The organism is Phytohabitans kaempferiae, assembly GCF_042433955.1.
GTDB lineage: Bacteria > Actinomycetota > Actinomycetes > Mycobacteriales > Micromonosporaceae > Phytohabitans > Phytohabitans kaempferiae.
On sequence record NZ_JBHLUH010000064.1, the window covers coordinates 57672 to 115342 of the forward strand.

The window sequence follows — 57671 nt, forward strand, 5'->3', positions numbered from 1 at the left end:
AATCAGTCGAACACAGCTTCTGCCAACCCCTTGCGCGAAATGGATTCCATGTTATGAACATGAACTGATTGATAAATTGAGAAAAGTCTCTGTAAACCAGGTAACATTGCGCCAAGAACTTGTCGAAGTGCTCGCCTTGGTCCGAGTCACTTGAGTAGTTCTTCGCTTCGGCAACAAAGTTATGATGATCGAACTCGCCGCCGTACAGGATGCCGCCCAGGTCGAAGGAGAACTCGTTTTGGCCAGCGTGAGGCCAGAAGAAGGTCAAGCGGCTGGCTGGAACGTCATCCTTATTGGTCCACGAACTCCTGGTCCTGGTTGTTGCGTCAAGGTAGCGCTTGGCGCGCTGTGCGCCATCTTCACCCTTGTGGTGCAGCGCCTCTCCTCGTCGCTGTCGCCTCCCAGTCATGCGGTGAGACTACCGTCCGAGGCGGAATGATCACTATCGGGCACCTGACGTGCACGGCACTCGATGACTAGTCGTACGGGGCCTGATGCCGAACACATGGGTGCAGCGGCTGGAGAGGCTCGATCCCGTGACCAGGTGTGCACCTCTCGCACAGGCTTGCCGAGTCCCGTCCTGGCAGGTGGGTGAGGTGGCTAGCCGGTGACAACCAGAGCCAGCAACGATTCCCGGTCACGGGACCGATTGCGAGCCCTATGGATGCTCCTGGGCTCGCAATCTACCCTGCTCACAAAGAACGCCTGGTCGATCTTGGCCGTGCGGAACCGCTGCGACAGAAAGGTCAGCGGTTGTTCGAAAAGTGAGCGGCGTACACCACCCAGAACGTACTCATTTCAGCTACTTGTTTTAATTTGACCTACGACCTGAGCCCGGCCAGGCTGGGTCGGGGTGGCTGGCGGGTTGCTCTCATTTGCGGCTGTCCACGGCTCATGGTGTGTGACTCTCATCTGGCATGCGCCCGCCGGTCGCCGCGGCAGGGGTGGCTCAAGAGCCGGGTTTCCTTCCGCCAAGCGAACGAGGATCGCCGTGGCGGGCAGCCTGACTTGGGGAATCGGTGAGCACGCCTCTGTTGAGCCGCCACGGCCGGGCGCGCCGGCCAGCAGCGGCACGCTCTTGAAGAGCCAGCCCGAGGGCGGCAAGGGGTATGCGAGCCACTGCCGACCGACGCCCTGACGCTACGGGCTGCAGACCCGCGCATCTGTCCCCATTAGACAAGTCAGGGGGTTGCCAGATGTGTATGCCGCGAGGGTGGTTGCGGCCGTCGTCAGCTTGCTCGCAGTGACGGACTTTCGGTCGATTGCCGTGTGACCTCCACCTGGGCGCCCCTGCTTAGCTCCAGTCGTACCGGCCAGGTCGTGGGGTGCTCAGCGGGGCGTTGCCCGCAGAACATCCTCAACCTTGGCGAGGTCGTTCATCACCACGACCAACGCCTGCTGCCGGTCCCGGGCGTACGTCCTCAAGGGATCGGCCAGCAACGATTCGCCGGTGACCAGTTCGTCGAACGGGTAGATCGAGGTCGCCGAGTAACAGACCCACGCCCGCACCATCGCAACCAGATCGTCCGGCCGGGCGTCGTTGTGCTCGTCGCGATACCCGGCGGCAAGAAGACGCAGGCCGCGCTGCCATTGCTCGCCCCGCAACACGGTCCGGGGATCGCATCCGATTCGTGAGATTTCCCAGGCCACCGGCCGGGCACGCGGCGGCCGGAAGTCGATCACCGCTGCCACCCGGTCGTGGTGGAACAGGACGTTGGGTGCCGCGAAGTCCCCGTGCAGGATCTGGCACGTCAGCGGCGGCAATCCGGCCAGGATCTCGGTGATTCGTGGCATCAGCGCGAGACGCCAGCGAAGCACGTCGGTGGCCCATGTCTGGAAATCGTCGCCGTCTGGTTTGTGTGACAGCGCTGCGAGGATCTTGTTGATCTTGCCGATCGACCGGTCGACATCACACAAAGCCGACGCCGGCTCCACGGTGCACTGCGCCGCCGGATGCTCGGCCAGAACTCGATGGAGGCGACCCAACGATCGGCCGACTGCGGCCATCTGACGCTCGGTCAGCCCAGACTCCCCGGCCGGTTCACCCCGGACGAATTCCCAGACCGAGAAACGAGTCTGGTCGCTGTGATGGATCAGCGACCCGTCCAGCGACCGGATCACCGCGGCGGTGGGCACACCGCCTGCGGCGGCGAATTGTGACAGCTCCATAGCCGCCCGCTCGGTATCCAGGTCTGTGCCGGGCTGGTACACCTTCACGAAGATCTGGCGACCGCCGGCGCGCCCGGTGTAGTTCACGGTCGCCGTTCCGCTCAGCAAGCGTTGCAGTGCCGCGTCGGGCCAGCCGTAGGCTACTGCCAGCGCTTTGACGACGGACTCGATCCCACTCACGAACATGCCCTCATGATCAATTTTCTAGTTCGGAGAAGCCAGAAGTCGGACATGCGCTTCCACCACAGGCGGTGGACGCCATCGGCGAGGTCCGCGTCGTCTATGCGAATGATGGTGCGGTAGCCGGCGACGAATGCGCAGACCCGTTCCAGATCCAGCCCGTTGGCGGTGGCGAACTGGATTGTGGCGGTGCGGGCGATCTCTTCGGCGAATGGGCGGACGCGGATGCGGTCCCAGTCGATGACCGCGCCGATGGTCGGGCCGGTCCAGATAATGTTGCGGTGTTGCAGGTCTCCGTGCGTCCACCCATACGGCCCCTTGGGCAGGTTGTCGGTTGGCCGGGAGTGGGCGTGTTTGTCGATGAGCGCGATGCGCTGGTCGAGCAGGTCGATCACGGTGGTGTCGAACGAGCCGCCGGCGGCATGCGCCGCGGTTTGGAACCGGCGCGCTTCGGCGATGGCTTGCTCTGGTTGCACGGTGCGGGCGGTGGGCGCGCCGGTGATGGCTGGTAGTCCGATTGACGGGTCGAGCTGGTTGAGCCGTTGGTGGAGCTTTCCGATCGTGGCGCCGAGATCCTGGGCCTGGGTGCGGGTCAGGTCAGGCCCGTTGGGGTGTTCGCCGTCGAGCCAAGGCAACAGGCAGTAAGCGCGGGTGCCGACTTCGATGACGGGGTCGCTGTCGCGGGTGAGTAGCGGTGGGCAGACCGGTACCCCGCCTTCGTGGAGAGCGGTCAGGACGCGCAGGTTCCGGCGGGCTGTGGTTACGGGGATGTCCAGGAGTTGTTTGAGCGCGTACCGACCGTTGGTGGTGATGATCTGCCAGTTGCGGTTCATCAGGCCGTGCGTCAGGTACACCACCGAGTCGACGTGATCGAGTTGGAATGCGTCGCGGACGCGGTCCAGGTCGTGGTCGGGCAGCTGGGGCTCGCGGTTGGTCACGTCATGCTCCAAAGTCGGCGGGAACGGGCTGGGCCGGCGGGGTGAGGGTGTTGATGCGGGCCAGGAGCAGGTGGGCGCCGTGTCGGCTGTCGTCGAACATGTCCAGCCCGTTCAGTTCGTTGGGGGCGAACCAGCCGAAAGGTAGCTCGGCGGGTTCGGGTGGCTCGTGCTGCGTGGTGAGGGCGAGGTAGAGGTGGTCGATGTGGATGTGTGGGTGCGGGTGGCGTGGTTCGGCGGGCACGGGTTGCTCGGTGATCCATACCGGCACCGGTACGCCGGGGACCGCGTCGGTGAGCTCGTCGGTGTGGGTGTTGATCAGTTGGGCGGTGAGTCCGGTTTCCTCGCTGGTTTCGCGGAGCGCGGCTTCGGCGGGGTTTTCGTGGGGTTCGAGGTGGCCGCCGGGCAGCATCCAGCGGTGCAGCCGCGGGTGGTGGATGAGGCCGATGCGCCAGCCGCTGTGGATGTGGGTGAGGAGAAAGACGCTCGCGGTGGCGTGTTTGAGCATCGGGGTCACCGGTGTAATGCTGCCGCGACGCGGTCCAGATCGGGCGGACCGACACCCTCGTGACAGGGAACGGTGACCAGAGTTGCGGCCAACTGTTCGGCGTTACGGCACATGGTGGGCGGAGCGTGACGGGCTAGCGCCGGCGTGTGGTACAGCGGCTGGTAGCGGTAGCGCAGCGGGTCGGAGGTGATGCCGGCGGCGGCGAGCCGCCGCCCGACCGGCTCGGCCAGGCCCGTGGTGGTGGTGGTGAACACGGCGGCGTAGCCGTTGGGTCGGCCGTCGGCACGGATTGGAAATGGATGGAGTCCGCCGACACTGGCGAGGTGTTCGGTGACGGCGTGCAGGGTGGCGCGCCGGTGTTCCAGTCGGGTGGCGAGCCGGCCGAGTTGGGTGAGGCCGAGGGCGGCGGCGAGGGCGTTGGGTTTGAGGTTGAGACCGAAGGTGGCGCCGAAGCCCTCACCGGGTCGTTTGCCGATGTTGCGCAGCTCGCGTAGGCGACGGGCGATGGCGGGGTTGGTGGTGAGGCAGAAGCCGCCCTCGCCGGTGCAGACGAGTTTGCGGTTGTGGGTGCTGAAGGTGCCGATGGTGGCGCGGGTGCCGGCGTAGCGGCCGGCCACGAGGGTGCCGTGGGCTTGGGCGGCGTCTTCGATGAGCGGGATGCCCCAGCCGTGGCAGGCGTTGGCCAGGTCGGGGCCGTCGGCCGGGTATCCCCACATGGGCACCGCGATGACGGCCCGGGTCCGTGCGGTGATTTTGGTGGCGACGTCGTCGAGGTCGAGCGCGAAGCTGGTCGCGGTGGCTGTGTCGGCGAAGATGGGGGTGGCGCCGATGGCGAGGATGGGCATGGCGGTCATGACCGGTGCGGTGGCCGCGACGATGACCTCGTCGCCGGCGCCGACGTCGAGCGCGAGCAGGGCGAGGTGCAGCGCGGCGGTGCCGGACGAGCAGGCGACCGCGTGGTTGGTGCCGAACCAGTCGGCGAGGGCGGTCTCGTAGTCGGCGACCACGGATGCTGTGCCGGACAGGTCGCGGGTGTCGAGGACGGCGCGGATGGCGGCGTGGTCGGTGTCGTCGATGATGACGTGTGCGGTGTCGAGCGCCGGGGGTGTGCTCATGCTGTGCCACCGGTTGGGGTGAGTTGGTCCATGATCTGGTAGGTGGGCAGCAGGTCGGCCAGGCTCGGGGTGAACCGCCCGCCGGTGGCGACCGCGGTGCAGAAGGCGGCGAGTTCGCCGCCGAACCCGGCGCGGCCGTAGCCGACATCCAGTGGGCTGGGCCGCCAATGGCTGCTGGTGCCCCGCTGATTCCGACCGGTGTGCAGGGCGTCGGAAGCGGGGTAGGTGACGGTCAGGTCGGCCAGGCTGGTGAGGTTGGCGGTGATCCCGGTGGTGGTGCTGACCTCGATGCGGTGCTCGAAGCGGGGTGCAAGGTTGCCGCAGTGCACGGTACCGATGGTTCCGTTGGCGTGATGGGTTTGGAGACCGAACCAGACCTGGTCGCCGGTCTGTCGGCAGGCCGGCTGGATGTCCACGGCGGGTGCGCCGGCCAAGCTGAGTAGCAGGTCGATCGGATGGATGGCCTGGGCGAGCAGGAAGCTGTTCCACAGCGGAAGGCCCCACATCGAGGTGGTGGGTTTGCTGGCCACATGCCGCACGCCGATCATCGACGGGCCGCTGGGCTGATGGTCGCCGACTAGGGTGTGTAGTCGGCGTACCGGGGCGGCCCAGCGGAAGTTCATACCCACCCCGGTGAGCACGCCACCGCGTTCGGCAGCCGCGGCCAACTCGGCCAGCACTGCGGTGGAGGTGGCCGGTGGCTTTTCCACGAACACCGGGATGCCGGCGTCGATGGCGGCGGCCGCGATCTGTTCGTGGGCCTGGGGTGGGCAGGCCGCTATCAGGCAGTCGACAAGCCCACCGTCCAGCAATTGGGCGACGGTGGCCAAGCGGTCAGGCACGCCGACGCGTAAGGCGAGCCGGTCGCGGCGCGGTTGGTCGGGATCGACGACGGCGCTGATTCGTGCGTGCGGTACTTGGAGCAGTGCCGGCACGAGATGGGTGGTGGCCTGCTGGCCGGCGCCGACGATGCCGACGCGGACAGGTCTGGACGAGGCTGGCGGGTCGGCGGCGGCCTGACTGTCGGGTGGTGCGGCGAGGTCGATGCTCATGCGTGACTCCCAAGAAGCGAGTGTGTGGGTCGGGGTTAGAAGGTGATGAGGGCTCGGACGCCGCGGTGGGCGCGGGTGTCAGCGAACGCGTCGTTGACCTCGGCCAAGGGGCGGCGGGAGGTGATCAGTTCCTGGGTGCGCAGCAGACCGCGGAGGGCGAGGTCGGCGTAGCGGGGGATGTCGGCCCGGGTGCGGACTGATCCCATGACGGTGCCGGTGATGGTGCGGCCTTGGCGCAGCAGCCGTGCGGGCAGGGTGATGTCGGCGCCGGCGGGCGACATGCCGAGGATGGTGGCGTGGCCGTCGGGGGCGAGGACGGCGACGGCGTGGGCGACGGTGTCCGGTGAGCCGACCGCCTCGACAGCGGCCTCGACGCCGGCACCTCCGGTGGCGGCGAGGACCGCTGCGACGGGGTCGTCGCTGGTGGGGTCGATGGCGTGGGTGGCGCCGATTGCGGCGGCGAGGGCGCGGCGGTGGGGTTGCGGGTCGACCGCGATGATCTGGGCGGCGCCGGCGATGCGGGCGGCTTGGATCGCGCCGAGGCCGACACCGCCGCAGCCGAACACGGCCACCCGCCCGCCGGGGGTGGGGCGGGCGATGTTGAACACGGCGGCCAGGCCGGTGGTCAGGCAGCAGGACAGCAGGGCGGCGGCCTCGAACGGCAGCGCGTCCGGGATGGGGACGAGGTTGTGGGCGTCAACGAGCATCAGGTCGGCGAGCGCGCTGACGCCGAGGTACTGCCGGCAGTGCCGGTCGTCGATGCGGAGCCGCTGCCGTTGCCGCTGCTTCGTGGTCGGGTCGGTGCAGTAGACCATCTGACCGGACAGGCAGTTGCCGCATCGGCCGCAGAAGGTTTGGTCGCAGACGATGACCCGCTGCCCGGCGCTGATGTCGGTCACGCCCGGGCCGACGAGTTCGACGGTGCCAGCCGCTTCGTGGCCGAGGACGGTGGGCGTCGGGTAGGGGATCCGGCCGTCGGCGAAGTGCACGTCGGTGCCGCAGATGCCGGTGACGGCGGTGCGGACGAGGACCTCGCCGACACCGGGGTCGGCGACTGTGATCTGCTCGACGCACATCGGGTCGGCGACGGTGCGCAGGACGGCGGCCATTGCGGTGTGGGCCATAACAGACTCTCCAGGGGTTTGGTGCGGAGGTGGTCAGCGGATTGCCTGGGTCAGGACGGTGGCGAGGGTGTCGCCGACCTGGTGCATGTAGTCGGCGGCCGGCACGTCCGGCACCTTCAGTAGGAGGGTTTGCCGGCGGGCAACCTGGTAGTTCGGCAGCGCGTGCGGGTCCGGTGGGCGCCAGCCGGTGTGCCGCACGTGCGGGAAGGCTTCGTGCAGCAGGGCCGGGTCTTGCAGCAGTGGGCTGGATAGCCAGTCTTCGTACAGCGGCCGGACCGGCACCCCGGCGGCGGTACAGGCGGCGAACAGCGCAGCCGGGTTGGGGACCGGCTCGGTGATGATCAGCGGCGTGCCGTACCAACCGCGTGTCGACCCGGCAGCCACGAGGGGTGTGGTGATCGGGGCGGCGTGGGCGTGCAGGACATCCAGCAGGCGGGCGAAGTTGGTTTCGCTGGCCGCCATCCGATCTGCTAGGCGGCGAAGTTGCACGCTGGCGATGGCGGCGGCCACGGTCGGCATGCGGGTCTTGTAGCCCAGACCAGTGGACGTCAACGGTCGCAGGGCCGGGTCGGTGAGCTCGGCGGCCAGCCGGTGCGGGTGGTGGCCCAGCGTCAACGCGCGCTCGTAGACGGTGCGGGAGTTGGTGGTCAGCACGCCACCTTCCCCGCCGGAGACCGGTTTGCGTTCCATCAGGGAGAAGCAGCCGGCCGCGCCCCAGGAGCCGACGGGCCGGCTGGCGTAGCGGGCGCCGTGGGCGTGTGAGCAGTCCTCCACGATCGGCACGCCGGTTACGGCGGTGAGGGCGTCCATCCGGGCGGGGATGCCGAAGGTGTGGGTTACCAGCACTGCGCTCGCCTGCCCGGCCGTGGCGATGGTGGCGGGGTTGAGGTTGACGCCGCCGGGCTCGACATCGGCGAAGACGGGGAAACTGCCGGCGTGGAACGCGACCAGGATCGCTGAGATCCAGGTCAGCGGTGAGGTGACCACGCCCGCGTCGGGGTGGGCGCCGACGCCGCGCAGGGCGCCGTGCAGCGAGGCGGTGCCGGAGGCGAACGACAGCGCATACACGGTGTTGGTGAGGTCGGCGAAGGCGTCTTCGAGAGCGGCGATCGCCGGCCCCCGGCTGGTGTCGGACAGCCGGCCGGCATGCAGCAGGTCACGCACCGCCGCCTGGTCTTCAGGCCCGTAGCGGGGAGCGCGCGGGAACGGCAGCGAGACGTGACGTGCCGGGTTCGCGCTACGCATCGCGGGTCGCCACCGCGACCGGGTGCTTGACCGCCAGGTCCGGGGTGCGGTGCAGATGGCTGCCGTTGCCGCCGGCGGGGATGGGCGCGGACAGCCAGAAGATGTGCAGCTCGTCGGCGACGTCGATGATGTCGTGTTCGACGCCGGCCGGGGTGTAGACGATGTCCCCCGCGATCACGTGGTGGTGTTGGTCGCCGACGGCAATCGTGCCGGTGCCGGCGGCGACGAGCCAGAACTCGGCCATGTCGTGGTAGTGGCGGTCGAAGCGGGCGGTGCCGTCGGCGCGGATGACGAACAGCCCGGCCGAGGATGCGGGGCAGCCGTCGGGCCGGTTGCCGTCGTTGAGGCGGTCGCGTCGCGCGGTGCGGATCAACATGGCGGGCCTTCCTGGATCGGGGGCGGCGGTGGGGTAATGCGCGGGTGGGCGGCGGGTTGCTGGCAGGACAGGTCGGCCAGGTCCGCCTGCAACTGGGCGGTGCGCAGCGTCAGCTGCGTGGGTTCGGCCTTGGCGACGTGTTGGGCGAGCATCGCGGCGGCGATCCGCACCCGGTACAGCGCCAGCCGCATCCGGGTCGGGGGATCGGGTGCGGTGGTGAAGTAACCGGTGTACAGGCCGTGGGTCAGCTCGGCCGGCTCCTGTAGTGACCAGCCGGCGAGGTCCGCGAGGGGGTCGCCGCCGCGCACGCTTTCCAGGTCGACGACGCCGCTGATCCGGCCGTCCTTGACGATGACGTGTCGGGCGGTCCAGTCACCGTGCAGCAGCACGGCCGGCACACCAGCCAGCAAGGGCAGGTGGTGCCGCAGCGCTTGCAGCGCCTGCGCCCGCAGGGCCTGCATATCGGCGGTTGCGGTGGTGGGTAGTGGCGGGAGCTGGAGCAGCCAGCTGTGGAGGCAGGGGCGAAGGCCCACACCGACGGTGTCCAGTCGGCCGTAGCCGCGCACCGGCACGGTGTGGATGCGCCGCAGCAGGCGTCCGGCCTGCGCCGCCAGCTCTGCGGACTGGGCGTGGTCGGCGTGGTGCTGGTCCAGCGGGTTGCCGGGACAGCGGGTCTCGACCAGCAGCCGGCCCCGGTAGCCCAGCACGGTCGGTGCGGGCACGCCGACGGCGGCGAGTTGGACGGCGGCCCAGGCGGCCACCCCGGAACGGACTCTGCTGGTCCGGGCGGCTTTGACTACTAGGTCGCGGCCGGCCACGGCGGTGGCGTAGACCTGGTTGTCCTCACCGGCGGCCAGCGGCACCAGAGCTGTGTGAGGGCCGGTCACGCCAGCGGTGGCGAGCACCGCGGTCAGCTCGACGTCCGGCACGCGGGTCATGGTTGTTCCTGCGGGATGGGCGAGACGTCTGCGGGGCGGCCGGTACGTGCGGCGGTCAGGGCGGCCTGCAGCATCGCGACCGAGCGCAGCCCGAGGGTGGGCCAGGGCGTGACGGCACCGGCGGTCACGGCCTGCACCGTGTCGAGCATGGTGGTGATGCACCGCTGGTATGCCGGCGGCCGGACGCTGGAGGTCTGGTCGCGCGGCTCCCACCGGGCGGCCAAATCGGGGCCGTCGACCCGCCACTTGCCGACCGCGCTCGTGGTCAGGCCAGGGCCGGCGTAGCCGCCGCGGTAGCACAACACGGAACCGTCGGCGAAGGTGATGGTGATCGCGGCCAGGCCGCAGTGCGCGCCGAGGAACGGCAGGGCCATCTCGGTGGCGGCGACTTGTGCCGGGTCGCCGCTGATGAGGGCTTGGACCTGGTCGAAAGCGTGCACGGCCAGATCGGTGGTCACCGGGAGCGGCTGTTCGCGGCGGAACCCCGGGTCGTGCAGGTTGACCACCACCTCGGCGGTGACCGCGAGTGGACCACGCTGTGCGGCGGTGGCCATGTCGGCGAACGCGACGAACTCTGGGTCGTGTGCCCGGTTGTGCATCACCGCCAACGTGCGGCGGTTGGCGCGGGCGAGTTCGGCCAGCTCGACCGCATCGGATGCCTGCAGAGCGAGGGGCTTCTCGGTCAGGACGTGCAGGCCGGCGGCGAGGGCTTCGCGGGACACCGCAGCGTGCAGCTGCGGTGGGGTCAGGTTGGCCACGAGGTCGGCCCGAACTTGCGCGTGGGCCTGGCGCAGGCTGGTGGCGGGTACCGCCGCCGGGCAGCGTCTTGCGGCCAACTGTTCGGCACGGTCGATGTCGGGGTCGACCACGGCGACCACGTCGATGCGCGGATCGGCGGTCAGGGTCCGTGCCCACCGGTCGGCGATCGCGCCGCAGCCGACGATGACGGCCTTCACGCCACCGCTCCCATCCGGGTTGCGCAACGCTGACGGATGACGGCGGTCGCCTGGTCGGCGACGGCGTCCGGGCCGGCGTCGGTGCCGAGCGGTACTAGTTGCGGGACGAGCGGGTCGGTGAAGTGCTCGGTGAAGTAGCGGGTGAACGTCGGGTCGTAGAACAGACGCGGCATGCTGACGCGCCGTGCGGCCCGGCGGGCCCGCTCACCGTCGCAGGCGTACAGCAGCAGGGTCAGGTCCGGTATGACGATCGGATGCGCCAGGGTGAGGGCGCGGGCCGGGGCGTCGCAGTCGTAGCCGTGCAGCCGCCCCACGGCGTGGGCGTGGGCCAGCAGCGTGTCCACCGTGCGATCGAGGATGACCACCTGTCCCCGGCCGGCCGCCGCCAGTGCCGCCTCTCGCCGCACCGTTTCCACCGGCAGCAACACGGTCAGGGCGGCGAGCTGGTCCTCGGCGGTTTCCGAGTCCGGTGGCGGCAGCAGCGACGGGTCAGGGGCGGCGTGGTAGTAGCAGGGCACCACGTGCGCGTCGAGGCGCTCGGCGAGGGCTCGGGCGAGGGTGGTCTTGCCGACGCAGCTGACCCCCTCCAAACCGATGATCATTTCTGTTCCTTCCGGTCAGGACCGCGGCGGTGGGTTTTAGGCGACAGCGGCAGACCCGCCGAGGTGGCGGCGTCGACGATCGCGGCCACTGGTCCGATGCTCTGGACCAGGTAGGCGGCGAAGACCTCGGCCGCGTCGCGCGCTTGTGCGGCGAGGCCGGGTCGGTGTGCCTGTTGCGCGGCGAGCACCCGCACCGGGGCCACGCCACCTAGCCACAGCGCCGCGGCGGCGAATGTCCGCGTGGGCGGCGTGGTGGCGGAGCGGACGACGGCCACCGCGCATGCGGCGGTCGCCGGGGTGGCCAGCAGCCAGGTGGCGGCCCGGTAGCCGGCCACGCCGAGTGCGATCGCCTGCTCGACCGGTGTGCCGCGGCCGGCGTGGCGGGCTGCGCGGGCACATGCCGGATAGTCCAGGTAGCTGCGAAACCACCGCCGGTGCGTGGCGATCAGGTCGCCGACGCGTTCCGGTGCCGGCGCCACCAACATCACGGGGGCGGCATGGACGGGGAGGCGGGCGGTTGTTAGCTGGTAGCCGAAGGGCAGGTCGTCCAGGATCGTGTACTCGGGCAGCCCGCCGACCCGTTGGTGGACGTCGATGCGGACCAGCAGCCCGTGCCCGACCGTCTGCGCCAAGCCGCGCCGCGCCGCGTCGAGCACCGTAACGCCGGTGGGTCGCTGGATGGCTGCGGCGTAGCGGCGGAACGATGGGATCTCCCGGCGCAGTGTCCACAGTGTTTGGAGACGGGCGGCGCCGGAGCACAGGTGCCGCTGCCACGCTTGGTCAGCGGTCCCGCTGGTTTCGAAGCGGGCGGACTGCTGGACCACCGCCGGCGGCTGCCCGTCGGCGCGGTGGCGTGCGGCGATGTATCCGAGGGTGCGACGCAGTAGAGCCAGGTCAGGGCGGGAGTCCACGTCGTACACCGCGATGTAGTCGTGCTCTCGTGCGGTGGGCATCTGTGCGACGGCGTAGTTGACCTGGGCGGCCTTGCGACCCTCGCCGCGATAATGCACGTGGCGGACCGGCGCGCCGGCCAGCTCGGGGCGCCGCAGTAGGTCTGCGACCACTTCGTAGGTGAGCGGGCGGGCGGAGAGCACAGACCGGACCTCTGCGCCGGCCAGGTAGCCGTCCGGGCCGGCCGTGTCCGCTTCGGTCAGCTGGCGAAGCTCGGTGGGGGTCAGGTGCGGAAACCGACGTGCCGTGATCTGCCGGCGAGGGCAGCGGGTCAGCGCGTCGATGAGGTGCTGGCGTTCGCGTTCCTCCCGCGCCGTGGTCACCACGGTCACTGTGGAGCCGGGCAGCTGCGTTGTCAGGGCGGCGAACCAGGCGATCGCGGCGCCGACGTGGGCCTGTTCCCACAGCACTGGTACCACCATGTGCAGCGCGGGCGATCGGTCACCTCCCGCGTCACACGGCTCGACGTCCGGCGGCTGTGTCAGGTAGCCCATGGTCTGCCGCAACCGCCAGAGGCCGACGGCGTGTCGGCCAGCGGCGGCGGCTGCGGCCCAGAGCCAGGGATCCCGCCACCACCGGGCAGGCGGTGGTCGGCGGGTCATCGCGCACCAGCCAACACGGGTGCGGGCAGGAACCGCCGGTACAGCCGGCGCAGCGGCACCGGCGCGAAGGCGTCGTGCCAGGGTTTGACCGGGCCGGCGAAGTGCAGCACCGCAGCGGTGTATTCGTCGGCGAGCAGATCAGCCAGTGGCATGACCGGCTCGGCGGTGTGGTGGAAGAAGCCCGGCTGGGCGGCCAGCGCGGACATGGCGAAGGTGTTCCAGCACCGGTCCAGCCGCTGCCATCGGTCATCGACGGCGACGTTGAGGGCGTCCTGGTCCCACAGCTGCACCTCGTCCGGCCAGTCGACCAGGAAGCGGCGGGCCCGCTCGAAGACCCCCAACTCGGCGCAGGCGACCAGGTCCAGCAGCATCACGCCGGAGTTGAAGTACTCTCGGCCGGCTGGAACGCCGATCCGCTCGCAGCCGGGCAACGCGATGCCGGTGCCGACGATCGGGTTCTGCGGGTCGCGGACCGCCGCTACCGGGGCACCATCGAGCGGCTGGCGCAGCAACGGGCCAAGGTCACGAAGGACCAGGGTGTCCGCGTCCAGGTACAGCACCACCGGTTCGTCGTCGACCGACTGCGGGATCGCTAATCGCAGATACACCGCCGGCGACGCCCAGCCGGTCACTGGAAGCCGCGCCTCATGATCCACCGTCACCCGGCGCAGTTGGAGCTCCAGGCCGAGCTGCTCGCCGCAGGTCGCGACGGCCCGGCAGCTCGACGGGCTCAACGCATGGTGGAGCACGATCATCCGAGGACGCGTCGCCGGGTCCGGGTGCGCAGCGGCGACCGACGTCGCCAGCGCACAGAACGGCACCACGTACGTGTCGTCGATACCGCACACGATCGGGACGGTCGGCGCTGACCGCCGCTGTCCAGCCCGCACCATCTGGACCACCTCCGGGGGATAGGCCGGGCGGCATTTCGATGTCTCTATGGCACAGTGCGCACTCGGAGGATGGCAGTGTGTGAGGGTGGTGGGTTGTGGTGTCTGGTTCACACGGGGTGTGAGTTCGCGGCAACGCTTCGCGCCGAGCCGGGTGGTCTCGTACGCTTCCGGTGTGGGCGAGGCCAACGTGCTGCTGGAGGCGCTACTGACCCGCGCCGGCATCTCCCACGCCGGACTCGCCAAACAGGTCAACATTCGCGGCATAGACCTGCGGCTGCGCTACGACCATGCCTCTGTCGCCCGCTGGGTCCGCGACCACGCCATCCCCCGCGACCCCGTCCCTGAGATGATCTGCACGATCGTCGGTGAGCGGCTTGGTATCGATGTCACCCTGGCCGACATCGGCATGGTGCGCGGCGAAGCCGCGGACCGGCAGCCCTCATTGGCCGGTGCCATCGACCGCGCCGCCGCGCTCTGGCACGGCGACGCCCGCGGCCGCACCCCCACCACTCTGATCACCGGCGCCAAGGCCGCAGCCCCGATCTGGGAATGGGAGAACCCGCCCGACGACGACCACATCGCCCGGCTCGGCGAACACCGCGTCGACCCGGTCGACGTCGCCATGCTGCGCCGCGCCCGCGGCCACTACCAGGAGATGTACCGCCGGGTCGGTGGCATGCCGGTCCGCGCCCGGATCACCGCCCTGCTCGCCGACCGCGCCGCCCCGCTGCTACGCGCCGCCTACGACAACGACCTCGGCCGCCAGCTCTACCGGGCGGTCGGCGGGCTGGCCGCCCTCGCTGGCGTGTGCGCCTACGACGCCAACCAGCAACCCCTCTCCCAACGCCACCTGTTCACCGCACTGCGCCTGGCCAAAGCGTCCGGCGACCGGCAGTTCGGCGCCTACATCGTGGCCCTGCTCGCCAACCAGGCGCTCTACCTCGACCAACGCCGCCTCGTCGTCCAATACGCCGAAAGCGCCCTACGCGCCGGCGGCCCAAGCCTCAACCCCGCCCTCGTCACCGATCTGCACGCCCTCGCCGGCAAAGCCTACGCCCGGATGGGGGACGCGCACGCCTGCCGACCACACCTGCGCAAGTCGGAGACCACTGCGGCCACGCTCAGCCAACACCACGGCCAAGACGAGGTTTCCTACGTCCACCCCGGACTCGTCGAAACCCAGGTTGCAGAAGCGTTACGCCGCCTCGGCGACCTGGCCGCCGCGCAGACCTACGCCGAGGAATCGGTCCGCACAGCTGGCGCCACTCACCTCCGCGGCCAGGTGCACCGCCACGCCGGTCTCTCGCTCATCCTGGCTGCCCGGGGCGACCTCGACCGAAGTGTCCACGTCGCCGGCCACATGCTCGACCGCGCCGACGGCATGGAATCTGGCCGGATCCACGACCGGATCCAACACGTCGCCCGTGTCCTGCGCCCGCATGCCGCCGAGTCCAACGTCGCCGCGTTCCTCGAACGCGCCGACGAATACCTGCACTTGAAAGGAATCTGATGCGCTGGACCGTACACAGCGAACGCGACCTCTACCGCGACCAATGGGTCCACGTCGCCACCGCCGACGTCGAGCTACCCGACGGACGACACCTCGACCACCGGATCATCCGTACCGCCGCCCCAGGTGCCGGCATCGTCGTCGTCCACGAACACCGCGTGCTGCTCATGTGGCGACACCGGTTCATCACCGACACCTACGGCTGGGAAATCCCGCATGGCAGCATCAGACGAGGCGAGGCACCTGCGGACGCCGCTGCCCGCGAAGCGGAGGAAGAGACCGGCTGGCGACCCATGCCACCCATCCGCCCACTGGTCTATACCCAACCGTCGCCCGGTCTGATGACCTCCGAACACCACATCTTCCGCGCCGACTCGGCGACCTACATCGGCCCGCCCAAAGACGCCTTCGAAAGCGACAAGATTGACTGGATCCCACTCGGCGACGTCCGTTCCCTCATCGACAAGCAGCACATCGTGGCCGGCACCACACTCGTCGCGCTGCTCTACCTCCTGAACCAGTAGCCGAGGCTTCACCAGAGGCCCGGCTGCCTGGCTGGCACAGTGTCGAAGTCGCCCTTAAGAGGCCAGACCTGCGGCAGGTGCTTCCTGTGGCCGTCGCCACCGTTGTCGAAGGTGACCCCACTCATTAAGAGTGTCGGCGTCAACGCGATTGGACCAGGTCAAACGCGCCGCCAACAACGCCAGTGGTCGCCGAGATGATGTCCACCGACGGGGGCCGTGAACAGATGATGTCGCGGCCGAAGCCGGCGCGAGCGCGGTACTCCTGATCGGTCTCGCCAGCACCGCTCGTCGCTGCCGATCGGCGGCCCGGCATCCCCTCATGCTCGATGTGCCGTCACGCCAACTGAAGCCTGAGTGGGTCAAGTCCATGGAACGCGTCGGTGGGGACGGCTTCACCATCACGAGCTTGAGTAGTGGGCCGGAAACACCGTGAAATCACGACTCCCGGTAGCAGTGGCTTGGGCCAGCGCAAATCAGGCAGGGCGTTTTGACGTCAACCGGCCGCCCCACTCTCTCGGTCGTTGCTCTTCACGGCAGCATGATACTCCTCCTCGAAGTCGTCGGCCGCGGGCGTACCGCGATACTCGCCAAGGAGCCGTCGCAGCGTCTGCACCCGCCCATCCGCGCGCACCGACCCCGCGTGCCGGGAGAGCCGCAGCGCCCGCGACGCCGCCTCAGCGGCCCGCTCCACCTCACCAGCCTGCAACAGCGACTCGGCCAACCACGTCAGGTACAGCGATGTCTCCCGGGCCGCGTTCTCGTCGTAGCCGGCCGTTGCGCGTTCCAAGATCGGAACTGCCCTAAGCGGACGCCGTAGCTCCGTCCATACCCGGCCAGCCATCACCTCGACCTCTTTACAAGACAGCCAATACGTCCACGGCGGATCGTCTTCTGGCTTCCGGCCTGAGTAAGCGTCGTCCACCGCGCCCAACGATCGCTCAGCCTGACCCGCCTCGCGAGCGCGTGCATGCGCCCATGACAACCGCTCCAGCAACAAGGCTCGCGTCGTCGCGGTGGCGGAGCGCCCGGCGCCGCGTACGGCGGACCGGGCTAGCATCACTGCCTCTCGCGGGTCGCCGATGTTGGCCACTTGGTACGACAGCGACGACAGGTTGTTGGCCGCCCCGGGCGTGTCACCGCCGGCGTGCGCCGCCCGTACACCGGCCAGGTAGAGCCTTTGCGCGTCGGCGTAGTGGCCGGCGTCGGACGCTACCCAGCCGGCAAGCTGGCATAGTTCGGCGATCGCGACTAGCAACCGACGCCCGACCACTTCTGTGTAGGACGCTTCCCGCAGGATGCCAGCCGTCGCGGCGAGTTCAGCAGTAACGACCTCGTAGGTACTCATGCCGCCCAGGTGGTCATCGAGCAGACGAAGCTGTTGCACTCGCTCGATCACGTGTTCCACTGTGGAATTACCAATGCGTCGCCCAGCGCGTACCTCGTAAACCTGCGGGGGATCGGCGATCAGCCACTCGTGGGCGAGGCGCAGCGCGTTGTCCGCAGTGGGTGTCTCCGCGAGCAGCATCGCCGCGAGTGCTTCGAAGTCCCGATGCCGCCAATGCTCGCTGTCCACCGTCCACTCGCCGACGGGCCGCTGACGGACCATCGCCACGAGTTCGTCAGTGCCGAATGCTTCATCCAGCGCAGATGCGTAGAGGTGCGTAGGTGGCCGGATGCCCCGCACAATCCGGGACAGGTGTGCTGCGTCGAGATGGGCCCGACGGGCAACACTCCGCAGGCTCTCCGACCCGCTGAGCCGCCTAACCGCCTCGCCGAACGTCTCCACGCCCCTCTCCCCGGTCGTATAGAGGTGTTGCCAAGTGTTGCCAACCGATCCGGCTGCACGTGCTACCTGGTCCGCGCACTAGGCAATCACAAGACTACGGGGCACGCGGGTGCGACGTCTCGATGCACCCCGATGGAGCGCCCCCGCTCTGCTGTGACCCGAACGCCGGGGCGGGGGCGACATATCCAGTAAGCGTTGATCACCAAAGGTTGAGTGGGAGGAGGCGCCGTGATCGGTCGGCCCGCGTCCACCGCTCAGATGGACCATGACACGGCTAGCGAGCGGTGGGAGCGCGGCGGGCCGCGGCACCGCGGCCGGATGGTCGCGTGTCGACAGCACCGCGAGGCTCGCGCTCGGCGCGGCTGCCGCGTACGCCTCCGCGAGAGAATGGGGGCCTCGGGAGAGAAGGCGTCATGCCGCTGCGAGCAATTGGCTGGCGCGTCGTTGGAATGCTTGTACGTCCGGCACGTGCTCGTATGGCTTGAAACGCTTGGTGAGGTCGCGGACGGTTTCGATGCATCGACTCGATTCCACGGTTTCCGCGAGCGATACCACGGCCTGGCCCCGAGCAGCTGCGCGTTCGACTTCGTCCCGCAGCAAATCGCCGACAACCAAGGCGGCCTGGCTGAGGGCGCCGCGACGGGCACGCCGCTGCCGGGCGGCTTCGGCTGCGGATTCGCCGGCGAAGCGGTCGATTTGGGCGGTGTCACCGATGTCGCGGAAGCAATGGGCGGCTTCGCCGAACAGGTAGGCCGGATCGATGAAGCGTGCCCACTCGGGTTCGTTGTCGGGGCGAACGTGTTGGAAGGTCGCCTCGGCGCGACGGACAGCTTCGGTCACCGATCCCTTGGGACGACCGTCGCGAGCAAGTGCCGCGAGAGCGCGCGCTTCGAGAATTTGCAGGTCGGCCACGCAAGCGGGCGAGTCGCTGAGGGCGATGCCGCGCTGGCCAACGCGGGCCAAGGCGAGTGCTTCCTCAGGGTAGCCCAGCAGGTTGGCCTGGTCCGACATGCCGGCCAGGACGTGAGCGCCGAGCACCTTGTTTTTCGAGGCGCTGGCCAGTCGCAGCGACTGGATGAGGTAGCGCTGGGCGAGGCCGTGCTGGCCGTCGTCGTAGGCCATCCAGCCGACGAGGTATGCCTGCTCGGCGGCGGCTTCATAGAGCGCCAGCTGAATAGCTTCCTGGTCGTGCTGGTGACGCACCAATGGCAGGACGTAGCCCGAGAGGTATTCGACCAGGGCGACGCGGGCGTGGCCGCCACCGCGCATGACATCCATCTCCTGCATGATCTTGAACATTCGCCGGATTCCGTCGACCTGGCGCATGCCGATCTTGCGTGGGGTGTCCTGGTCGAAGGTTTCGTCCAGCGTCGAGAGCAGCCAGTCGCGGCTGGGACCCGCTGCGGCGGCCAGGACGAAGGGCGCGGCCACCACTCGGCGCCGCTGCACTCCTCGCGACTTCAACTCAGTCCTCCCCAGTTCGAGGATGGTATCGATGGTCCCGGCCACGTCGGACGAGTAGGCCAGGGCACGCGCAGCCAGGCTGACGGTGTCGGTCATGCCGAAGTCGCTGGGCCGGACCTGGCGGCCCAACCGCTCGCTGAGCGCCTGGGCAATCAATGCCGGCACCGGCGGCTCCGGGCACTGGCCCTTACGCACCCAACGGTAGACGGCCGTGTAGTCGTACGTCAGCTGAAGCCCTTCGGTCAGTCCGAGTTCGTTGACGCGGCGCGCGAGCCCGCCCTCGGAGAAGCCGGCTTCGGTGACCAGTTCGGCCAGCGGTTCATTTCGCTTGGGCATCCCCGATCCTTTCGCCGTAGCTCAATTCGACCGTACCGCTGTTGGCGGTACCTGCGCATCGCCCGCACTGTGGCACACACATTTCACATGGGTTCGCACATGGGTCTCACGCGGGGTGCGGGGACGGTTTCATCTATGCGCGGCGACGTTGACCGTCGTCATCGCGTTGAACCGTTGCTGGTCGTGGGCTGCGCCTTTTCTGTCCTGCCCGTTGGTACGAGCCCGTGGGAAGGGGGCTTCGAGTGGCACCGTCCGTGACTGGCCAGGGTCAGGAGCTCCCACATCCCACGGCGGAGGAGCTGGCAGCGGCTCAGCAGCAGGTGGCGGCACACGCCGATGATCCCGGCACGGGCGTCTGTCCGTCGTGCGGAGTGACGCGCTGTGCGACCTGGCGGGAGGCCGACGCCGTGATCCTGCGCGGCCTTGACGGCATGGCGGACGCCACTGGCGACGAGGAGGCGAGGGCCTGACATGGAACAGCCAACGCGGGACCTGCTGACGCCGGGCGTGCTGTTGCCGCAGCCGCCGGTGCCGGAGACAGACCTGTCACGTGCGAGTGCTGCGCGGGTGTATGACTACTTCCTGGGCGGGATGCACAACTTTGAGGTGGATCGCCGGTTGGCCGAGCGGGTGCTGGCGGTGGCGCCCTGGGTTCAGGACGTCACTCATGCCAACCGGCGGTTCCTCAAGCGGGTGGTCGAGTTTCTGGTCACCCAGGCGGGTATCACGCAGTTCCTCGACATCGGTTCGGGTATCCCCACTGTCGGCAACGTCCACCAGACCGCCCAGGGAAGGTTCGGGCTGGCGCGGGTGGTGTATGTCGATGTCGATTCGGTGGCGGTGGAGTACAGCCGCAAGCTGCTGGAGGGCGACGACCACACGCTGGTGGTACAGGCGGACATGCGCGATGTGGAAACGGTGTTCGACCGGGCGCGGGAGCTGCTCGACTTCTCGCGGCCGGTCGCGTTGTTGATGGTGAGCGTGTTGTTGTTCCTGCCCGACGAGCAGCCGTTCGACCTGGTGCACCGGTACCTCGATCCGCTGGCGGCCGGTAGCTACCTGGGCATTTCGCATGTCACCGACGAGCACGTCACCGGGGCTTTGCGCGCCCAAACCGAGGCGGTGACGGCCGCGTACGCGGCCGCTGGTACGCCGATCGTGGCCCGCACCTACGAACAAGTCGCCGACTTCTTCTCCGGCCTGGAGCTCGTGGAGCCGGGCGTAGTTGCTCTGGACGACTGGCGCAACGGGACGGATGTACGGCTGGCTGATCCCGCCATCGCCGCGCTCAGCCTTGGCGGCTTGGCCCGTAAACCAATGGCGGGCATGCGGCCGTCTTCGCGGGTCGGGGAGGCGTGAAGGTGGCAGCGGCGACGATGCAGGTGGCATCGCATGCGGCCGGTAGCGCGCGGCGTGGGCCAGGGCCACGGCGGCCGGGTTGGCTGCGCCGTCGCCGGATCCGGTCGAAGCTGGCGATCCTGCTTTTGCTGCCGGTGTTGGCCGTGGTCGGGTTGACCGGTTTGGCGGTGGCCGGTGCGGCGGGTCGGTCGGCGGACGCGGACCGGTCGCACGCGCTGGTCGGGTTGGGTGGTTCGGCGGCCCGGTTGGCGGGGGTGTTGCAGCGGGAGCGGGTGTCGGCGGCGTTGGTGTTCGCCGAACCCGGGCAGTCGTCGACAGCGGCATACACGCGGGACGCCGCAGCCACGGACGCAGCGGTGGCACAGTTCCGTACCGAACGGGGACAGACGGACGTGCCGGCGGGCCTGGCGCCGTTGATGACGCGGTTGGATGGCGAGCTGGCCGGGCTGGATGCGTTGCGGCAGCAGGTGACGACGGCGCCGGACGCGGTGTTGAGCGTGGTCGCGTTCTCCTATCGGGCGGTGATCGCGGACCTGGTTGCCTACCGCCAAGGGTTGGGGCAGGTGGGTGTGTCTGCGGCGACGGCGAACGGGTTGCGGGCGGCGGCGGCGTTGTCGCAGGCGATCGAGTCGCTGGGTCAGGTGCAGGTGGCGGCGGTGCGGGCGGTCGACGCGGGCCGGCTGACGCCGGCGGGGCAGCAGGAGATCGTGGCCGCCAACACCGGCCTGACGGAGGCGTTGCAGACGTTCGGCGGCCTGGGTGAGCCGCGGTGGCAGGGGCTGGTCAACGGCCGGCTCAGCGCCGGAGCTGAGGTGTTGCGGTCCGAGCGGCTGCTGGGGGTGGTCACCCGGGCCCAGCCGGGGCAGCGGCTGACGTTGGGCACCAGCGCCCGGGGTTTCGCGGCGGCGATGCAGGTCCGGGCGGATGCGCTGCACGCGGCCGAAGGCGAGATCGACCGGGAGTTGCTGGCCGCGGTCGCCGCCGAGCGGGACGCGCAACGCCGTGCCGCGGTCACCACGCTGACGGTGGTCGCGGGGCTGCTGCTGGTGGTGGTGGCGGCTGGTTGGTGGGTGACCCGCTCGCTGTCGGGGTCGTTGCGGCGGTTGCAGGTCGGGGCACGTCTGGTGGCCGAGCAGCGGCTGCCGCAGATGGTGGACCGGGTCAGCGTCGAAAGCATCGACGAGGCGGCGGTTGCCAAGTTGGTGACGGAGGCGGCCGCGCCGATCCCGGTCGATGGCACGGATGAGATTGGTCAGGTCGCGGCGGCGTTCAACCAGGTCGGTGCGTCGGCGGTGCGGCTGGCGGCGGAACAGGCGCGGCTGCGTGCGGTGATCGGCGCGATGTTCCTGTCACTTTCGAGGCGGCTGCAGAAGCGGTCGGACCGGATGATGGCCAGCCTGGACGGGCTGGAACGGGGCGAGGAGGACCCGGAGCAGCTGCAGAAGCTGTTCGAGCTGGACCACACCGCGACCCTGCTGCGCCGGCTGATCGCGAACCTGCAGGTGTTGGCCGGGGGCCAGGCGGGTCGGCCGCGGGAGGCGTTGGTGGCGCTGCCGACCGTGTTGCAGGCCGCCGGTCAGGGGATCGACGCCTACACGCAGGTGCATCAGATCGGTGTGGATGACAGCGTCCACATTAGAGGGCATGTGGTCGAGGACCTGGCGCACCTGCTGACGGAGTTGCTGGACAACGCCGCGCAGGCGGCGCCGCCGGACCGTCAGGTGTTGGTGGAGGCCCGCCGGGTCGGGGACCTGCTACACATCCAGGTCCAAGACGAGGGCGCCGGCATGACACCCGAGACGCTGGCCGCGGTCCGGGAACGCTTGGCACAGCCGCGGCTGCTGGATCTGCAGGCGACGCAGAAGATGGGCCTGCCGGTGGTCGGCACGATCGCGCAGCGGCTCGGGATCCAGGTCGAGGTCCGCTCGGCGCTGCGGGAAGGAACACGGGTCGACCTGACCGTGCCGGCCGAGCTGTTCGAACACCGGCCACCGATGCCCGAGATCACCGCACCGCCACCGCCGCGAGCGGTTCCGGCAGCGGTCGGGCAGCCCTCCACCCGGCCGGCAGCGTTGCCGGCGGCGCCGCTGCCGGATGGGCCACGGGCCGGACCGGCAGATGGCACGCCGACGGTACCGCCGTGGATCTTCCTACAGATGAGCGGATCGTTCGCCACCGACCCGACCGCCTCATGGTTCGAGACGACCGGGGCGGGCGACCGGCCACCGGCCGGGGGCGGCGAGTTGGTGGGTGCTGGGGTGACGCAGTCGGCGTGGGACGCGCCGACCAGGGCGGTGGCGCCGGTGCAGCGGACCGCGTCGGGCCTGCCGGTCCGGCGCCCGGGAGCGATGGCCTACGCCCCGCTTCCGCAGCCCGCGGCTGGCGGTGCGGTGCCGGCGCGGCGTGATCCGGAGCTGATGCGGGCGCGGATGGCGGCGATGCAGGGCGGGTTGGTGCGGGCGCAACGGACGTATCACGTGATGAGGAGCGATCAGGGATGACGACGCAAGCGATGACGACGCAGCAGCCTGACTGGGGGTACCTGCTGGATGGTCTGTGCGAGGTGGCCGGGGTCAGCCATGCCTTGGCGGTGTCCGGTGATGGGCTGCTGATCGCGGCGAGCCGGCAGGTGCCACAGGAGTTCGTGGACCAGTTGGCGGCGACGACGTCTGGGCTGGCGTCGCTGACCAAGGGCCAGGCGACGCTGATGAACGCCGGCGAGGTGGAACACACGCTGGTCGAGATGACCGCGGGCAGCATCGTCGTGATGGCGATCGGGAACGGGTCGCACCTGACCGTGCTGGCCGCCAAACGGGCTGACCTGGGCCAGGTGGTGTACGAGATGGCGGCCCTGATCAACCGGGCCGGTTCCGCGCTCACCCCCGCCCTGCGACCGGCACTGACGCCATAACCACACGCATCCCCGCTGCTGACTGCCAGCCGGAGGGCGGCCGCGAGGCGCGACACACGCCGCGCATACCGCCGCAGGCGGCAGCCCCAGCCGACGCCCGATGGCGTTGGCCGCCCACGCCTGGCGGCTACCGCCATGTGCCCAGGACCATCCCATTTGTTGAAGGAGACTCGGTGAAACACCGTATGCATCACCGTTGGCGTCTGTTGATGGCGGCCGGGGCGGCCGTGGTGCTGGCCGTGGCCGGCTGTTCCGGTTCGAGCCTTGGCTCCGACGACGAGCAGAGCGACGGGGTGGTCCGGATCGGTCTGGTGTGGCCGACGTCCAATGTGTACAAGACGATCGGGGACGACTTCGCCCGTGGCTGGCAGCTGTACCTGGACAGCCACGGCGGCAAGCTCGGCGGCCACCAGATCGAGACGGTCGTGGTGGACGAGGGCAACGGCCGGGAGCTGGTTCGGCCGGGGATCAAGAAGCTGATCGAGCAGGACAAGGTCGACGTGGTGGTCGGCACGATCAGCTCGGACGCGGTCGAGGTCATCCACCCGGAGACCACGAAGAAGAAGATCCCGTATGTGGCGACCGGTGGCCGGCCCACCACCATCTCCGACGTCACCTGGACGTGGCACACGTCGTGGCAGAACAAGGACGCCGGTAACGCGATCGCCGAGTTCCTGCGCACCACGGTGGCGGGGCCGGTGTACGCGATCGGCCCGAACTATCAAGGCGGCTGGGACCAGGTCAACGGGTTCGTCGAACCGTTCACCAAGGCCGGTGGGAAGCTGGCCAACCCGGACGGCAAACCGGTGTGGACGCCGTACCCGAACACGACCAACTTCCTGCCCTACCTGAACGCGATCGCCGCCTCCGACGCCAAGGCAGTGTTCGCCTTCTACGGCGGCGGGCTGGGCATCGAGTTCGTCAAGCAATATGCCCAGGCCGGCCTCCAGAAGAAACTGCCGCTGTACGCGGCCGGGTTCACCACCGAAGGCGCCGTCCTGCAGGCACAAGGGCCGGCGGCGGACGGGGTCTATTCGTCGTTGAACTACGCCCCGGACCTGGACAACCCGGCCAACCGCGCGTTCGCCACCGCCTTCCAGGCGAAATACCAGACGGTTCCGGACCTGTACAACGTGACCGCGTGGGACGCCGCGCTGCTGCTGGACCGGGCGATCGCTGACGCGGGCGACAGCCCGACCAGTGAGTCGATCAACGCGGCGATCGGCCGGCTCGGCGCGATCGACAGCCCGCGCGGGCAGTGGCGGTTCAGCGGCACACATACCCCGATCCAGACCTGGTATCTGCGGCAGGTCCGCGCGGACGGCCGCGGCCGGGCCAACGTCGTCGTGCAACCCCTGACCACCCTCGGCCAATAGCACCAACCCAGCCCTTCGTTCTCCGGGAAAGGAACCGCCCCGCCATGCTGACCACGACCAGCGGCGACACCGGCCACGGATCGTCGCGGTACACGTTCGACAACGCCGACGAGCAGGGCCCGCGGATGCTGGGCCTGCTGTCCGGGATCCTCGACGAGCACTCCACTAGCACGCTGGCCGGCCCCGCCGTCGGGGTCGGGGCGGGCTGGCGGTGTCTGGACATCGGCCCGGGCGCCGGCAGCATCACCGGCTGGCTGAGCGAGCGGGTCGGCCCGGACGGCGAGGTGACCGCCCTGGACCTGCAGCCCGATCACGTCACCGCGGGCGGCAACGTCAAGGTGCAGCGCGGCGACATCCGCTACATCGATCTGCCCGCCAACTACTACGACCTGATCCACGCCCGGCTGGTGTTCGAGCACCTGACCGACCCGGATCGGGTGCTGGACCGGATCGTGCCCGCGCTGGCGCCGGGCGGGCGGCTGGTGCTGTCGGAATGGGACGTGCTGTCCTGGCAGCACTGGCTGCTGCACACCCCCAGCCAGGACCACGCGGCGGCGTTCGGATCGTTCCAGCAAGCCCTGTTCCGGGTGCTGTCCGACAACGGCGCCAACCTGCCCTGGGCCAGCCGGGTTCCCCTCGCCATGCTCACCGCCGGGCTGGAGCTCGTGCACAGCGAGGGCTCCATGCGCCTGGCCAAGGGCGGTGAACCGTTGTGCCTGCTGCACGAGAGCAACTCGCTGCAGCTGCACACCCGGCTGGTCGCGACCGGACTGGTCACCGCCGACCAGCTGCGCCTGCTGCGCGAGGCGATGAACGACCCGCAGACCCTGGCCTACAGCTACCAGATGTTCACCACCGTCGGCCGCAAGACCGCGTAGGCACACCGGGCCGGTAGCCAACCGCCGGCGCCGGTTTCGGACCAGGGAACGAGAAAGAGGAGGGCGAGGTGGCGACGCCACCACAGCACACCAGCCACCACAGCACAACGGGTACGGGCTTTGGCGCCGGTGGCGGTGCGCGCACCCGCGGACATCTGGGTGGACCATCTGGTCCTTGCGCGGCCGGAAGCGGCCGAGCCCTCGCCGACCACTGTGGACGGACGGGTGGAGGGTGGTGGCGGTGACGGTTGCGGTGACCGCGTTGGACGGGCTGGCGTTCGGGCTGCTGCTGTTCACAGTCGCGGCTGGCCTAAGCCTCATTTTCGGGGTGATGGACGTGCTCAACCTCGCCCACGGCAGCCTCTACCTGGCCGGCGCCTACTGCGCCTACCTGTTCAGCGACGGCAGCCTCCTCGGCCTCGGCGTCGCCATCGTGGTCGGGGCCCTGGCCGGCGTCGCTGCCGGTATGGTGCTGGCGGCGGCGGTGCGGCCGCTGCGCCGGTTTGGACACCTGGCGCAGGCCCTGGCGACGTTGGGGATCGCGTTCGGAGCCGCCGACGTGTTCACCACAATCTTCGGTGGCGCCCCGCTGCCAGCTGATCCACCCGAGGTGTTGGCTGGCAGCGTGCGGCTGGGGGTGCACGGCTACCCGGTCTACCGGCTCGGCTTCGTCGTGGTGGCGGCCGGACTCGCGGCCGGCCTGCATCTGCTGCTGACCCGAACCCGGGCCGGGGTGTGGCTACGCGCCACGGTCGACGACCCGGCGATGGCCGCCGCCAGCGGTGTGCCCACCGGGCTGGTCCAGAGCGCGGCGATGGCCGGCGGTTCGGCCCTGGCCATCGCCGGTGGGGTGTTGGGGGCGCCGCTGCTGGGCCCGGCACCGGGGGTGGATACCACCGTGCTGGTGCTGTCGTTGATCGTGGTGGTGATCGGCGGCGCCGGCTCTATCGGCGGCACCCTGGTAGGGGCGCTGCTGGTCGGCCAGGTCCAAACCCTCGGCGTCCTGCTCGCCCCCACCACCGCACCGTTCGCCCTGTTCGCCGTCCTGCTACTCGTGCTGACCCTGCGATCGCGGCGGGCGGTGCGTACCGCATGACCACCGCCCTCGCACCCACCACACCCACCAGGCCGGCCCCGGCGAAGCGGCGCCGGTCGACGGCCGGCCATGTGCTGGTCGCGGCGGCCGTGGTCGCGGCGATCGCGCTCCCGGCGGTGGTGGACGCCTACACCATCTCCATCGCCTCCACCGCGCTCGTGTTGGCCGCGTTGGCCGTCAGCACCCAACTGGTGACCGGCGTCGCCGGCCTACCCTCGTTGGGGCAGGCGGCCTACCTCGGCGTCGGTGCCTACACCGCCGCCCTCCTCGCCAACACCGGCCTGAGGGTCGGCCCGGTCCTGCTGGCCGCCGCCGCAGCAGCCGGGGCGGGGGCCGCCGCGCTCAGTGGGCCGCTGCTGCTGCGCACCCGTGGTACCGCGTTCCTGATGACCAGCTTCGCCATCGGCGAGCTGGTCCGGACGACGGCCAGCCTGTGGGCCGAGGTGACCGGCGGCGACGACGGCCTGCACGCCCCACCCGTGACCATCTGGCCGGCTGGGCCGCCGCTGGAGGCGGACGGTTACATCTACTTGTACCTGCTGGCCGCCTTCCTGGTCCTCATGCTCGCGGTGGCGGTGCTGCTGCGTAGCCGGCTGGCGGTCATCGTGCGGGCGTTCGCCGACGGCGAGGCCCGGCTGCAGGCGCTGGGCTACCACACTCCAGCCGCGTTGCTGGCCTGGCTGGTGATCGCGGGCGCGGTCGCCGGCATGGCTGGCGGCATGCTCGCCGCCGCTCACCAGTACGTGTCACCGGCAGACCTCAGCCTCGACATGTCGGCCCTCGCCCTGCTGGCGGCTGCGATCGGGGTTGGCTCCATGCGCGGCGCGATCGTCGGGACCGTCCTGGTCGTCGCGGTCCGGGACCTGGCCGGGGTGAACACCTCCGGTCACGCCCTGGCCCTGCTCGGCCTGACCTTCCTGGCCGTCGCCTACCAGCAGCCGCTGCGTAGCTACCTGCGCACCGTGGGGAGGCGTCGATGACCCCGCTGCTGCACGTGGATGGTGTCGGTCGCCGGTTCGGTGAGCTCACCGCCCTCGACGACGTCAGCCTCACCATCGCCGCCGGCGGCCGACATGCGGTGATCGGACCCAATGGGGCCGGCAAGACCACCCTGCTCAACCTGGTTGCCGGCACCCTACCGGCCACCGCCGGCCGAATCGTGTTCGACGGCCGGGACATCACCGCCATGCCGGTCCGGGCTCGGGCGAGGCTCGGCATCGGCCGGACCTGGCAACACCCCGCCGTCTTCGACCGGCTACCGGTGGCCACCAACCTCGCCCTGGCCCACCATCACGCCGCCGGCTGCACCGACCACCCCACCCGCTGGCCGCACCGCAACCGCCCCATCGACTGCGTCCAAGAGCTCGCCGGCGACGCCGGGCTCGCCGAGCACCGGTCCACCCCGGCCGGCAGCCTGTCCTACGGCACGCGGCGCCGACTGGAGGTCGCGATGGCCCTGGCCGCCCAGCCGCGGCTGCTGCTGTTGGACGAACCCACCGCCGGGCTGACCGCCGCCGAGATCGACACCCTCACCCGGGTGCTGGCCGACCTGCCGGACCGTACGGCGGTGTTGCTGGTGGACCACCACATCGACTTCGTGTCTGCGGTCGCCGACACCATCACCGTGCTGCACCACGGCGCACACATCACCACCGGCGCACCGGAGCAGGTCCGGGCCCACGACGATGTGCGCCGCGTCTACCTCGCCACCGACGCCGGTGGCCAGACCGAGACGAGACCACGCGACGATACCGTGCCGGCTGACGGAGCCCGCCCGGTCCTCACCGTCGAGGGCCTGCGCGCCGGCTACCACGGGGCGCCGGTGATCAACCAGATCAGCCTGCAGCTCGGGGCGGGCCAGGTCGTGGCGGTGGTGGGCCGCAGCGGGGCCGGGAAAACCACCCTGATCAACACGATCGCCGGCCTGCACCCAGCCCGCTCCGGCCAGATCACCGTCGATGACACGACGGTGACCGACGCCGGCCCGAGGCGGCGGCAGCAGGCCGGCCTCAGCCTCGTCCCGCAAGGCCGCCACCTGTTTAAGAACCTGACCGTCGCCGAGCACCTTCGCGTGCCACAGCCAGCCCGCCGGCAGACGTCGACGCCGCTGTCCGCGGCCGACATCTATGAGCTGTTCCCCACGTTGGCCGGCCGTCGCCGGCACCGACCTGGCCAACTGTCCGGTGGGGAACAGCAGATGCTGGCCATGGCCCGCGCCCTGGTCGGCAAACCGAGGGCGCTGCTGCTCGACGAACCATCCGAAGGGCTCGCCCCCACGGTTATCGACGACCTCGCCCGGCTCATCACTGACCTGTCCACCCAACACGAGGTGGCGGTCCTGCTCGCCGAACAGAACCTGCCCCTGGCGTTACGCGTCGCCGACCAGCTGTGCGTGCTGCACGAAGGTGCGATCGCGTTGCGGACCACACCGGCCGCGGTCGCCGCCGACCCGCACCTGCTGGAGGGGTACCTCGGCGCGGCAGCCGTCACTACGCCGGAGCCAGCGGCATGAACCAGACCGCGTTCGTCGAGTTGGTCACCCCACGCATCGACACGACCGACCACTGTGGACGGTGTGATTCGGCCGTGGTATGGGATGAGCTGTTCGGCTGGATCAGGGCGTATTCCGGCGATACCGCAGTGCCGGCAGACAGTTGTGGTCTGGTCGCCGTTTCCGGTCTTTGCTGTTCGCGTCCGCTGCTACGTACCACGCCTCCAGCGGTGCGACGCGACGTCCCGGCCCCCGCGAGGTGGCCTCGCGTGGGCCGGGACAGGGTGGATGGCGGCGGTGCCCCCGGGCCGTCGCCATCCACCCCCACTCCTGGGTCAGGGGGCCGGTGATGGCTGCCATCGACGGGCTGCGGTGGCCGCTGGCCGGGATCACCTTTTGCCGCGCCTGCCGGCAGCCGTGGCAGCCGTGGCCGGCTGGCCGGGACCGCCGCTTCTACCTATGCGGCGGCTGCCTCGCCCTGCACCCAGCGCCGCCTGTGGAACGCATTGTCGCGGCGGCCGTCGCCGAACGCGACTGGATCCGTGCCCAACACGACCCACAGCCGGACGTTCGGACAAGCAGAGGGCCGGTGTGCACGATCGTTGCGCTGCGGCATCACCTGGACCGGCTCGTGGAGCGCATCGTGGTCGCCGCCACGGATCCGGTGATCGAGGTGTGCTGGCGGCCGGTCGCTGCCCTTCCCCCGGACAGCCCGTGGCTTGGCCCCTGGATTGGCCCATGGGCCAGCCCACGCCCGGACCGGGGACCGCCCGTCGCGCACCGATAACCCGTTCCATCCTGCCCCCGTTTCGAGGAGACGTTGTGAGCTCAATGCGACAGGTGCGAGACGGGCATCAACTGAGACTTGCCGCAGAGCGCGGCGAGCCGTCCGTCACGAGATGTGGCGGATGGTGAGATCGATCGAGCAGAGGACTGTTAGTGACGAACATTCTGAGGTCGTGGGCAGGGCGCGTCGCAGTGGCCGGAGTCGTGGGGGCGGCGTTGCTGCTGCCCGGCACCGCCGCGATGGCCGGTCCCACGGCGGACGATCCCCGTCCCGACGCGTCCGTGGCGATGGAGCCGGAGCGTGACCCGGTGGCCGGGGCGCGGGAGCCGGAGCGTGACCCGGTTGCGGGGGCGGAGAAGCCGGAGGGTGGTTTCGGTACCACCCGCGTGTGTGGTCACTGCTGGTGATTCTCGCCAGTCATAGCCGCGTGTGAGACGTGGCCGGGGTCCTAGCGGGGCGCAGCCGTTGGGCCCTCGGCCACTGCACAGCCAATAGGCGACGCGTGCCGGACGGCCCGCGCGGAGGACTGATGCGTTTTCGTGCGGGCCGTTCTCCGGTGGACGACAGGGAGGTTGCTGCGATGGGTATGCGGGTGCGGTGCGGGGCCACCTGCCGGCGCGGCACAGCGGCTGCCTGGACTGCGCGTCCGCTCACACGAACCGTGCCGTGCGCCCGGCGAGACGCTGGCGCACTGGCCGTGTCCGCGCCAAGTCGTGCCCTGACAGCCGGTCCGGCTGCCATCCGCCGGCCGGAGCGGCTGATCGGGTGGACGTTGTTGGCCCTGTACGCGGTGGTGTGCGGAGCGCTTGCTACGGCTGCGGTCGATGGGGTCGGTCACGTCGCGGACGAGCTGGCGGGTCGGCGGACGCTGGGCGCCGCGCTCGTGCAGATTCTGGTGGCGGCCGGCGGTGTGGCCTTGGCCGGTCTGCGCGCCGACGCGGTGGTTACCCGGGTACGGCAGGAGGCGACCACAGTGCGGGCGGCTATCGGCCGCACCCGCGCCGCCGCGGACAAGGCGGGGCAGCGATGACACCGACAACGGATATCCCCACCACCCAGGCCGCGGCGGGGGGCGTTGACGCGGTCGTGCTGGGTCCGCTGAGCGTGGACTACACCGTGCACGCCGACCCGGCCGACATACACGAGGTCGTGGCTGACCTGCTGCCAGGCGGGTCGAGGCGATCAGTGCTGCCGGCCGCTCTGGTGGTGGATCAGGCCACGATCGTGCGGGTCCTGACCGTGTTGCGTGGTCCGCGGTTGCACGCCGAGCCGGGCGGCCACAGCCTGCGCGTCGCTCATCGCTTGGCTGACGAGCTCGGTCGGCGGGTGGGGATGGTCGGGGTGGCCGGGCAGAGCCTGCGGACGGACCTGGCGATCCCGGCCGAACTGGTCCGCCATGGCGTCGACCAGCGTCAGGTGAGCGCGGACGACGCTCTGGCCGGCATCACCCTCACCATCCCCGCCGGCGCAGGCCAGGCCGGCGGTCGCCTCGTCTACACCGGCGCCAACCGACGGCTGCCGGCGAGGCTGCGCCGTGACCAGACGGCGGTCGCCGCGTATTTGGCTGGCGCGCGTCTGGTGCACGCCGTACTCGTCGACGACCCGGACGTGGTGCCGGCCCTGGCGCGGGTGCTGACCATCGCCCGGCGCATCAATCCCGCCCTGGTGGTGAGCATCGATACCACGCTCTGCCTGGACCGGCCGCCCGAGCCGCTGTCCGCGTTCGCCGGTCTCGTCGACGTAGCGATCGGTGCCGCGGCCCACGACCCGCGCCAACTGGCCAGCCCGCTGAGGCGGCCGGCCGATCCGGGCGCGGTCGTCGCGAACATGCCCACCAGCCGGCACGGGCTGACCGTGGTGCTGGTCGACACCAACCGGGTCGACGTCTGGCGCCCCGGCCAGAGTGTCACGTCCGTGCCCGCGCGGGCCGTGACCGGGCCAACGCCCCACGGCGACCGGGCCGCCGACGTCACCGTAGCGGTGGTGACCGCGGTCGAACACGGCGGCGATGTGGTGGCCGCGGTCGAGGCAGCGATCAGCGACACCGTACGCCCCTCACCACAGCCTTGCGTTGTCGCGGCAGCGGAGCACACCGCACCGCCTGCACCCCTGCTCGTCGGGGTGCTGTTCGGCACGGCACGGCGCGGACGGGTGGCGGTGTTAGCGGTAGCGGTGCTGGGCTGGCCGGCCGCGGTGGTGGGCCTGGCGGCGGGGTGGCCGATGCTGGCGTGCGCGGCGCTGCCGCTGCCGTATCTGGTCCTGCGCCTGGCCGTGGGCAGGCCGTCATGATCCGACCAGCCGCATCGGCGACCGCTGAGCACACCTTCGACGCGCGGATGGACCGCCGCGAGCCGTGGCAGGTGTACCGGGTGTGGGAACACCTGCTCGGCGGGTTCGAAACCTGCAGCGCCGACCGGGAGTTGGCCTGGCAACTGGAGGCCATCATCCCGGGCGTAAGAGGGATGGTGAGCGCGAACCGGGCGTTCACCCGCCGGGTGGTCACCGGCCTGGTCGCCGCGGGAGTCGACCAGTTTCGTCGACCTGGGCTGCGGGCTACTTTCGGCGGACAGTGTCCACGAAACCCTGATCGAGTGCGGGTCGGTCGCCCGGTCGGTGCATGTGGACCTCGACGTGGTCGCGGTCGACCGCGCCGCCGACCAGATTGCCGGCAGCGGCCGTTCCCACCTGGCGGCGGCGGTGCGCGCGGATCTACGCGATCCGTCATCGGTCTTGCGTCATCGGAGCGTGCGGCGGCTGGTGGACTTCGACCGGCCGGTCGCCACGATCGCGGCCGGGGTGCTGGCCCACCTGGACGACACCACGGCGGCCGGGTTGCTGGCCGCGGTCCGCGCGACCACTGTCGATGGCAGCTTCCTGGCGCTCACGCATCCCACCGCCGACCTGCACACCGAACTCAACGCCCTGGCCATGGTCAACGCCCAGCCCCGCAGCCGCGCCGGCACCCAGGCGCTGTTGGCAGCTGCGCGAGCCGGGGCTGGTGTGGGCACCGCACTGGCGGCCCCGGCCCCGAGGAGAGCGGCTCGTCGCAGACCGGGCGGGCCGCCCGCTACCTGGTCGCCGCGCTGGCTGCCGCGTCAGGAGGCCAACGGTGAACTCGGCGGTGGCAGCCCGTGGCGGCGGCTGGCCGCAGCCCAGCACCGTCCAGCAGCGGCCCGGCCGCGACCGTCGACCGGCCACCCGCAGGAAGCATCGACCACGTCCATGTTGGACACCGCTTGCCGCTGTTTGTCACATCGGACTGTTTGGAGATTTAAGCCATGACTGATACTGCCGATCCTTCACCCGGCCGTAGCTGGCGGCCGCCTGCCCTCGCCGCCGGCGCCGTTGTCCTGATCCTGGTCGTTGCGGGAGCCGTCGTCGGGCCGCGTCTGATCGGCGGCGACGACCCGCGACCGGACCAGGCCGCAGCGCCGGCGGGCCAGGCCACCACGAATCCGAGCCCGGACCCGGCCGGCAGCGGCCCAGTGGAGTGTATGGATGGCCTGGCGGACGCGGTGGCCGCCCGGTCACCCGACCCGGTGCAGGCCGGTCGGTACACGTACGTGCATTCGCGGTGGTGGGGCGAGGACATGTCCTACAGCGAGAAGGAAGGCTCGACCCAGACGAGGGTGATGTACGAGTCCAAGCTGTGGCGGGCCGCGGACGGGTCCGGCCGCCAGGACGTGATCTCGATACCGGGCGAGCGGTCGCGCCCGGACGACAGCGCCATCTACACCGCGGGTGGGCTGGCTGGTGTGCTGCCCGAGCCGATCGCCACCAGCCCGGACGTGCTGGTCACCCAGTTGCAGGTGCACTCGCCGCGCGAGATGGGACCGCAGTGGGTGCTGCGCGCGGTCGCGGACGTCTACCAGTCCCATACGGTGCCGCAGCCGGTGCGGGTGGCGCTGCTACGCGTGTTGGCCGGCCAGACCAGCGGGCTGGAATGTGAGAACGGCGCCGTGGACCGGGAGGGCCGGACCGGTATCGCGGTGGCGGTCAACTCGAACTCGGACAAGACGCGGGACAAGCTGATCTTCGACCCGGCGGACGGGCGGCTGCTGGCCGCCGAGCAGATCATCCTGCGCAACCCGCCAGCGCTCACGGGTCAGACCCCGCGGACCGTGTCGTACTGGCTGTTCCTGGAAACCAGCCAGGTCGCCGACCTGCCCCCCGCCTCGCCCGCGTAGCCACACGCCTGTCCTCAGTGGAGGGTTCGATGCTGGCCGATAACAACAGGGATGTAGATGCCCTCGTGCGGGACGTCGTCCTCGCCTGCACTCCCGCCAGCGGTACGCCGATCGGCGAACCTGCGGTAACCGCGGCCGAACTGCGGGCCCGGGCCAGCCGGCGGCGTAGCCGACGTCGGCGGTGGTCACTGCTCTGGTAGCTGGGCGGCCCTTTCGGCTGGCCTGCGTCTCGTTCGGGGCCGACAAAGGCCGCTGCCGCCCGCCAACCCTGCGGCGTGGACCGGCCCCCCCCCTTGATCTGCCGCCCCGATGGCGGCGATCGCCCACCGCACTTCGCGGTGGACGAGCATCCCTCAACCCCACAAAGGAAATCTGTGAAGATGAAACTCCTGCGCGGGCTGACCGCGGTGACCGTGGCGGCGATGCTGCTGCCCGCTACCGCCGCGGGGGCAGCCCCGACGGCCGACGATCCCCGACCGGCCGCAGCGGCAGCGGTGGGCGAGCCGGACGGAACGGTCTCCCCGATGATCATCGGTGGTCGTCCGGCCAGCCAGGTCTACAAAGGACTCGGCTCGCTGCAGTACGTGCGTGGCGACGATCCGCACTGGCACACCTGCTCCGTGAATCTCTGGGATGCGTGGCATGCGGTGACGAACGCCCACTGTGTGACGACCTACCCGCAGGGAACGCCGTACGACCCGGCGCGGTACACGATCCGGTTCAACTCCACGGACAGACTCAACGGCGGCATCACCACCGGCGTGAAGAAGATCGCTGTCCATCCCGTGTGGGCGTGGGGTGTGGACCCGACCGTTATTCAGGGCGACATCGCGGTGCTGTGGCTGACCAAGCCGGTCTGGACCGTGCCGACCGCGCTGCCCCCCGTCCTTGGGCCGTGGCCGGTGCGGCAGGGCCCGGCGCGGATCGCCGGTTGGGGCTTCACCGCCCCGCCGTTCGAGGGCGCTACGCCACAACACCTGACCGAGACCGACCTGAACATCGTTGACCCGTCGCACTGCGCGGCGGCGAACATCGACGCCTACGAGGTGTGCGTGCTGCACGACGACCCGACGATCTCGCCCTGTTACGGCGACAGCGGCGGCCCGGTGATGACCCCGGGGCGACTGCGCAACACCTGGCACCTGATCGGCACCGCGTCGAGGGAAACCAGCCCGGACTGCAGCGGCGCCGCGGTCTACACCTCGGTGGTCGCCTTCCGCGGCTGGATCAACGCCACGATCGCTGACAGGTACGTCAAGCCGAAGCCGAAGCGGCCCACCCCGTCCGGGCCGCGGACGGCCTACCGCTGGGCAGGCTGCGGGACCGCCTGCTAGCCACCGCACAAATCTCGCGGGCTCCGCGAAGACAGGTTCTGGCTCCGGCGGCAAACAGGGCATCCGGCGCGGCTCAGGCCGTCGGGCCAGAACCCCCACATAGCAACGATCCCAACGCCCCGAGGCGGCCGAGGAGGCAAGCGTGAGAGCAACCAACGCCCAGCGCATCGCGCCGCTGGTCCCCGGCCACGAGCTGACCCAGCTGCGGCATGACTGGCTGGTGGTGGTGCTGACGCGGGCCACCGACCCGGAACTCAAACAGGTGGTCCTCGAACACGTCGCCGCTACCAGCCGCCCGACGCCGCCGTGCAACGCCATGGAGTACCGATGAGTGAAGCCGATTTCGTGATGACCGATCACCCGGCATGGATGCCAGATCGGGACGGTGGCGGCACGCTGCGGGTGTTGGGGTCCGTGGACGGCGGCCGTTGGCTGGTGCGTACCGGCGGACCGACGGCGTTCGTGGTTGAGCAGTTGGTGCCGGCCATGGGTAAGCCGGCGTACGACGTGTTCCGGCTGCCGCCGGACGCGCTGACGGAGTTGCCGCAACTGGCCCAGTCTCTGGCCGGTCTGGGTGCGGTGGCGCGGTTTCGGGCCGGCAACTTGTGGGAGGCGCTCGGTACGGCGGCGGTCCGGCAGATGCTCCAAGGGGCGCACGGCGCCAGGCTGTATCGCGAGTTCTGCCGCGCGTACGGCGAGCGGATACCGCTGCCAACCGGCGAGGACTACTGGCTGTTTCCTACCGCGGAGGCCGTCCTGGCCTTGAGCCGGGAACAGTTCGAGGCGGCCCGGCTGACCTCCAAACGTGGGGTGCTGCGCGACGCCGCCACCAGCTACCTGCGCCACGCTTCGGTGTGGCAGAGCCTGTCGCCGCCGCGCCTGATCGAGCACCTGCGCCGCATTCCAGGGGTCGGCCTCTGGACGGCCCACGCCGCCGCCGCGGACTGGAGCAACGACTGGGCGTTCTACCCCTCCAGCGACCCGACCCTGCGCACGTGGGCCCGCCGCGCCGCGCCGGACTACCCCTGGCCCAGCGAAGAGCGCGCCTTCACCAACTTCTGGCGCACGCTGACCCGCACCCACCTGGGACCCGCCACCGTGCTGACGCTGGCCTTCGGCAACCGCCATGGCAACCCAACAGAACCGCACCCCTAAGGCGTTCCGGACCGGCTGCCACCTCGCAGCCGGCGAGCCGGGCACCCAACCACCTACCGAGAACCATCCGCGGGACTGCCAACCGCGGCAGCAAGCAGCGGCTCAAGAAAAGGGGAGGCGAGACTCGGCGTGGCAGGGCAGACGCGATCGGCACAACCAACCCGAGCCGATGCCGGCCTGATCCGGCGACGGCTGGCAACCGGGCTGCGACAGGCACGCGAGGCCACCGGCCTGACACACCAACAGGTGGCCACCGAACTGGGCTGGGCACTGACCACCATCATCCGGATCGAAGGCGGCACCGTCCGGGTCGCCGACCCCACCCTCATCGCCCTCGGCGGACTGTATGGCAGCGACCCGGCCACCGTCGCCGGGTGGCAGCAGATGGCCAAGGGCTCGCGGTGGCAGCCGTTTCGCGGATACCGGGACGTCATCCCGCTCACCTACCGGGCCTATCTGGGTTTGGAGGCCGCCGCCACCCGGATCATTCAATGGGCGCCGCTGCACCTGCCGGAACTGGTGCAGTCCGCCCGCTACGCCCACGCCATCGCCGAACTCTCCACCCCCCTGCCGGCGGGCGGTGACGTTGCCGACCGCCGGGCCGCGCTGACCGCCGCCCGGCAGACCGGACTGCTCGAACAGCCCGACCCGCCACACCTGACCGTGCTGCTGGACGAAGGCGTCATCGAGCGGCTGGCCCGCGGCCCGGACATCATGCTGGACCAACTGCTCGACCTGCGCCGGTACGTGGACCACCCGCACATCACCATCCAGGTCGCCGGCCACGCGGCCGGCTTCCACCGCGGCCTGCTATCCGCGTTCACCATCCTGGAGTTCGACACCGACCCGGCCCTGATCTTCACGCACCCGGAACCGTTCACCGCCGCCGAGGTCACCGACGAGGCCACCGGCTACCAGCAGACGGTGGCGAGCCTCGCCGCGGCGGCGACCCACCCCAAACAGCTCGACGAGGTGATCGACGCCTGCCTCGGGTTAAACCCGTTCCACTTCGACGGTGTCGGCTCATGACCGCAACCCTGCGCAGGCCCACCCGCGACACCCGCGACGGGACCCGAGCAGGCGGGCCACCGGTCCCATCGCGCTACCCGGGTCCGGGACGCCTGGCTCGGCCCAGCACGACCCGCTGCAAGGCGGCTAAGTACAGAACCTGGGCTCCAGGGGATTGCGGTTGTGCCTGACCTGCCGGATTTCAGCGCCATGACCACGGAGCAAGTCGGTGACTGGTTCCTGCGCACCGATACCACCGCGTTGCTCGCCCAAGCCGACCATCCCACTGAGCCGATGGTGCACGTCAATGTCGAGGAGAAGCCCATCCGTGTCCCGAAGCGCCCGAGTCCATCCGCGACCACAGACCACCGTAAGCAGGTCCCGCTTGCGCAGTGACGGCCGCCCCGCGCACGGCTGTCCTGTTCGGACACCGGCAGCGAATAGGGGCCGGTCAATGATCGCTCAACCGGCTGGGCTGCGGGGCAGTGCCACGGTGACGTTCCCGCCAGCCCTAGCGATCGCTGGACAGAGTGTGGGCGTACCGCAGATGCCGCCGCCAGAGCAGGCTGGCGTGTCCGGCGTCGGCGCCGCTACTGCGGTTGGGTTCGCCGGTACAGCATGGCAAACGGCCGGGATGCGCAAAGTCCACATTCGACGTGACCCGGCCAGATGGCTGATGGCGGACTGGGTGAATGTGCGGGCAACGGCGTACCGCCGGATCAGGAGCCTGAACGGGGCGCGGGTGGCGGCCATGGTCAGCGGCTGCGCCCGCAACGGCGGCGCCGGACGACAGAGCAGACGGGGCGCTATGCACGGGGTGGGGCTGGGGTGCGACGAGCGCTGCGCAGGCTACGGACGCGGTGACCGAGCGGGGGACTGTGAGGAGGGACTTACATGCACCACGCGAGCAGCGGCCGTATTGGCGGCACTGGCGAGGGTGCGGTGGTGCTTCGCGCCCATCAGCACCGTGCGGTAGACGCGATCCTCGCCGGCGTACGTGACGGCGAGCGCTGCTGCTTGGTGTCGGCGTGCGGAACAGGCAAGACGCTCACCTCTGCTGACGTGTCTCGGCAGGTCGCGCCCGCTGACGGCGTGTTGTGTCTGGTGCCGACGGTCGAGTTGCTGGCGCAGACCGTGCGGGAGTGGGCCGGATACCTGGGCCGGTCAGCCGGCCGCGTGATCGCCGTCTGCAACGAGTACGAGGTGCGGCATGCCGGTTGGGGTGCGGCGGCAGCGCTGACCGGCCTTGACGTGCTGGTAACGACGAACCCTGGCCGGCTGGCCGCCGAGCTGGTCGGCCGGGTCACCGTGGTGTCCACCTACGCGAGCCTGCCCGTCATCCAGGCTGCCCACGCTACGCACGGCGCGCCGGCCTGGCGGCTGGTGGTCATCGACGAGGCGCACCGCACGGCCGGCCGGGAAGGCAAGGCGTGGGCCGCGGTGCACCACGACTATGCCGTCCCGGCGGCCAAACGGCTGTACATGACTGCCACCCCGCGGATCGTGACGGGCAAGGGCCCGACGATCAGCATGGACGACGAGAAGATCTTCGGGCCGGTGGCGCACCGGCTCACCTTCGCCGAGGCGATCGAGTTGCGGCTGCTGGCCGACTACCGGCTCGTCGTCGGGGTCGTGACCGACGCGGAACTGGCCGCCCTCACCGACCGCACCGTGTTCACCGTGGACGGCCGGTCGGTGCCGGCCCGGATGCTGGCCGCCCAGATCGCGCTCGGTCGAGCAATCGGCGAGTACGGGCTGCGCCGAGTGATCAGCTACCACAACCGGGTCGCCGCGGCCACCCGCTTCGCGATCACCCTGCCGGCTGCGCTGTCCCTGCTACCGCAGGCAGAACGCGGCGGGCGAGCAGTGGCGGCCTGGTCGGTCAGCGGCCGCTCCACCCCACAACACCGCAGACTCGTCCTAGACAACCTGCGCGACCCCGGCGACCGCACCGTCCTGGCGGCCAACGCGAAAGTCTTCGGCGAAGGCATCGACGTACCCGCGCTGGACGGGGTGATGTTCGTCGACCCCCGCATGTCCACGGTAGACGCCGTGCAGGGAGTGGGGCGGGGACTTCGTATCGGCGACGACCCGGACAAGGTAGCGACCATCCTCGTGCCCGTACTGACCACCGAGGACGACCTCGCGGCCGAACGCTTCGACGCCGGTTGGGAGGCGGTCTGGCAACTGGTACGCGCGCTGCGCGCGCACGACGAGCGAATCGACACCCGACTCGAACGCGTCATGACTGTCAGCCGCAGCAAGGCCGCAGCGGCGGCGAGCCGCGAGCTGCCCTGGCTCGCGGTCACCGGCGCCCCAGTGCCGGCGAACTTCGCAGACCGGGTCCAACTCAAAGCGGCACGGATCCTCGACGGCGGGGCCTGGCAGGAAAGCTACGAGGCGGCCGCCGCGTTCTACGCCGAACACGGACACCTGCAGCCACCTGATCACGTCCAGCATCGCACCCCGTCCGGATACCCGTTGGGCAAATGGCTCAACGAACAGCGCAACCGGTACCGGCAGGGCCTGCTCACACCCGAACGGGTCGCCCTGCTGGAGCAGATCGCGATGGTCTGGGATCCGGAGGACGCCGCCTGGCAGACCCACTTCAACGACCTGCGTGCCTGGCGCACCGAACACGGCGACGCCACCCCGCCGCCACCGCTGCGCAACTGGCTGACCCGACAACGAGTCGCATACCAGAGCGGGCGGCTGACACCCGAGCGAACCACGGCGCTGCAATCGCTCGGCGTCGACCTGACACCGAAGGAAACCGGCTGGAAACTCGGCCTGGACCACGCCCGCCAGTACCGCGCCAAACACGGCGACCTGCACGTTCCCGGCGGATGGCAGGCACCCGACGGCTACAAACTCGGTCCCTGGATCGCCCGGCAACGTGACCTGCACCGGTCCGGCCGACTCGCCGCCGAACGGGTCGCCGCCCTGGACGCACTCGGCATGATCTGGGACGCCAACGAACACCGCTGGCAGGAGGGCCTGACCCACGCCCGCGCCTACCACGCCACCCATGGGGACCTGCACGTACTCAAAACCTACGTCGCGCCCGGCGGTTTCCGGCTCGGCACCTGGGTCGACTTCCACCGCCAACGACACGCCGCCGGCCGCCTCTCGGCCGACCGCACCCAAACCCTGGAAAGGCTCGGCGTCAACTGGTACCGAAACGCCGCCCGCACCGAACCATCGACACCGCCGACAACACCTTCAACAGCGCCGGTCGCACCCGTAGTGCATTTTACCGAACCACCCAAACCGCCGGAACCTTGGACAGCGCCGGCCACACCAGCAGTGCTCTTCCTGCCCCCAACAACATGACCGCCGTCTCAAGTCGAGCCCAGGAACGCAGCGATCCAAGCGTGAACAATGTGGACACTCGCGGGCCCCTCGGCCAACCCCCTTCGACCCTTTGGAGAACCGTTGACGCAGACGAACATCAGCAGTCCTATCCACAGTGGTCGCCACTTGACCGCATCCGCCGCGGTGTTCGATCCCGCCCGCGAAATGGTGTTGCTCGCCATCCACAACGTCACCAAATACTGGCAGTTCCCCGGCGGGCACCTGGAGGACCAGGAGTCCGCCGCGGAGGCCGCGATCCGCGAGGTACACGAGGAGACCGGGGTCCACGCCACACTCTGGACCAGCAGCCGGATCGAGGTGCCCGGCGGGCGCTGGCAGCCCTCGCCCATCCTGACCGTCGAGTACCCCGCGCCGGCCAACCCCCGATGGAACGAGCCAGAACATGTTCACGTCGACCTGCTGTACATGGGCACCGCCGACAGCCTCGCCCACCACCGCCCAGCCCGATGAGATCGACGCGGTGAAATGGCAGCCGCTCGACGCGTTGGACCAGCCGCAGGTGCGATCTGACGTACCCGTCATCGTGGCGAGGGCCTGGCAGCTATTGCAGCGGGGCCACCTTTAGGCAGTGGCAACAACCGCCCTGTGGTCCACGCACCCCGCATGCCCGACCGGGGGCCAGGCGCGACGGCTTGCGTCCGCGCACCCCCGATCCGCTAATACGTTTGAGTGGAAGGATGCCTTCTTTTCGTCATGGCTGCCGTCGTCAACAATCTGCGTCCGAATCTGCGGCTGCGTCGGCGTTACTTGCAGACGCCGGTGCGGATGTACCGCAACGAACCCGGTCGCCGGGTCTGGCTCGTCGGGCTCGTACACCACGGCGAACGCCGCTACTTCCACGCCATCAAAGACCTAGTGCTGGCCCTACAGGGACAGGGCGCGGCGGTCCACTACGAGGAACGGTCGTGACCGATCAGCAGCTCGCTGCGCCGGACATCACCGAGGCCGAGCGGGAAGCGGTCCGGCGGTTCGCGCCCACGGTCACGCAGCTGGACCTGTTCGCGCCGTGGGGCTGGGTGGAGCAGTTGGACGGGTTCGGTGGCGGTGCACCAGCCGCCGGCGTGCCGCGGTCCTGGCCGGACGGCTGGGAGCGGCACGACCTGAACGAGATCGGGATCATGCGACTGCAAGGCGTCGAACCGGTCGCGGAAGGACTGCCGCCGGGCCAGGAGTCGACGGCGGCGGGTAAGCCGTCGAAGCTAGCCCGCCGGCTCGCGCTGACCCAGGCTGCGGTCGAGTTCTGGGGGCAGGCCCAAGGGGTGCGGCTGCCCAAGCGGACCGACGCGGTGATCCTGGACCGCCGCAATGACGTGGCGATCGAGGCGGCAGACGCCGTACCGGGCGACGTCGTGCTGTTGTGGGGCTGTGCGCACCTGGGCGGGCTGCAAACCCGCCTTGAGGCAGGCGGATACGTCCTCGCCGAGGAAACCTGGCATACCGTCGGTCGCCTGCCCAGGCCCAGCAGCATCGCCTTCTGGATGCTGGTCGGAGCGCTGATGAACGTGCGCCGCCTGCCACAGGCGATCAAGCAGGCCAAGGCGGCCTGGCAGAACCAGGCGGACCGACCGGTCGCTGATCCCGTCACCGCGTCGACCGCTGCGACGCTTGGTGACGGCGAGAGCACGACATGAACCACACCCCACGCCCGGCGCCGGCGCATGCGGTGGTGGAGGGTCGGCATGTTCGATGACCCGCTGCTGGCGGCGGTCGCCAGCGCGGTGGCCGGCCGGGCGGTCGACGGGATGGCCGAAGGCGGCAAAGCCCTGGTACGGCGGCTGCGCGGCCGGGCCGCCGCGGACCCCGCAGTCGCCGCCGCCCTCGACCACCACGACCTGGACGGGCAGGCCCTGATCGCGGTCCGCGCGTTCCTACGCGCGGCGGCGCTGGCCGACCCGGATGTCGCCGCCCAGCTGACTCAGCTGGGGCGGCTGCTGCCGCCGCCACGGCAGTTGCCTCCACCGGCCGCCTGGTGGGTGAACCGCGCCGATGACCTGACCCGGCTACGGCGGCTGTGTGGCGAGGTGGGACGCCGGCGGGTCGTGGTGCTGCTGGTGGGGGCAGCCGGGGTGGGCAAAACCGCCCTCGCTGTCCAGGCCGCCGCGGCCGATGACCGGGGGCAGGACGGCCACCTTTACATCGACCTGCGCGGCACAGGTGGCGGTGGCCCGCTGCCGGCGTCGGTGGCGTTGGCGAGGTTGCTGCGTTCGGTCGGGGTTCCGGAGCCACGCCTGCCGCATGACGTGGATGAGCTGGTGACGTTGTGGCGGTCGGTCACCGCAGCTCGCCGGCTGGTCGTGCTGCTGGATAACGCACACTCGGCGCAGCAGGTGCAACCGCTGCTGCCGGCCAACCCGCACTGCCTGGTGTACGTGACCGCCCGCACCGCCCTGCCAGCGCTGGTCGCCGCAGGCGCCCACCTGCTGCCCGTCGGACCGCTGGACGACGCCGCCGCCACCACCCTGCTGGGCCACGTCGCCGGCCCGCAGCGGCTGACCGGCGACCCGGCCGCCGCCGCACGCCTAGTCGGCGCCTGCCGCGGGGTGCCGCTCGCGGTAGCCGTCGCCGGTGCCCACCTGGCCGCCGACCCGGGCCAGACCGCGCGGCGCCTGGCCGACACCCTCACCGCCGCCGTTGCCACCACCGATGGAGATACCGCCATGACCGCCACGTTCGCCGCCGCCTACGACCGTCTGCCCGAGCCGGCCCAGCGCCTGCTCACGATCATGACCGCCCACCCCGGGCCGGACTTCACCCCACCCGCCGCCGCGGCCGGCACCGACCTGCCACCCGCGGACACTCGCGCGGCCCTGGCCGCGCTGGTCCACACCCAACTGCTTACCGTGGACGCCGACGGCCGGTACTGGTACCCCGACCCGGTCGCGGCGTACGCCCGCGCGCATGGCCCCGGCGAACCGGAGCGGCAGCAGGCCACGCGCCGGATCGTCCAGTGGTACCTGGCCGGGACCCTAGCCGCCGCTGGCCAGCTGACCGGCTACCAGCGATACCTGGCCGACTTCCACCCCCAGCAAGGGCTAGCCGTGCCACCCGACTTCGGCGGGCGCCAAGCGGCAGCCGACTGGCTTGAACTCGAGCGGGTCAACCTGGTCGACGCCGTCGCCGCAGCCGCCGCGCAGGGCTGGCATCTGCTCGCCTACGGGCTGGCCTACGCGTCGTGGCCACTGTTCCACCTGCACCGCCATCACCACGACCGGCAGGTGGTCGACCAGATCGCGACCGACTGCGCCCGCCACCTGCACCACCCGACCTACCTGGCCGCGGCCCTGACCCGCCAAGCCTGGGGCTGCAATGACCGCGGCGACCACAACCAGGCCACAGAACTGTTCACCCAGGCTCAGCAGACGGCCGACCAGGCCGGTGACATCTACGAGCGGGCGGGGGCACTTGCCGGGTACGGCACCGCCGCAATCGCTCTCGGCCGGCACGAACAAGCGATCGCCGCCAGCCGCGCGGCGCTGGCCGACTACCACCAACTCGGCGCCCCACGGCGGGCCGCGCTGGCGACCGTGACCCTCGGCCGGGCATACATTGCTGCCGGCGATCTCGAAACCGGCACCGGACTGCTCGCCCACGCGGTCGAACTGTTCGCCGCCCTGCCCACCCCCGACCCGCTCAACCACGCCCACGCCCGAATCCTCTGGGGCCGCGCGCTAACCAAAGCCGCAGACACTCACACCGCCGCCGTGGAGCTGACCGCCGGATTAACCGCGACACGGGCACTGGTCTGGCCACGCGGACAGGCCCTGGCCCTGCTCGGGCTCGGCGAACTCGCCCGACACGGCAACCGGCAGCAGGAAGCCATCGACTACCTGCACCAAGCCGAGGCCCTGTTCAACGAAGCCGGCGACACCGAAGTCACCGAGGTACGGCAACTCCTGCAAGCCATCGCCACCGAGCGCGCCCAGGACCAACAATGACGATGTCAAGCCAGGACATCGCGTGGTGCGGCGTGCAGGGATCGGCGACTCGCAGTGGCCGCCTACCAGCCAGACCTGCCTCGGCAGTGCCTACGCGCGAGTGAACGAAGAAGTCATCCACTCACGTTTGTCTGCGGCCAGACTCCCAGGGTGGCGGGTACCCAACCGCGTAGTCGCGCGCGCGGGGAAGCGGGTCCCGCCAATACTGATTGGGCATGCGGGAGTTGTGCTCCGCGCAAAAGGCGGCGAGATCAGACGCGATCGTCACGCGCTCGAGCGGGCGGCCCTCGAAGTCCTGGTTGACCTTGAACAGCTGGGGCTCGGGATTCCAACCTGAGTGGTCGAACGCCCAGCCGTTCCAGGTTGCATAGACGTGGAAGACTTGCTGTTCTGCGGCCAAGCGCAGCCCGGTGATCCCGATCGGCCTTTCAGGGTGTAACTCCCGACAAACCCAGGCCAGGATGTGACACGCTCCAGCCGCGAAGAATGCCTGGTCCGGGCGCATCCATGAGACTCGCTGATCGGCTCGTTCGAGCGGTGTCCGACGATAGTTCCCTGCCGCTGTCGCCGCCACGACCCGATGCTAACGAACAGTTGCTGCCCTCTATCGCTCCGTCGATCTCGAACATCCTGATGGCAGTTGCGCCAGTGGCTGAGGACCGATCCGCCTCAATCCGGCGTACAAACCTCGATGACACAAACCGTCACCGGGACAAGGTTCGCTGGCGTGAGGGACACATCGATGGCAAGGGCCACACGTCTATGGCTTGCGGCCGGCAGCACCATACTGGGGCACACGCCCTGGTTCGTTGGTCTCGGGCCGCCAGAGCGCGCAGGAAACGAGTCCGGGGTCGACCAGTTCCAACCCGTCGAAGAAGGCGGCGATCTCTTCGCCGGCGCGGGCACGGATTGGTGGGGTGGCGTGCTCGTTCCAGAACTGCATCGCCGGTACGTTCGCCTCGCCACCGAGTTCCTCGGTGGGGTGCGTGATCACCAGGTGGCTGCCGGTGGGCAGGGCGTCGACCAGCGTACGCACGATCGTGGTTGCTTCGTCGGTGTCCAGGACGAAGTTCAAGATCCCCAACATCATGACCGCGACCGGTTGGTCGAAGTCGAGGGTTCGCCGGGCGCCCGTGAGGATCGCATCCGGATCGTGCACGTCCGCGTCGAGGTAGTCGGTCGTGCCCTGCGGGCCGCTGCTGAGCAGGGCTCGGGCGTGTACCAGCACGAGCGGATCGTTGTCCACATAGGTCACGCGGGTCTCGGGTGCGATGGCCTGGGCGACCTGGTGGGTGTTGTCATTAGTGGGCAGGCCGGTGCCGATGTCGAGGTACTGGCGGATGCCGACCTCGCCGGTGAGGTAGCGCACCGCTCGGGTCAGGAACTGACGGTCCGCGCGGGCCACATCGACGATGACCGGGAACATCTGCTTGACCTGGTCGCCGACCTGCCGGTCGACGGCGTAGTTGTCTTTTCCGCCGAGCCAGTAGTCCCAGACGCGGGCGTTGTGCGCCACCGTTGTGTCTATCTTGGGCTTCGGCTGATCGCCGGCAGCGTCGACATCCTGCGACAAAACTACCTTCCTCCCCCTTAGCGTTTGCCGGGACTAGCTTAGCGACGATGCGCCCAGGCCGCGCCGCCGACAACCGCTCGGACGAGGGCTTGAGCTGTCCATCAGAGGGCCCGTACGCCACGGCGGATGCCCGATCTGAGCACATCGTAGAGACCGGTCTCGGCGACCACGGGTGCCCGCCGGGCGGGCTCTGCCCTCCGGAGGCCGCACTGCCGTTCTTAATGATGTGCACGTGCTTCGCCTCGGTGGCTGCGGGACCGGTGGGGAGGCCGGTCCAGAACACGGGCGTGGGTTAATGGTCTCGCTGGCGTCCCTGTCCGCTGGTGGCGCGGCCGGCGATGTGCGGGAAGCCGAGTTGGACGGTGCCGCGGTGGGTGGTGGCGAGTTCGTTGACTTGGGCCAGTTTCTGTCGGGCAGCGGCCAGGCTGACCTGAAGTCCGTCGACTTCTCCGAGCCAGCCTTCCCGCCTGGCCTCGTCTATGCGGGCCAGGAGGTTGTCGCGGATTTCTTCGAGCCGGTGGCGGCTGGCGGGGTCAGGCCGCAGGAGTGGGCAATGCAGACATGAGTGTTCGTGGATGCAGGGGGTGGCGTAGGAGCGTCCGCAAGTGCCGAGGGCGACCTTGCGGCGTTCGAAGTTTCTCTGCATCACGCAAGTTGATCTTGCTCGCGGTTCCACGGTGGTGTGCCTGACTGCAGCGTCGTTGCGAGCGGGCGCGGGATGGAGGTCGACGGCCAGGGGCGGTGCGTCCGTAGGCGGGTGCGCGTTAGCGTGGTGAGGCCGACAACCTAGACGGATTTCGAGCAGCATGGTGGTCGGGCCGCTTGCGCTCGCGCTCAGTGGGCAGCATCCCTTTGTGAACCTCTTGGGGCTTGACTTGTTTGCGCTTTCGGGACTTGCTGATGTTTCCGGCGGGGTTCCAGACTGCATGCCATGGTCGTGCGTGCCCGGCTGCTGATCGCGGCCACGGTGGTGTTGGGTGGGGCGTGGCTGCTCGGTGGCGGCTGGCGGTTCGACCGGTCTCCGGCGTGGTGGAGTTTCGTGCTCAATCTGCTTCTGCCGTTCGCGGTGATATTCGGGTTGGGGGCGTTGGGTTGGTGGTCGATGAGGCGGTCGGCGTTTTCGGCCGCTCTTGACGTCCGCGATGGCGTGTTCGTCGCACCGCCCGCGGCCCTTCAGGTCGCCGCGCATATGTCCTGGTTGCTCGCGATGTTGGTGTCGGTGGCCGGCTCGCCGTTGCGCGATCTTACGTCGGGCAATTCCGACGATTTCGTGTTTGCCATCGTGGCGCTCGTCGTACTGGTGCCGGTGGTGGTCTTGGTGGCGCTGATGGTCCTGTCGTCGTTGCGTGATCGGCCCCGGATCGAGTTGCGACCGGATGGGGTGGGTCTGTTCGGTCGCTTCGGCACGCACGTCGTGCCGTGGGACGCGATCGCGGTCGGCCCGTATCCGCATGTGTCAAGCTCGATCGGGTGGTCAGTCAACTGGATCGGCTTGGCCCGACCCGATCTGGTGCGTCGCCGTGGCGCGGCCAGGGTGCGGCCGGGGGCGCGTAGTGTGGCGTTGCCGCAGGTGGTGGCGACCCATCCGGCGTTCGTCGCTGCCGTGATCAACCACTATCTGTTCTATCCGCAGTACCGCGCGGCGATCGGAACGCCGCAGGAGTACGAACGTCTGTGCCGGGCGCTGACCTTGCCCGGGAGCGAGCTAGTGGACGCCGCGTAGCTGGTCGAGCGGGTCGACGGCGTTAGCTTCGGTGGCCGGGTGGCCGTGGCGGATTTCCCAGTGCAGGTGCGGTCCGCTGGAGTGGCCGGAGGTGCCGACTTCTCACGGTGCCGACCTCGCCAACCGCTATCTCTGGGGATGGAAGCGGCATACAGCCGCCAGGAACGATGCTGGGGAATGCCGGTCGTGCGGCTCCGCATCCACGCGTGCGCCATACCGTCGTGTCAGCCAGCCTTGAACTCCTTGACCGCCCGGAACCGTTGTGTCATAAGCGTGGGTGCCAGTACTGCGGATGGCGGAGCCTTCTGCCGTATGGCCGGCCTTCGCGCGATACATCGCGCTGTCAGCTCTGCGTAACAGCTCGAAGATGCTTAGCTCGCCGGCGACCGGCGCGATCCCGACCGACAATGTGACGGTCAGGCCGGCCACGTTGATGGATGTTGCCAGGGAACCAGTGATGTGCTGGAGCCACGCCGCGGTCGCTCGCCGCCCGGGTGCGGTGAGCACGACAGCGAACTCGTCGCCGCCCAGACGAGCGACCAGTCCTCCAGTCGATGTCTCGGCCAGGTGGCGAGCCACTGCTACGAGCACGACGTCGCCGACGTCGTGGCCGAACTCGTCGTTGATGTGTTTGAACGCGTCAACGTCGACGACCGCGAGAGCATCCGCCGCCGCGAGTGCTGACGGGGCGCTGCTGTAGAGGCCGCGCCGGTTCAGTACCCCGGTCAGCATGTCGTGGTGGGCGGCCTCTCGCCATGTGTCTCGCTCGGCCTCCAGGCGGGCGTTCTCCTTGCGGAGCGCCATGATCATTTTGCGTAGCCGAATGTTGGAGGCGCGACGCCGCGCAATCGGTCTACGGCGCCAAACGATCGAGCGCTGAGCGCTTGAGTACCGCATGCTCAGACATCCGCGGCCGTGCGTCCAACGACCTGGAGCGGTCTCATAGCCAAAGCGGTCATCGCCAGCCTCCCCCGGGTCGCGACGTGTCGTTCGGGCCCAGTTGTCGGCCGCCTGGCAGAGGAACACCGTGCCCTGGCGCGTTGCCTGGCATGCTGGAACCACCACTAGCTTGACACCGCAATTTGCCAAACGCAACGTTTCGCCACGAAACCTGTCGCCGCGGTCCTGATCTGCGGTAGCCTCCGAGGATCGACCGGCCAAGGTTCCAGTCGGCACGAGCGTTGGAGACAGGCATGGCTGTGCAGGGTCCCACCCTGGTACGCAAGCAGCTTGGCCGTCGCCTGCGCCAGTTGAGGGACGCATCTGGGTTGACTGAGCGCCAGATTCTCGCCGAGACGGACCTGTCCAAGTCCACGTTGTACTTCATCGAGCAGGGTCTACGCACTGTCAAACGGAGGAACGTGCGTGAGCTGTGTCGGGTGTATCAGGCCGACGCGTCTGTCACCGAGGCGCTCGTCCGGCTCGCAGACGGCACGGGCGAGCGTGGCTGGTGGGAGGACTTCTCCGACATCCTGCCCGCCTGGTTCCGGCCGTACATCGGGCTGGAGGCTGCCGCTGACCGTCTGATGTCCTACGAACCGGACCTGGTCCACAGTCTGCTTCAGACCGTGGACTACGCCACCGTTGTCTTCCAGGCGTCGCATCCAGACGCCGACCAAGCCGGTCTGGACAGGCACTTGGCGCTGTTGGCCAAACGCCAACGGGCGGTATTCGACCGCGACCCGGCGATCGAGATCACGGCACTGCTCGGCGAGGGCGTCCTAGCCCGGGAGGTTGGCAGCCCGGAGCTGATGGCAGGTCAGATTCAGCACCTTCGACTGCTGAGGCAGCGCGCGAAGGTCGACATTCGGATCCTGCCTTGGACGGCGGGGGCCCATCCCGCCATGACCGGCGGCTTCGCTCTGCTCGCCTTCAACGACCCTCTCGACCCCACCTTCGTCTACCTCGAAACACAGGTCGGCGCGCACTACCTGGAGGACCAAGCACAGATCGACGTGTACCGCAATGTATTCGACCACGTCGGCAAGCTGTGCGTTCCCATCGAAGAGCACCTCTTCAAACCATCCGTCGACAAGGACCGGACCACGTGACAAACGACCAGAGGGCGAACCCCGCGCCCGAACTGCCCAGCTGGGCGGCCGGGGCAAACATCGCAGACGCCAGCTCCGCCCGCATGTACGACTACTACCTCGGCGGCTACCACAACTTCCCGGCCGATCAGGAAGCCGCACAGCGGGTCATCGCCGCCACCCCGACGATTCCGGCACTGGCCAGGGTCAACCGAGCCATGCTGCGGCGAGTGGTGGCGTACCTGGTCGGCGAGGTCGGCATCCGCCAGTTCCTGGACATCGGGTCCGGCATCCCGACCGAGCGGAACGTGCACCAGGTAGCTCAGGAGACCGCTGTGGGCACCAGGACGGCGTACGTGGATGCGGACACCGTCGCCGTCATGCACGGCCGCGAGATTCTGCGGGACAACGACGGTGCGATCGCACTTCGCGGTGATCTTCGCGAGCCCCACGCGATCCTGGACAATCCGCAGCTTCGAAAGCTGCTCAACCTAGACGAGCCAGTCGCCGTCCTGCTGTTCGCGGTGCTCCCGTTCCTTCCCGGTGACGAGGCATACGAGGCAGTCGCCGCGATCCGCGACGTCCTGGCACCCGGAAGTTACATCGCGATCACGCACGTGGTTCCGGACGGCTTCGAAGGTAGCGGCGTACAAACGTCCCTGCAGGTCTACCGACAGCGGACCACCACGCCTGCCGGCCTACGGACACGGGACGAGATCCTACGGTTCTTCGACGGCTTCCACCTTGTCGACCCCGGCCTCGTATGGGTCACCGAGTGGCGACCCGCCAGCGACGATCCCCGAGACTTCAGCGACGATCCCGCCTCGTCCAGCATGCTTGCGGGGGTCGGCCGGCTCGCGAGCAACTAACCCGCGCCTGCCGGGGATCTGCCAGCACGGCTGCGTGCCGCCGGGGCTCGTTTGCCGAGCCAGATGGGAAGGTGTATGCGCGTGGTCGGCGGGCGTCCGAGGGTTAGAACCGCTTTGGCTGTCTGGCTGTGAAGCCGCGCATCGCGGTGTCGAGTTGTTCGGTGAGTTGTTGGCCGAGGTCGGCATCGAGGTACTCGGCTAGGTCGAGGACGCCGAGGAGTATGTCGACGAGGTTGTGGGTGACCTGGTCGATGGAGTCCTGCTGGTGTGGGCTGCTACGGACGGCGTCGAGCGCGCGGCCGAGGTGGATGTTGATGCCTGCGAGTTTGGCTGCGGTGATGAACGGGACGGCCTGGTCGGGGGCAGCCGCCGCGAGTTCGTCGACGTGCTGGTAGTAGAGGTTGGACTGGCGCCAGGACGCGTGCATGCTGCGTTGCGCTGGCTTCAGAGCGCGGGCGAGATCCCGAATCGGTTGGTCGATCACGTCCTCGACGGTCATCGTGCCGTCGGTCATGCTGTCGTGCCCAGTGTGAACGACGATGGTGGGGACACGGATGAAGAGGAGGCTGGGACTTATGCCTCGCCCCTTTGCCCGATGGCACGACCCAGGCCGTGCATGCGATCGCCGGTAACGCTTGGCTTCCTTGCAGGTGGATGGTGCCCCTTGGCGTTGCGTCAGGCGGCTGTTTGCGGACGGCGTGGCACCAGGGCTGCGGCGGCTTCGGCCTTGGCACGTTCGATGTCGAGTTCGGCGATAACGGAAGTGTAGGTGTCGCTGGTGATGGTGATCGAGGAGTGGCCGAGCGTCTCTTGGACGTCTTTGAGGTCAGCGCCGGCCGCTTTGAGGTAGGTGGCGGCGCAGTGGCGCAGGTCGTGCAGGCGGATTGGGGGAAGCCCGACGCCACGGACGAGTTGTTCGAATCGTCCGGTGACGGTCTCGGGATGCCAGGGTTGTCCGTTGGGTTGGACGAAGAAGAGTCCGGTGTCGGGCCAGGACGGGCCGCTGACCAGTCTCCATCTGGCACGGCGAGCGTGGTACGTGCGTAGGGCTGCGAGGGTGAAGCTGTCCAGGGATACGGTTCGGTCGCCGGATTCGCTTTTGACGTCCTTGATGACCGGGGTGTAGCCGACTGTGGTCAGCTGCTGGGTGATCCTGAGAAGGGCGTTGTCGAGGTCGACGTTGGTGTCGGGTAGTCCGACCGCCTCGCCGCGACGTAGTCCACGATGGAGGATGAGGACGAACAGCGGGTAGAGGATGATGTCGTGGTCTTCGGCGTAGTCGAGAAACTGGCCTGCCTGCTGCGGCGTCCAGATCATGACAGGGCTGGGCTGTTCGCCGGTTTCGTGCCACCTGCGCACCGCGTTGTCGGTCCATACCCGGGCCTTGGGCCGTGCCCCGGAGGGTAGTTCCACATGCGCAGCCGGGTTGAACTCGATGAGGCGCCTGGTGATGGCGTCATTGAGTGCCTTACGTAGGGTGGCTCGGATCCGGTTCATCGTGGCTGGCCCGGTGGTCCGGATACCTTTGACGCTGGCGCGGGTCTGGGCGTCCTCGCTTTGCCGGGCGATTTCGATCGCGGTGTTTCGGTCCATGATCGCGTCGTACATCGCCTCAATGTCTTCGACTCTCAGCCTTACTAATGGGATGGTGCCGAGATGTGGGGTGAGGTGGACCCGGATATGTGATTCGTAGCCGACCGCGGTGCTCGCCGCGATTCTGCGCCGCGATCGCAGCCACTGCGCCAGGTATTCGGCGACGGTCATGTCGATGGTGGCGGGTAGCCCAGCGCGGACGCGTCGAGCGATGGCATCGCGGTTCGGTAGCGGTGCGCCCGAGCCTACCTCCAGGAGCAGGTTGGCGATCTCGGCGGCGAGCGTGGCATCTCCGTTGGCCAAGCTGAGCAGGGCCTTGGCGTGGTCGCGGTCGGCTACGGCCGCGTCGCGGCTTTCGAATGTGGTACGACGCAGCTGTCGCCGCCGTTGGCCAGGCATGGTTGGGAGTTCGAGCTGGTATCCCCATCGGCCGTGTGTGGGGCTCCATGTTCCGCCGGTCCGGCGGAGTTGGGGGCAGCGTGTTCCGAGTTTCCTGCCGTTGTCGTCTCGGCAGGCGCAGCGTTTGAAGACGGATCCTTGCGCCAATCTGGGTGGCTCCTTCGGTGATATGCGGCAGCCGGACGGCTGCGGATTCGACGCGGGTTGATCGACGCGTGCCTTCGGCAGCGCGTCAAGTCGTCTGGGACGAGGCCGGGTCGGTCGGCTGTCCATTGCCGGACTCGTCCAAGGCATGCAGGATGGCCGCGACCGAAACCCGGTAGCGGGTACCGAACCGCAGCACGGCGACGGGAAAAATGCCGCGCTTGGCCAGGTCGTACGCGCCCGCGCGGGAGACTCCGAAGATGCGGGCGGCGGTCGGCAGGTCCGTGACCGCGCCGAGGGCGCGGATCCGTTCGACGGTCCAAACCTCGCGCTTGTCGGCGGACGCGTCACCGCCGGTGTGCTCGGCTGGGTGGTGGGTGCGGTGGTGTGGGGCGCTCATCGCGGGTGGTCCTTTCGGGATGACGAGTGTGGAAAGTGGAGGGTGAACGGTCGGCGAGAATGGACCGACGCCGAGGAGGCAGAGGGGGAAGCTGTAGGCGTCTGAGGGACTTGTCGGGACGCGTTCACGATGGACGAATGCGACCGGACTCGCCGAGGTTCCGATGCTGGAACGCCGTTGGCGGCAATCGGTTGACCGTGTTCGGATGAGGCATTCGTAGCGAAGCTGGCCTGGGCCGTCCGATTTGGGAGCGAGACCGGCCCTCGGCGGCCGGCACGCCTCACCGCCCGCCCCTGTAACACTGGACTGCCGAGGTGCTGAGTACCAGGCCGCGAGGAACCGGGCCCGGCAGTCCCCACAGGATCCGCTTGTCGAGCTGGCGGTGCTGGGTTGCAAAGGGCCCGCCGCACGCGGGCCTCGGGACGATCCCGTTCGCCGAACATCGGTCGCGCGGCGATACTGCCGGGCGGCCCGTGGCATCTACCTCGGCCCGGGATCGGACCTTAGGCGTCGAATTGCGATATCGCCAAGCCGGGCGGACCTCACCTCGGCTGACCCCTTCGTGGCAGTGCGTGGTCGATCCGAATGTAGTCTCTTCGTCATCGGTCGATGGAGGTTAGGTTTACCCAACCCTGGCATGGCAGACGGTCGCGTCAGTCGACGCGACAGTGTGGGAGCGCAGGGCAGCCCAATTGAGGAGTCTTTATGAGCAGGTTCGTCATCACGATCGCGCCGGACAACACCGCGGCGGGCGACGCAGACAACGCGTTCACCACGGTACGGGTGGACACGTCGACCGGTCAGGCCCGCATCACGGAGCTGACCGTGCGGGCGGCTGCCGGCGGCGGCCTTACTGCAACCGACCTGCCGCCGATCGACATGAACCTGCTGATCCGTGCGCTGACGGTCGCCGCTCAGCCCCAGGCGCTACCATCGGTCACTCCCGCGTCGACGCCGGCCCCGGCAGCGGACCGTGTCGACGAACCGGAGCGGGCGGTGGCTGCGCCGGTATCCGCCGAACCATCTGCTGCCGCGCCCCGCCGACGGGCCAGGAAAGGTGCCGCAGGGACCGGTTCAGCCCGGAAGACCGCAGCCGGGAAGTCGGGTGCTCGCAGGGCGACGGCGAAGAAGGCCACTGCGGCCAAGAAAACTGCGAAGGCGACGGCTCGTGGTGGCTCGGCACCGGACTCCACTGCGACCGCTCCGCGTCCCTATCGGCGGATGCCTGAGCCGGAACAGGTGATGGATGTCTACCGGCTGACCGGGTCGATCGCTGCTGTCGCGGATCACTTCGGTGTGCCCAGGCACACCGTTGCGGGCTGGGCCCGACGGCTGCGTGGCCAGGGTCACTCCATCGGCCGCCAGTAGACAACCCGCCCGAAAGAGACCGCCGACCCCGCCACGGGCTCGCCTTCTCCGGCTTGGGCACTGTGCGTGGTGATCGACCGTTAGCGGCTGAGGCTCGTGACGCGCGATGGCGTGACCGAAGAGATGTCGGGCTACGGGCGTTGGGCCAAGTCGACCGATGACAGGCCAACCGTGGGCGCCGCGTCTGCCCACTGTCGAGCGCCGTGTGGCGCATTGGCGGGGCCTCCACTCGGCCGGGTGGAGGCCGCAGAAAGGTGGGACTGGTCAGCCGCGTGCGCGCGTGGCGAGCCAGGTCGACAACAGGTGCGCCTCGGCGACGGTCAGGTCGTGGGGAAGCTCGATGGCGATGTCCATGCCGGGCCGCAGCGGCAACCGCGTAACGTAGGTACCGGATGCGGTCTTTCGCGAGACGCGCAGCTTGGTGTCCCAACCTGGGTCGCCGTCAAGCCAGGCGCGGTGGATTTCGAAAGCGCGGCGTAGTCGGGTGATGCAGGTGGCGTTGCTGACCATCGTCTTTCCGCGAACGATTGTCACCTGCTCCATGAGCGCCTCGGGCGCCACGGTGTCGAAGCCTTGATCGGCTGGCAGCGCCAGCTCGTCTCGTACGGTGCGCCAACTCGATCGGATTTGGATGAGGGTGTTCCGGGACAGGCCGCAGTGCTGGCTCGTGGTGATGAGCCAGTCCAGGAAGGAGGTGAGGCCGGCGACGGTACGGCGGATCCGCTCGAGCCGAAGTAGAGCCGGGTCGGCGCCGGGACTCTGAGCGGTCGATCCGGCATCTGCCGGCTGCTGCACCGGCCGTCCGTTCACGTCGGCGACCGGTTGGGCCGCCGGAGCACGAGGCGTCGCGGTGGTCTGGCACAGGTCGATGAACCTTCGTGCCGCCGACCGTCGTCAAGTGCGGACGCGGCGTTGTACCGGGGCCGCGGCGGGTAGGTGACGGGTGTCGTTGACGGCGGCCAGCCAGGACGGCAGCGTGGGAAGGTCACGGCGCGGCCCGTACGCCAGGAAGGTGCCGTCGGCAGACTGGCAGCCGATTGCTGCCGCATACCGTAGCCGACGCAGGCTGTTGATTCGTCCCATGTGGACGGTCAGCCCGCGTGCGCGGGCTTGGGCGGCCAGGTCGGCTGCTGCCGGCCCCAGCTTCCAGGTGGTGCTGCCACCAACAAACAGGGCATCGATGGAATCCCACGGATGGGTAGGTGTTCGAGGCCGTCCTGGGCTACCAGGGCGACTGGGTAGCCGGCGTCGCGGATGCGGGCGAGCATCGGCGTGGACCTGGCCAACGTGGCGGCGGCGTCGCCGACAACGTCGGGGGCGGTGGCGAACCCGCACCGTTGGGCGTGGGCGGTGTGGCGGCCCAGCCAGGCGCGGTACCGGTCGTCGCCGGGATAGTGGCCGGCGTAGCAGGCGTTGTCGGCGATCCAGTCGATGCCGGCCCGGGTGGGCTGCCGCCGGCCGGGGTGGCGATCAGCCCGAGCCGGCCGACGCGGATGGCTTCACGGCGAGCGGGCCGGAGGCGGTGGCGTAGTAACGCACGGGCGGCCAGCACAGCGGCGACGGGCACGATCGTGGCGACGGTTTTGACCCACATCTGGCTCGCGAGCGCCGACCAGACGGGCAGGCCGGCGTGGGTCAGGAACACGATGGAGTCCAGTGGGGCGCCGATCATGTTGGACGCCAGGACCGCGCGTAGGAACCCGCGTTGGCGTAGCGGCTGGTATACCAGCAGATCGGCCAGTTCGGCCACGGCGAACGCGGCGGCCGAGGCGAACGCGAGGTGGGGGCCGGCCGTGGCTGCGCTGAGCCCGGCGCCGACAGGGATGCACACCAGCACGGCGCGGCGGCCGGCGAGGTCGTGGACAACGTCCCGGGCCAGCAGCGTGAATCCGGCGGCGATGGTGCCTGCGGTGGCGGTCAGCCCGAAGCCGACCGGGACGAGCCTGAAGGTGGAGGTGAGCCAGTTCGCGGCGATGACAGCGACGGCGAAGGCCGCCATCGCCGCGACCGCTCTACGGTGGCGGGCTGGCCGGTGCGGCCAACGGTGACGGGGATACGGTGCCCGCTGATGCAGGGCGCTGGCGGACGGCGGGCTGGGGACGCGGGTGGTCGCTGCGCGGTCGGTGGCCGCTGCGGTGGGTCGCCGTGGCGGTGGCATTGGGCAGGTCATGAGGAAAGGGGGGCCTCGTCTCGGGAGAAAGAAGATGGGACCGCCGCGTGGCGCGGCGGGTCCGGATATCGGCGGGGTGCCGGTGGTGGCGGGTTTGGCCGGATGGCTGCGGACGCCGGTGACAGAAGGGGCTGGACGTCCGCACGAGCTTGCTGACACGCCTTGGCGGGTGTTCAGGTGTCGAGGTCGGCCAGCTGAGGCAGCCCGGTACGGCGCATCCGAGGCTGGCCGCTGATGCCGGGCT

The 57671-nt window shown here is 69.5% G+C and carries 54 protein-coding genes and 2 pseudogenes (1 of these 56 only partly in view); 30 read left to right on the forward strand and 26 right to left on the reverse strand.

Annotated elements, in window-relative coordinates; genetic code table 11:
- The 14 genes from ACFFIA_RS30820 to ACFFIA_RS30885 form a co-directional block, all read right to left on the reverse strand.
- A protein-coding gene (locus tag ACFFIA_RS30820) for a hypothetical protein (RefSeq protein WP_377257539.1) crosses the window boundary here: on the reverse strand, positions 1–409 show its 5' portion. It extends 212 nt beyond the left edge of the window; only the first 409 of its 621 coding nucleotides appear in the window; the start codon lies at positions 407–409; the stop codon falls past the left edge of the window.
- Between the two features lie 920 nt (positions 410–1329).
- Positions 1330–2355: a phosphotransferase enzyme family protein gene (locus ACFFIA_RS30825; protein ID WP_377257541.1), complete on the reverse strand. Its 1026-nt coding sequence runs from the start codon at positions 2353–2355 to the stop codon at positions 1330–1332.
- On the reverse strand, positions 2346–3287 hold the full coding sequence (locus ACFFIA_RS30830) for a phosphotransferase (RefSeq protein ID WP_377257543.1): 942 nt from the start codon (positions 3285–3287) through the stop codon (positions 2346–2348). Before ACFFIA_RS30830 ends, ACFFIA_RS30825 begins: the two co-directional genes overlap by 10 nt.
- Before the next feature lies 1 nt (position 3288).
- The gene (locus ACFFIA_RS30835) at positions 3289–3792 is read right to left on the reverse strand and encodes an NUDIX domain-containing protein (protein WP_377257705.1); all 504 of its coding nucleotides are present in this window, start codon (positions 3790–3792) and stop codon (positions 3289–3291) included.
- A 5-nt stretch (positions 3793–3797) separates the two neighbouring features.
- On the reverse strand, positions 3798–4907 hold the full coding sequence (locus tag ACFFIA_RS30840; RefSeq protein ID WP_377257545.1) for a DegT/DnrJ/EryC1/StrS family aminotransferase: 1110 nt from the start codon (positions 4905–4907) through the stop codon (positions 3798–3800).
- On the reverse strand, positions 4904–5959 hold the full coding sequence (locus ACFFIA_RS30845; RefSeq protein WP_377257547.1) for a Gfo/Idh/MocA family protein: 1056 nt from the start codon (positions 5957–5959) through the stop codon (positions 4904–4906). The genes ACFFIA_RS30840 and ACFFIA_RS30845 overlap by 4 nt, the downstream gene beginning before the upstream one ends.
- Before the next feature lie 35 nt (positions 5960–5994).
- Positions 5995–7083, reverse strand: coding sequence for a zinc-binding dehydrogenase (locus ACFFIA_RS30850; protein ID WP_377257549.1), 1089 nt, complete (start codon positions 7081–7083; stop codon positions 5995–5997).
- 33 nt (positions 7084–7116) lie between these two features.
- The gene (locus ACFFIA_RS30855; RefSeq protein WP_377257551.1) at positions 7117–8328 is read right to left on the reverse strand and encodes a DegT/DnrJ/EryC1/StrS family aminotransferase; all 1212 of its coding nucleotides are present in this window, start codon (positions 8326–8328) and stop codon (positions 7117–7119) included.
- Complete coding sequence (locus ACFFIA_RS30860; protein WP_377257553.1) at positions 8321–8704, reverse strand: cupin domain-containing protein; 384 nt, start codon at positions 8702–8704, stop codon at positions 8321–8323. Before ACFFIA_RS30860 ends, ACFFIA_RS30855 begins: the two co-directional genes overlap by 8 nt.
- On the reverse strand, positions 8698–9642 hold the full coding sequence (locus ACFFIA_RS30865; protein ID WP_377257555.1) for a phosphotransferase family protein: 945 nt from the start codon (positions 9640–9642) through the stop codon (positions 8698–8700). Before ACFFIA_RS30865 ends, ACFFIA_RS30860 begins: the two co-directional genes overlap by 7 nt.
- Positions 9639–10598: a Gfo/Idh/MocA family protein gene (locus ACFFIA_RS30870; RefSeq protein ID WP_377257557.1), complete on the reverse strand. Its 960-nt coding sequence runs from the start codon at positions 10596–10598 to the stop codon at positions 9639–9641. The genes ACFFIA_RS30865 and ACFFIA_RS30870 overlap by 4 nt, the downstream gene beginning before the upstream one ends.
- Positions 10595–11200 carry an AAA family ATPase gene (locus ACFFIA_RS30875; protein ID WP_377257559.1) on the reverse strand — a complete coding sequence of 202 codons (606 nt, stop codon included), beginning with the start codon at positions 11198–11200 and terminating at the stop codon, positions 10595–10597. Before ACFFIA_RS30875 ends, ACFFIA_RS30870 begins: the two co-directional genes overlap by 4 nt.
- Positions 11197–12561: a glycosyltransferase family protein gene (locus ACFFIA_RS30880; protein WP_377257561.1), complete on the reverse strand. Its 1365-nt coding sequence runs from the start codon at positions 12559–12561 to the stop codon at positions 11197–11199. Before ACFFIA_RS30880 ends, ACFFIA_RS30875 begins: the two co-directional genes overlap by 4 nt.
- A 188-nt stretch (positions 12562–12749) precedes the next feature.
- Positions 12750–13601 carry a glycosyltransferase family 8 protein gene (locus ACFFIA_RS30885; RefSeq protein ID WP_377257563.1) on the reverse strand — a complete coding sequence of 284 codons (852 nt, stop codon included), beginning with the start codon at positions 13599–13601 and terminating at the stop codon, positions 12750–12752.
- 217 nt (positions 13602–13818) lie between these two features.
- Here ACFFIA_RS30885 and ACFFIA_RS30890 point away from each other — a divergent pair, with 217 nt between their 5' ends.
- Both ACFFIA_RS30890 and ACFFIA_RS30895 read left to right on the forward strand, forming a co-directional pair.
- Positions 13819–15156, forward strand: a complete 1338-nt coding sequence (locus ACFFIA_RS30890; RefSeq protein ID WP_377257565.1) for an NsdA family TPR-like regulatory protein — start codon at positions 13819–13821, stop codon at positions 15154–15156.
- The gene (locus ACFFIA_RS30895; RefSeq protein WP_377257567.1) at positions 15156–15680 is read left to right on the forward strand and encodes an NUDIX domain-containing protein; all 525 of its coding nucleotides are present in this window, start codon (positions 15156–15158) and stop codon (positions 15678–15680) included. The genes ACFFIA_RS30890 and ACFFIA_RS30895 overlap by 1 nt, the downstream gene beginning before the upstream one ends.
- 493 nt (positions 15681–16173) lie before the next feature.
- Here the strand turns inward: ACFFIA_RS30895 and ACFFIA_RS30900 are convergent, their stop codons facing one another.
- Together ACFFIA_RS30900 and ACFFIA_RS30905 are read right to left on the reverse strand one after the other, a co-directional pair.
- Positions 16174–17466, reverse strand: a complete 1293-nt coding sequence (locus ACFFIA_RS30900; protein ID WP_377257569.1) for an NsdA family TPR-like regulatory protein — start codon at positions 17464–17466, stop codon at positions 16174–16176.
- 411 nt (positions 17467–17877) lie between these two features.
- The gene (locus tag ACFFIA_RS30905; RefSeq protein WP_377257571.1) at positions 17878–19266 is read right to left on the reverse strand and encodes an NsdA family TPR-like regulatory protein; all 1389 of its coding nucleotides are present in this window, start codon (positions 19264–19266) and stop codon (positions 17878–17880) included.
- Between the two features lie 471 nt (positions 19267–19737).
- On the opposite strand from ACFFIA_RS30905, the gene ACFFIA_RS30910 reads away from it, so the two are divergent.
- The 24 genes and pseudogenes from ACFFIA_RS30910 to ACFFIA_RS31025 all read left to right on the forward strand — a co-directional run bounded on the left by ACFFIA_RS30910 (position 19738) and on the right by ACFFIA_RS31025 (position 45158).
- Positions 19738–20625: an SAM-dependent methyltransferase gene (locus tag ACFFIA_RS30910; RefSeq protein WP_377257573.1), complete on the forward strand. Its 888-nt coding sequence runs from the start codon at positions 19738–19740 to the stop codon at positions 20623–20625.
- Positions 20626–20768: 143 nt separating this feature from the next.
- Positions 20769–23126 carry a sensor histidine kinase gene (locus tag ACFFIA_RS30915; RefSeq protein WP_377257575.1) on the forward strand — a complete coding sequence of 786 codons (2358 nt, stop codon included), beginning with the start codon at positions 20769–20771 and terminating at the stop codon, positions 23124–23126.
- Complete coding sequence (locus ACFFIA_RS30920) at positions 23123–23536, forward strand: roadblock/LC7 domain-containing protein (RefSeq protein WP_377257577.1); 414 nt, start codon at positions 23123–23125, stop codon at positions 23534–23536. The genes ACFFIA_RS30915 and ACFFIA_RS30920 overlap by 4 nt, the downstream gene beginning before the upstream one ends.
- Positions 23537–23745: 209 nt before the next feature.
- Positions 23746–24912 (forward strand): ABC transporter substrate-binding protein, encoded by a 1167-nt coding sequence (locus tag ACFFIA_RS30925; RefSeq protein WP_377257579.1) that lies wholly within the window; start codon positions 23746–23748, stop codon positions 24910–24912.
- A gap of 44 nt (positions 24913–24956) precedes the next feature.
- Complete coding sequence (locus tag ACFFIA_RS30930) at positions 24957–25790, forward strand: class I SAM-dependent methyltransferase (RefSeq protein ID WP_377257581.1); 834 nt, start codon at positions 24957–24959, stop codon at positions 25788–25790.
- A 241-nt stretch (positions 25791–26031) separates the two neighbouring features.
- The gene (locus tag ACFFIA_RS30935; RefSeq protein WP_377257583.1) at positions 26032–26886 is read left to right on the forward strand and encodes a branched-chain amino acid ABC transporter permease; all 855 of its coding nucleotides are present in this window, start codon (positions 26032–26034) and stop codon (positions 26884–26886) included.
- The gene (locus tag ACFFIA_RS30940; RefSeq protein WP_377257585.1) at positions 26883–27866 is read left to right on the forward strand and encodes a branched-chain amino acid ABC transporter permease; all 984 of its coding nucleotides are present in this window, start codon (positions 26883–26885) and stop codon (positions 27864–27866) included. The genes ACFFIA_RS30935 and ACFFIA_RS30940 overlap by 4 nt, the downstream gene beginning before the upstream one ends.
- Complete coding sequence (locus ACFFIA_RS30945; protein ID WP_377257587.1) at positions 27863–29398, forward strand: ATP-binding cassette domain-containing protein; 1536 nt, start codon at positions 27863–27865, stop codon at positions 29396–29398. The genes ACFFIA_RS30940 and ACFFIA_RS30945 overlap by 4 nt, the downstream gene beginning before the upstream one ends.
- Before the next feature lie 957 nt (positions 29399–30355).
- Positions 30356–30571 (forward strand): hypothetical protein, encoded by a 216-nt coding sequence (locus ACFFIA_RS30950; protein ID WP_377257589.1) that lies wholly within the window; start codon positions 30356–30358, stop codon positions 30569–30571.
- A 368-nt stretch (positions 30572–30939) separates the two neighbouring features.
- On the forward strand, positions 30940–31194 hold the full coding sequence (locus tag ACFFIA_RS30955; RefSeq protein ID WP_377257591.1) for a hypothetical protein: 255 nt from the start codon (positions 30940–30942) through the stop codon (positions 31192–31194).
- On the forward strand, positions 31191–32453 hold the full coding sequence (locus tag ACFFIA_RS30960) for a hypothetical protein (protein ID WP_377257593.1): 1263 nt from the start codon (positions 31191–31193) through the stop codon (positions 32451–32453). Before ACFFIA_RS30955 ends, ACFFIA_RS30960 begins: the two co-directional genes overlap by 4 nt.
- A 47-nt stretch (positions 32454–32500) precedes the next feature.
- Positions 32501–32680, forward strand: a pseudogene (locus tag ACFFIA_RS30965) (SAM-dependent methyltransferase); the annotation flags it as partial.
- A 25-nt stretch (positions 32681–32705) separates the two neighbouring features.
- On the forward strand, positions 32706–33446 hold the full coding sequence (locus ACFFIA_RS30970) for an SAM-dependent methyltransferase (protein WP_377257707.1): 741 nt from the start codon (positions 32706–32708) through the stop codon (positions 33444–33446).
- Positions 33443–34351, forward strand: coding sequence for a CU044_5270 family protein (locus ACFFIA_RS30975; protein WP_377257595.1), 909 nt, complete (start codon positions 33443–33445; stop codon positions 34349–34351). Before ACFFIA_RS30970 ends, ACFFIA_RS30975 begins: the two co-directional genes overlap by 4 nt.
- A 380-nt stretch (positions 34352–34731) precedes the next feature.
- Positions 34732–35685 (forward strand): S1 family peptidase, encoded by a 954-nt coding sequence (locus ACFFIA_RS30980; protein ID WP_377257709.1) that lies wholly within the window; start codon positions 34732–34734, stop codon positions 35683–35685.
- A gap of 142 nt (positions 35686–35827) precedes the next feature.
- Positions 35828–36016, forward strand: coding sequence for a hypothetical protein (locus tag ACFFIA_RS30985; protein ID WP_377257597.1), 189 nt, complete (start codon positions 35828–35830; stop codon positions 36014–36016).
- Entirely contained in the window at positions 36013–36840 is an 828-nt protein-coding gene (locus tag ACFFIA_RS30990; protein ID WP_377257599.1) for a DNA glycosylase family protein, read from the forward strand. Before ACFFIA_RS30985 ends, ACFFIA_RS30990 begins: the two co-directional genes overlap by 4 nt.
- Positions 36841–36969: 129 nt before the next feature.
- Positions 36970–37869: a helix-turn-helix domain-containing protein gene (locus ACFFIA_RS30995; RefSeq protein WP_377257601.1), complete on the forward strand. Its 900-nt coding sequence runs from the start codon at positions 36970–36972 to the stop codon at positions 37867–37869.
- A gap of 162 nt (positions 37870–38031) precedes the next feature.
- Positions 38032–38244: a hypothetical protein gene (locus ACFFIA_RS31000; protein ID WP_377257603.1), complete on the forward strand. Its 213-nt coding sequence runs from the start codon at positions 38032–38034 to the stop codon at positions 38242–38244.
- A gap of 549 nt (positions 38245–38793) precedes the next feature.
- A complete protein-coding gene (locus ACFFIA_RS31005) occupies positions 38794–41181 on the forward strand; it encodes a DEAD/DEAH box helicase (RefSeq protein ID WP_377257605.1) in 2388 nt (795 codons plus the stop codon).
- A 147-nt stretch (positions 41182–41328) separates the two neighbouring features.
- On the forward strand, positions 41329–41673 hold the full coding sequence (locus ACFFIA_RS31010; RefSeq protein ID WP_377257607.1) for an NUDIX domain-containing protein: 345 nt from the start codon (positions 41329–41331) through the stop codon (positions 41671–41673).
- A 243-nt stretch (positions 41674–41916) separates the two neighbouring features.
- On the forward strand, positions 41917–42132 hold the full coding sequence (locus ACFFIA_RS31015; protein ID WP_377257609.1) for a hypothetical protein: 216 nt from the start codon (positions 41917–41919) through the stop codon (positions 42130–42132).
- Positions 42129–42854 carry a hypothetical protein gene (locus ACFFIA_RS31020; protein WP_377257611.1) on the forward strand — a complete coding sequence of 242 codons (726 nt, stop codon included), beginning with the start codon at positions 42129–42131 and terminating at the stop codon, positions 42852–42854. Before ACFFIA_RS31015 ends, ACFFIA_RS31020 begins: the two co-directional genes overlap by 4 nt.
- Before the next feature lie 48 nt (positions 42855–42902).
- The gene (locus ACFFIA_RS31025) at positions 42903–45158 is read left to right on the forward strand and encodes an NB-ARC domain-containing protein (protein WP_377257613.1); all 2256 of its coding nucleotides are present in this window, start codon (positions 42903–42905) and stop codon (positions 45156–45158) included.
- A 121-nt stretch (positions 45159–45279) separates the two neighbouring features.
- Here ACFFIA_RS31025 and ACFFIA_RS31030 read toward each other — a convergent pair whose 3' ends face one another.
- The 3 genes from ACFFIA_RS31030 to ACFFIA_RS31040 all read right to left on the reverse strand — a co-directional run bounded on the left by ACFFIA_RS31030 (position 45280) and on the right by ACFFIA_RS31040 (position 47380).
- Entirely contained in the window at positions 45280–45732 is a 453-nt protein-coding gene (locus ACFFIA_RS31030) for a hypothetical protein (protein ID WP_377257615.1), read from the reverse strand.
- Between the two features lie 186 nt (positions 45733–45918).
- Positions 45919–46731 carry an SAM-dependent methyltransferase gene (locus tag ACFFIA_RS31035; protein ID WP_377257617.1) on the reverse strand — a complete coding sequence of 271 codons (813 nt, stop codon included), beginning with the start codon at positions 46729–46731 and terminating at the stop codon, positions 45919–45921.
- Between the two features lie 292 nt (positions 46732–47023).
- On the reverse strand, positions 47024–47380 hold the full coding sequence (locus ACFFIA_RS31040) for a hypothetical protein (protein ID WP_377257619.1): 357 nt from the start codon (positions 47378–47380) through the stop codon (positions 47024–47026).
- 282 nt (positions 47381–47662) lie between these two features.
- Here ACFFIA_RS31040 and ACFFIA_RS31045 point away from each other — a divergent pair, with 282 nt between their 5' ends.
- Positions 47663–48454, forward strand: coding sequence for a hypothetical protein (locus ACFFIA_RS31045; protein WP_377257621.1), 792 nt, complete (start codon positions 47663–47665; stop codon positions 48452–48454).
- Here ACFFIA_RS31045 and ACFFIA_RS31050 read toward each other — a convergent pair.
- Together ACFFIA_RS31050 and ACFFIA_RS31055 are read right to left on the reverse strand one after the other, a co-directional pair.
- Positions 48437–48553: pseudogene (locus ACFFIA_RS31050) on the reverse strand (M23 family peptidase); the annotation flags it as partial. The gene ACFFIA_RS31045 and the pseudogene ACFFIA_RS31050 overlap by 18 nt on opposite strands.
- A gap of 27 nt (positions 48554–48580) precedes the next feature.
- Positions 48581–49264 carry a GGDEF domain-containing protein gene (locus tag ACFFIA_RS31055; protein WP_377257623.1) on the reverse strand — a complete coding sequence of 228 codons (684 nt, stop codon included), beginning with the start codon at positions 49262–49264 and terminating at the stop codon, positions 48581–48583.
- 383 nt (positions 49265–49647) lie between these two features.
- On the opposite strand from ACFFIA_RS31055, the gene ACFFIA_RS31060 reads away from it, so the two are divergent.
- Positions 49648–50505 (forward strand): helix-turn-helix domain-containing protein, encoded by an 858-nt coding sequence (locus ACFFIA_RS31060; protein WP_377257625.1) that lies wholly within the window; start codon positions 49648–49650, stop codon positions 50503–50505.
- Entirely contained in the window at positions 50502–51353 is an 852-nt protein-coding gene (locus tag ACFFIA_RS31065; RefSeq protein WP_377257627.1) for an SAM-dependent methyltransferase, read from the forward strand. The genes ACFFIA_RS31060 and ACFFIA_RS31065 overlap by 4 nt, the downstream gene beginning before the upstream one ends.
- 103 nt (positions 51354–51456) lie before the next feature.
- Here the strand turns inward: ACFFIA_RS31065 and ACFFIA_RS31070 are convergent, their stop codons facing one another.
- The 3 genes from ACFFIA_RS31070 to ACFFIA_RS31080 all read right to left on the reverse strand — a co-directional run bounded on the left by ACFFIA_RS31070 (position 51457) and on the right by ACFFIA_RS31080 (position 53889).
- Entirely contained in the window at positions 51457–51867 is a 411-nt protein-coding gene (locus ACFFIA_RS31070) for a hypothetical protein (protein ID WP_377257629.1), read from the reverse strand.
- A gap of 161 nt (positions 51868–52028) precedes the next feature.
- Complete coding sequence (locus ACFFIA_RS31075; RefSeq protein WP_512700727.1) at positions 52029–53492, reverse strand: tyrosine-type recombinase/integrase; 1464 nt, start codon at positions 53490–53492, stop codon at positions 52029–52031.
- 85 nt (positions 53493–53577) lie between these two features.
- Positions 53578–53889 (reverse strand): helix-turn-helix domain-containing protein, encoded by a 312-nt coding sequence (locus tag ACFFIA_RS31080; RefSeq protein WP_377257633.1) that lies wholly within the window; start codon positions 53887–53889, stop codon positions 53578–53580.
- Between the two features lie 705 nt (positions 53890–54594).
- Between ACFFIA_RS31080 and ACFFIA_RS31085 the strand changes: the two genes are divergently transcribed.
- Positions 54595–55257 carry a hypothetical protein gene (locus ACFFIA_RS31085; RefSeq protein WP_377257635.1) on the forward strand — a complete coding sequence of 221 codons (663 nt, stop codon included), beginning with the start codon at positions 54595–54597 and terminating at the stop codon, positions 55255–55257.
- A gap of 264 nt (positions 55258–55521) precedes the next feature.
- Here ACFFIA_RS31085 and ACFFIA_RS31090 read toward each other — a convergent pair whose 3' ends face one another.
- Positions 55522–56052, reverse strand: a complete 531-nt coding sequence (locus ACFFIA_RS31090; protein WP_377257637.1) for a hypothetical protein — start codon at positions 56050–56052, stop codon at positions 55522–55524.
- A gap of 427 nt (positions 56053–56479) precedes the next feature.
- Positions 56480–57256: a VUT family protein gene (locus ACFFIA_RS31095; RefSeq protein WP_377257639.1), complete on the reverse strand. Its 777-nt coding sequence runs from the start codon at positions 57254–57256 to the stop codon at positions 56480–56482.
- Positions 57257–57671: the final 415 nt, after the last annotated feature.

Bases quoted from the DNA above. Each gene is read 5' to 3' on its own strand.
- ACFFIA_RS30980 (WP_377257709.1), top strand. From the start codon at position 34,732: ATGAAACTCCTGCGCGGGCTGACCGCGGTGACCGTGGCGGCGATGCTG.
- ACFFIA_RS30895 (WP_377257567.1), top strand. From the start codon at position 15,156: ATGCGCTGGACCGTACACAGCGAACGCGACCTCTACCGCGACCAATGG.
- ACFFIA_RS30990 (WP_377257599.1), top strand. From the start codon at position 36,013: ATGAGTGAAGCCGATTTCGTGATGACCGATCACCCGGCATGGATGCCA.
- ACFFIA_RS30865 (WP_377257555.1), bottom strand. From the start codon at position 9,642: ATGACCCGCGTGCCGGACGTCGAGCTGACCGCGGTGCTCGCCACCGCT.
- ACFFIA_RS30940 (WP_377257585.1), top strand. From the start codon at position 26,883: ATGACCACCGCCCTCGCACCCACCACACCCACCAGGCCGGCCCCGGCG.
- ACFFIA_RS31060 (WP_377257625.1), top strand. From the start codon at position 49,648: ATGGCTGTGCAGGGTCCCACCCTGGTACGCAAGCAGCTTGGCCGTCGC.
- ACFFIA_RS30910 (WP_377257573.1), top strand. From the start codon at position 19,738: ATGGAACAGCCAACGCGGGACCTGCTGACGCCGGGCGTGCTGTTGCCG.
- ACFFIA_RS30825 (WP_377257541.1), bottom strand. From the start codon at position 2,355: ATGTTCGTGAGTGGGATCGAGTCCGTCGTCAAAGCGCTGGCAGTAGCC.
- ACFFIA_RS30975 (WP_377257595.1), top strand. From the start codon at position 33,443: ATGACTGATACTGCCGATCCTTCACCCGGCCGTAGCTGGCGGCCGCCT.
- ACFFIA_RS31080 (WP_377257633.1), bottom strand. From the start codon at position 53,889: ATGAGCGCCCCACACCACCGCACCCACCACCCAGCCGAGCACACCGGC.
- ACFFIA_RS30920 (WP_377257577.1), top strand. From the start codon at position 23,123: ATGACGACGCAAGCGATGACGACGCAGCAGCCTGACTGGGGGTACCTG.
- ACFFIA_RS31085 (WP_377257635.1), top strand. From the start codon at position 54,595: ATGAGCAGGTTCGTCATCACGATCGCGCCGGACAACACCGCGGCGGGC.
- ACFFIA_RS31015 (WP_377257609.1), top strand. From the start codon at position 41,917: ATGGCTGCCGTCGTCAACAATCTGCGTCCGAATCTGCGGCTGCGTCGG.
- ACFFIA_RS30850 (WP_377257549.1), bottom strand. From the start codon at position 7,083: ATGGCCCACACCGCAATGGCCGCCGTCCTGCGCACCGTCGCCGACCCG.
- ACFFIA_RS31070 (WP_377257629.1), bottom strand. From the start codon at position 51,867: ATGACCGACGGCACGATGACCGTCGAGGACGTGATCGACCAACCGATT.
- ACFFIA_RS30930 (WP_377257581.1), top strand. From the start codon at position 24,957: ATGCTGACCACGACCAGCGGCGACACCGGCCACGGATCGTCGCGGTAC.
- ACFFIA_RS30860 (WP_377257553.1), bottom strand. From the start codon at position 8,704: ATGTTGATCCGCACCGCGCGACGCGACCGCCTCAACGACGGCAACCGG.
- ACFFIA_RS30835 (WP_377257705.1), bottom strand. From the start codon at position 3,792: ATGCTCAAACACGCCACCGCGAGCGTCTTTCTCCTCACCCACATCCAC.
- ACFFIA_RS31095 (WP_377257639.1), bottom strand. From the start codon at position 57,256: ATGGCGGCCTTCGCCGTCGCTGTCATCGCCGCGAACTGGCTCACCTCC.
- ACFFIA_RS30905 (WP_377257571.1), bottom strand. From the start codon at position 19,266: ATGCCCAAGCGAAATGAACCGCTGGCCGAACTGGTCACCGAAGCCGGC.
- ACFFIA_RS30855 (WP_377257551.1), bottom strand. From the start codon at position 8,328: ATGCGTAGCGCGAACCCGGCACGTCACGTCTCGCTGCCGTTCCCGCGC.
- ACFFIA_RS31025 (WP_377257613.1), top strand. From the start codon at position 42,903: ATGTTCGATGACCCGCTGCTGGCGGCGGTCGCCAGCGCGGTGGCCGGC.
- ACFFIA_RS31055 (WP_377257623.1), bottom strand. From the start codon at position 49,264: ATGATCATGGCGCTCCGCAAGGAGAACGCCCGCCTGGAGGCCGAGCGA.
- ACFFIA_RS30960 (WP_377257593.1), top strand. From the start codon at position 31,191: ATGACACCGACAACGGATATCCCCACCACCCAGGCCGCGGCGGGGGGC.
- ACFFIA_RS30945 (WP_377257587.1), top strand. From the start codon at position 27,863: ATGACCCCGCTGCTGCACGTGGATGGTGTCGGTCGCCGGTTCGGTGAG.
- ACFFIA_RS30840 (WP_377257545.1), bottom strand. From the start codon at position 4,907: ATGAGCACACCCCCGGCGCTCGACACCGCACACGTCATCATCGACGAC.
- ACFFIA_RS31045 (WP_377257621.1), top strand. From the start codon at position 47,663: ATGGTCGTGCGTGCCCGGCTGCTGATCGCGGCCACGGTGGTGTTGGGT.
- ACFFIA_RS30925 (WP_377257579.1), top strand. From the start codon at position 23,746: ATGGCGGCCGGGGCGGCCGTGGTGCTGGCCGTGGCCGGCTGTTCCGGT.
- ACFFIA_RS30875 (WP_377257559.1), bottom strand. From the start codon at position 11,200: ATGATCATCGGTTTGGAGGGGGTCAGCTGCGTCGGCAAGACCACCCTC.
- ACFFIA_RS30845 (WP_377257547.1), bottom strand. From the start codon at position 5,959: ATGAGCATCGACCTCGCCGCACCACCCGACAGTCAGGCCGCCGCCGAC.